General features: G+C 33.4%; 60 protein-coding genes, 1 pseudogene and 1 other annotated feature (1 of these 62 running past the window's edge). Of the genes and pseudogenes, 9 read left to right on the forward strand and 52 right to left on the reverse strand.

What is annotated here, in order from left to right:
* Positions 1 to 54 precede the first annotated feature (54 nt).
* From deoC to prmA, 6 genes are all read right to left on the reverse strand, one after another.
* Complete coding sequence (gene deoC / locus ERL59_RS11030; RefSeq protein WP_160646278.1) at positions 55 to 741, reverse strand: deoxyribose-phosphate aldolase; 687 nt, start codon at positions 739 to 741, stop codon at positions 55 to 57.
* Entirely contained in the window at positions 734 to 1,177 is a 444-nt protein-coding gene (locus ERL59_RS11035) for an NUDIX hydrolase (protein ID WP_160646279.1), read from the reverse strand. The genes deoC and ERL59_RS11035 overlap by 8 nt, the downstream gene beginning before the upstream one ends.
* Positions 1,178 to 1,294: 117 nt before the next feature.
* Positions 1,295 to 2,641: a tRNA (N(6)-L-threonylcarbamoyladenosine(37)-C(2))-methylthiotransferase MtaB gene (mtaB, locus tag ERL59_RS11040; protein WP_160646280.1), complete on the reverse strand. Its 1,347-nt coding sequence runs from the start codon at positions 2,639 to 2,641 to the stop codon at positions 1,295 to 1,297.
* Between the two features lies 1 nt (position 2,642).
* Complete coding sequence (locus tag ERL59_RS11045; protein WP_160646281.1) at positions 2,643 to 3,401, reverse strand: 16S rRNA (uracil(1498)-N(3))-methyltransferase; 759 nt, start codon at positions 3,399 to 3,401, stop codon at positions 2,643 to 2,645.
* A 93-nt stretch (positions 3,402 to 3,494) separates the two neighbouring features.
* A complete protein-coding gene (locus tag ERL59_RS11050; RefSeq protein WP_160646282.1) occupies positions 3,495 to 4,169 on the reverse strand; it encodes a site-2 protease family protein in 675 nt (224 codons plus the stop codon).
* Positions 4,170 to 4,178: 9 nt separating this feature from the next.
* Positions 4,179 to 5,138 carry a 50S ribosomal protein L11 methyltransferase gene (gene prmA / locus ERL59_RS11055; protein ID WP_160646283.1) on the reverse strand — a complete coding sequence of 320 codons (960 nt, stop codon included), beginning with the start codon at positions 5,136 to 5,138 and terminating at the stop codon, positions 4,179 to 4,181.
* Between the two features lie 186 nt (positions 5,139 to 5,324).
* On the opposite strand from prmA, the gene ERL59_RS11060 reads away from it, so the two are divergent.
* Positions 5,325 to 6,230, forward strand: a complete 906-nt coding sequence (locus tag ERL59_RS11060) for a hypothetical protein (RefSeq protein ID WP_160646284.1) — start codon at positions 5,325 to 5,327, stop codon at positions 6,228 to 6,230.
* Between the two features lie 194 nt (positions 6,231 to 6,424).
* On the opposite strand, the gene ERL59_RS11065 is transcribed toward ERL59_RS11060, so the two are convergent.
* The 17 genes from ERL59_RS11065 to gpr form a co-directional block, all read right to left on the reverse strand.
* Entirely contained in the window at positions 6,425 to 6,796 is a 372-nt protein-coding gene (locus ERL59_RS11065) for a hypothetical protein (protein WP_160646285.1), read from the reverse strand.
* Positions 6,793 to 7,125, reverse strand: coding sequence for a hypothetical protein (locus tag ERL59_RS11070; protein ID WP_160646286.1), 333 nt, complete (start codon positions 7,123 to 7,125; stop codon positions 6,793 to 6,795). The genes ERL59_RS11065 and ERL59_RS11070 overlap by 4 nt, the downstream gene beginning before the upstream one ends.
* A gap of 12 nt (positions 7,126 to 7,137) precedes the next feature.
* Positions 7,138 to 7,278 carry a YfhD family protein gene (locus ERL59_RS11075; protein WP_328699937.1) on the reverse strand — a complete coding sequence of 47 codons (141 nt, stop codon included), beginning with the start codon at positions 7,276 to 7,278 and terminating at the stop codon, positions 7,138 to 7,140.
* Between the two features lie 95 nt (positions 7,279 to 7,373).
* Entirely contained in the window at positions 7,374 to 7,730 is a 357-nt protein-coding gene (locus ERL59_RS11080; RefSeq protein ID WP_160646288.1) for an MmcQ/YjbR family DNA-binding protein, read from the reverse strand.
* Positions 7,731 to 7,746: 16 nt separating this feature from the next.
* Positions 7,747 to 8,154 carry a GNAT family N-acetyltransferase gene (locus tag ERL59_RS11085; protein WP_160646289.1) on the reverse strand — a complete coding sequence of 136 codons (408 nt, stop codon included), beginning with the start codon at positions 8,152 to 8,154 and terminating at the stop codon, positions 7,747 to 7,749.
* Between the two features lie 82 nt (positions 8,155 to 8,236).
* The gene (dnaJ, locus tag ERL59_RS11090) at positions 8,237 to 9,355 is read right to left on the reverse strand and encodes a molecular chaperone DnaJ (protein ID WP_160646290.1); all 1,119 of its coding nucleotides are present in this window, start codon (positions 9,353 to 9,355) and stop codon (positions 8,237 to 8,239) included.
* A 146-nt stretch (positions 9,356 to 9,501) separates the two neighbouring features.
* Positions 9,502 to 11,367 (reverse strand): molecular chaperone DnaK, encoded by a 1,866-nt coding sequence (dnaK, locus tag ERL59_RS11095; RefSeq protein WP_160646291.1) that lies wholly within the window; start codon positions 11,365 to 11,367, stop codon positions 9,502 to 9,504.
* A gap of 63 nt (positions 11,368 to 11,430) precedes the next feature.
* Complete coding sequence (gene grpE / locus ERL59_RS11100) at positions 11,431 to 12,021, reverse strand: nucleotide exchange factor GrpE (protein ID WP_160646292.1); 591 nt, start codon at positions 12,019 to 12,021, stop codon at positions 11,431 to 11,433.
* Positions 12,022 to 12,088: 67 nt separating this feature from the next.
* Positions 12,089 to 13,105 carry a heat-inducible transcriptional repressor HrcA gene (gene hrcA, locus ERL59_RS11105; protein WP_160646293.1) on the reverse strand — a complete coding sequence of 339 codons (1,017 nt, stop codon included), beginning with the start codon at positions 13,103 to 13,105 and terminating at the stop codon, positions 12,089 to 12,091.
* A gap of 100 nt (positions 13,106 to 13,205) precedes the next feature.
* Entirely contained in the window at positions 13,206 to 13,697 is a 492-nt protein-coding gene (locus ERL59_RS11110; protein ID WP_160646294.1) for an N-acetyltransferase, read from the reverse strand.
* Between the two features lie 29 nt (positions 13,698 to 13,726).
* A complete protein-coding gene (hemW, locus tag ERL59_RS11115) occupies positions 13,727 to 14,890 on the reverse strand; it encodes a radical SAM family heme chaperone HemW (RefSeq protein ID WP_160646295.1) in 1,164 nt (387 codons plus the stop codon).
* A gap of 99 nt (positions 14,891 to 14,989) precedes the next feature.
* The gene (locus ERL59_RS11120) at positions 14,990 to 15,802 is read right to left on the reverse strand and encodes an undecaprenyl-diphosphate phosphatase (protein WP_160646296.1); all 813 of its coding nucleotides are present in this window, start codon (positions 15,800 to 15,802) and stop codon (positions 14,990 to 14,992) included.
* Between the two features lie 105 nt (positions 15,803 to 15,907).
* The gene (gene lepA, locus ERL59_RS11125) at positions 15,908 to 17,722 is read right to left on the reverse strand and encodes a translation elongation factor 4 (RefSeq protein ID WP_160646297.1); all 1,815 of its coding nucleotides are present in this window, start codon (positions 17,720 to 17,722) and stop codon (positions 15,908 to 15,910) included.
* A gap of 88 nt (positions 17,723 to 17,810) precedes the next feature.
* Positions 17,811 to 18,143, reverse strand: a complete 333-nt coding sequence (locus ERL59_RS11130) for a hypothetical protein (RefSeq protein WP_160646298.1) — start codon at positions 18,141 to 18,143, stop codon at positions 17,811 to 17,813.
* Between the two features lie 7 nt (positions 18,144 to 18,150).
* Positions 18,151 to 19,377, reverse strand: a complete 1,227-nt coding sequence (gene spoIIP / locus ERL59_RS11135) for a stage II sporulation protein P (protein WP_160646299.1) — start codon at positions 19,375 to 19,377, stop codon at positions 18,151 to 18,153.
* Between the two features lie 197 nt (positions 19,378 to 19,574).
* The gene (locus tag ERL59_RS11140) at positions 19,575 to 20,711 is read right to left on the reverse strand and encodes a hypothetical protein (protein ID WP_160646300.1); all 1,137 of its coding nucleotides are present in this window, start codon (positions 20,709 to 20,711) and stop codon (positions 19,575 to 19,577) included.
* 18 nt (positions 20,712 to 20,729) lie between these two features.
* Positions 20,730 to 21,719 carry a GPR endopeptidase gene (gene gpr, locus ERL59_RS11145; protein WP_160646301.1) on the reverse strand — a complete coding sequence of 330 codons (990 nt, stop codon included), beginning with the start codon at positions 21,717 to 21,719 and terminating at the stop codon, positions 20,730 to 20,732.
* A 197-nt stretch (positions 21,720 to 21,916) separates the two neighbouring features.
* Between gpr and rpsT the strand changes: the two genes are divergently transcribed.
* Positions 21,917 to 22,177, forward strand: a complete 261-nt coding sequence (rpsT, locus tag ERL59_RS11150) for a 30S ribosomal protein S20 (protein ID WP_160646302.1) — start codon at positions 21,917 to 21,919, stop codon at positions 22,175 to 22,177.
* Positions 22,178 to 22,290: 113 nt separating this feature from the next.
* Here rpsT and holA read toward each other — a convergent pair whose 3' ends face one another.
* The 8 genes from holA to ERL59_RS11190 form a co-directional block, all read right to left on the reverse strand.
* Positions 22,291 to 23,310: a DNA polymerase III subunit delta gene (holA, locus tag ERL59_RS11155; RefSeq protein WP_160646303.1), complete on the reverse strand. Its 1,020-nt coding sequence runs from the start codon at positions 23,308 to 23,310 to the stop codon at positions 22,291 to 22,293.
* 290 nt (positions 23,311 to 23,600) lie between these two features.
* Positions 23,601 to 24,578: an anti-sigma factor family protein gene (locus ERL59_RS11160; RefSeq protein WP_160646304.1), complete on the reverse strand. Its 978-nt coding sequence runs from the start codon at positions 24,576 to 24,578 to the stop codon at positions 23,601 to 23,603.
* Positions 24,575 to 25,123 (reverse strand): RNA polymerase sigma factor, encoded by a 549-nt coding sequence (locus ERL59_RS11165; RefSeq protein ID WP_160646305.1) that lies wholly within the window; start codon positions 25,121 to 25,123, stop codon positions 24,575 to 24,577. Before ERL59_RS11165 ends, ERL59_RS11160 begins: the two co-directional genes overlap by 4 nt.
* A gap of 191 nt (positions 25,124 to 25,314) precedes the next feature.
* Complete coding sequence (locus ERL59_RS11170) at positions 25,315 to 26,490, reverse strand: ComEC/Rec2 family competence protein (protein ID WP_160646306.1); 1,176 nt, start codon at positions 26,488 to 26,490, stop codon at positions 25,315 to 25,317.
* Complete coding sequence (locus ERL59_RS11175) at positions 26,480 to 27,769, reverse strand: ComEC/Rec2 family competence protein (protein ID WP_328699938.1); 1,290 nt, start codon at positions 27,767 to 27,769, stop codon at positions 26,480 to 26,482. The genes ERL59_RS11170 and ERL59_RS11175 overlap by 11 nt, the downstream gene beginning before the upstream one ends.
* Positions 27,770 to 27,890: 121 nt before the next feature.
* Positions 27,891 to 28,409 carry a deoxycytidylate deaminase gene (locus ERL59_RS11180; RefSeq protein WP_160646308.1) on the reverse strand — a complete coding sequence of 173 codons (519 nt, stop codon included), beginning with the start codon at positions 28,407 to 28,409 and terminating at the stop codon, positions 27,891 to 27,893.
* 147 nt (positions 28,410 to 28,556) lie between these two features.
* Positions 28,557 to 29,849, reverse strand: coding sequence for a homocysteine synthase (locus ERL59_RS11185; RefSeq protein ID WP_160646309.1), 1,293 nt, complete (start codon positions 29,847 to 29,849; stop codon positions 28,557 to 28,559).
* 127 nt (positions 29,850 to 29,976) lie between these two features.
* Entirely contained in the window at positions 29,977 to 30,387 is a 411-nt protein-coding gene (locus ERL59_RS11190; protein ID WP_160646310.1) for a ComEA family DNA-binding protein, read from the reverse strand.
* Positions 30,388 to 30,738: 351 nt separating this feature from the next.
* Between ERL59_RS11190 and comER the strand changes: the two genes are divergently transcribed.
* Positions 30,739 to 31,572, forward strand: a complete 834-nt coding sequence (comER, locus tag ERL59_RS11195) for a late competence protein ComER (protein ID WP_160646311.1) — start codon at positions 30,739 to 30,741, stop codon at positions 31,570 to 31,572.
* A gap of 7 nt (positions 31,573 to 31,579) precedes the next feature.
* On the opposite strand, the gene leuS is transcribed toward comER, so the two are convergent.
* From leuS to ERL59_RS11260, 13 genes are all read right to left on the reverse strand, one after another.
* Complete coding sequence (leuS, locus tag ERL59_RS11200; RefSeq protein ID WP_160646312.1) at positions 31,580 to 34,018, reverse strand: leucine--tRNA ligase; 2,439 nt, start codon at positions 34,016 to 34,018, stop codon at positions 31,580 to 31,582.
* 204 nt (positions 34,019 to 34,222) lie between these two features.
* Positions 34,223 to 34,418: a binding site (T-box leader), on the reverse strand.
* Between the two features lie 65 nt (positions 34,419 to 34,483).
* Complete coding sequence (locus ERL59_RS11205) at positions 34,484 to 35,245, reverse strand: class I SAM-dependent DNA methyltransferase (protein ID WP_160646313.1); 762 nt, start codon at positions 35,243 to 35,245, stop codon at positions 34,484 to 34,486.
* A 10-nt stretch (positions 35,246 to 35,255) separates the two neighbouring features.
* Positions 35,256 to 36,149 (reverse strand): CvfB family protein, encoded by an 894-nt coding sequence (locus ERL59_RS11210; RefSeq protein ID WP_160646314.1) that lies wholly within the window; start codon positions 36,147 to 36,149, stop codon positions 35,256 to 35,258.
* Entirely contained in the window at positions 36,146 to 36,493 is a 348-nt protein-coding gene (rsfS, locus tag ERL59_RS11215; RefSeq protein ID WP_160646315.1) for a ribosome silencing factor, read from the reverse strand. Before rsfS ends, ERL59_RS11210 begins: the two co-directional genes overlap by 4 nt.
* Positions 36,490 to 37,074: a bis(5'-nucleosyl)-tetraphosphatase (symmetrical) YqeK gene (gene yqeK / locus ERL59_RS11220; RefSeq protein WP_160646316.1), complete on the reverse strand. Its 585-nt coding sequence runs from the start codon at positions 37,072 to 37,074 to the stop codon at positions 36,490 to 36,492. Before yqeK ends, rsfS begins: the two co-directional genes overlap by 4 nt.
* Positions 37,061 to 37,651, reverse strand: a complete 591-nt coding sequence (locus tag ERL59_RS11225) for a nicotinate-nucleotide adenylyltransferase (protein ID WP_160646317.1) — start codon at positions 37,649 to 37,651, stop codon at positions 37,061 to 37,063. Before ERL59_RS11225 ends, yqeK begins: the two co-directional genes overlap by 14 nt.
* An 81-nt stretch (positions 37,652 to 37,732) precedes the next feature.
* The gene (yhbY, locus tag ERL59_RS11230; RefSeq protein WP_160646318.1) at positions 37,733 to 38,023 is read right to left on the reverse strand and encodes a ribosome assembly RNA-binding protein YhbY; all 291 of its coding nucleotides are present in this window, start codon (positions 38,021 to 38,023) and stop codon (positions 37,733 to 37,735) included.
* A gap of 58 nt (positions 38,024 to 38,081) precedes the next feature.
* Positions 38,082 to 38,945, reverse strand: a complete 864-nt coding sequence (aroE, locus tag ERL59_RS11235) for a shikimate dehydrogenase (protein ID WP_160646319.1) — start codon at positions 38,943 to 38,945, stop codon at positions 38,082 to 38,084.
* 117 nt (positions 38,946 to 39,062) lie between these two features.
* Positions 39,063 to 40,172, reverse strand: coding sequence for a ribosome biogenesis GTPase YqeH (gene yqeH, locus ERL59_RS11240; RefSeq protein ID WP_160646357.1), 1,110 nt, complete (start codon positions 40,170 to 40,172; stop codon positions 39,063 to 39,065).
* 12 nt (positions 40,173 to 40,184) lie between these two features.
* Positions 40,185 to 40,703, reverse strand: coding sequence for a YqeG family HAD IIIA-type phosphatase (locus ERL59_RS11245; RefSeq protein WP_201763541.1), 519 nt, complete (start codon positions 40,701 to 40,703; stop codon positions 40,185 to 40,187).
* Between the two features lie 100 nt (positions 40,704 to 40,803).
* On the reverse strand, positions 40,804 to 43,008 hold the full coding sequence (locus ERL59_RS11250; RefSeq protein WP_160646320.1) for a transglutaminase domain-containing protein: 2,205 nt from the start codon (positions 43,006 to 43,008) through the stop codon (positions 40,804 to 40,806).
* Between the two features lies 1 nt (position 43,009).
* On the reverse strand, positions 43,010 to 44,257 hold the full coding sequence (locus ERL59_RS11255) for a DUF58 domain-containing protein (protein WP_160646321.1): 1,248 nt from the start codon (positions 44,255 to 44,257) through the stop codon (positions 43,010 to 43,012).
* Between the two features lie 5 nt (positions 44,258 to 44,262).
* Complete coding sequence (locus ERL59_RS11260; protein WP_160646322.1) at positions 44,263 to 45,225, reverse strand: AAA family ATPase; 963 nt, start codon at positions 45,223 to 45,225, stop codon at positions 44,263 to 44,265.
* A 293-nt stretch (positions 45,226 to 45,518) separates the two neighbouring features.
* Here ERL59_RS11260 and ERL59_RS11265 point away from each other — a divergent pair.
* Positions 45,519 to 46,200, forward strand: a pseudogene (locus ERL59_RS11265) (Crp/Fnr family transcriptional regulator).
* A gap of 147 nt (positions 46,201 to 46,347) precedes the next feature.
* Here the strand turns inward: ERL59_RS11265 and spoVAE are convergent.
* Genes spoVAE through ERL59_RS11285 form a run of 4 tightly spaced genes read right to left on the reverse strand, consistent with a single transcriptional unit; the run spans position 46,348 to position 49,070 of the window.
* Positions 46,348 to 46,698, reverse strand: a complete 351-nt coding sequence (gene spoVAE / locus ERL59_RS11270; RefSeq protein WP_160646359.1) for a stage V sporulation protein AE — start codon at positions 46,696 to 46,698, stop codon at positions 46,348 to 46,350.
* Between the two features lie 12 nt (positions 46,699 to 46,710).
* A complete protein-coding gene (spoVAD, locus tag ERL59_RS11275) occupies positions 46,711 to 47,718 on the reverse strand; it encodes a stage V sporulation protein AD (protein WP_160646323.1) in 1,008 nt (335 codons plus the stop codon).
* A gap of 2 nt (positions 47,719 to 47,720) precedes the next feature.
* A complete protein-coding gene (gene spoVAC / locus ERL59_RS11280; RefSeq protein ID WP_160646324.1) occupies positions 47,721 to 48,197 on the reverse strand; it encodes a stage V sporulation protein AC in 477 nt (158 codons plus the stop codon).
* A 12-nt stretch (positions 48,198 to 48,209) separates the two neighbouring features.
* Positions 48,210 to 49,070 carry a DUF421 domain-containing protein gene (locus ERL59_RS11285; protein ID WP_328699940.1) on the reverse strand — a complete coding sequence of 287 codons (861 nt, stop codon included), beginning with the start codon at positions 49,068 to 49,070 and terminating at the stop codon, positions 48,210 to 48,212.
* A 143-nt stretch (positions 49,071 to 49,213) separates the two neighbouring features.
* Between ERL59_RS11285 and ERL59_RS11290 the strand changes: the two genes are divergently transcribed.
* Both ERL59_RS11290 and ERL59_RS11295 read left to right on the forward strand, forming a co-directional pair.
* Positions 49,214 to 49,420: a DUF1657 domain-containing protein gene (locus ERL59_RS11290; RefSeq protein WP_160646325.1), complete on the forward strand. Its 207-nt coding sequence runs from the start codon at positions 49,214 to 49,216 to the stop codon at positions 49,418 to 49,420.
* Positions 49,421 to 49,555: 135 nt separating this feature from the next.
* Positions 49,556 to 49,750 carry a hypothetical protein gene (locus tag ERL59_RS11295; RefSeq protein WP_160646326.1) on the forward strand — a complete coding sequence of 65 codons (195 nt, stop codon included), beginning with the start codon at positions 49,556 to 49,558 and terminating at the stop codon, positions 49,748 to 49,750.
* 262 nt (positions 49,751 to 50,012) lie between these two features.
* Here ERL59_RS11295 and ERL59_RS11300 read toward each other — a convergent pair whose 3' ends face one another.
* On the reverse strand, positions 50,013 to 50,948 hold the full coding sequence (locus ERL59_RS11300; RefSeq protein WP_160646327.1) for an L-lactate dehydrogenase: 936 nt from the start codon (positions 50,946 to 50,948) through the stop codon (positions 50,013 to 50,015).
* A gap of 193 nt (positions 50,949 to 51,141) precedes the next feature.
* On the opposite strand from ERL59_RS11300, the gene ERL59_RS11305 reads away from it, so the two are divergent.
* Positions 51,142 to 52,320 carry an aminotransferase-like domain-containing protein gene (locus ERL59_RS11305; RefSeq protein WP_160646328.1) on the forward strand — a complete coding sequence of 393 codons (1,179 nt, stop codon included), beginning with the start codon at positions 51,142 to 51,144 and terminating at the stop codon, positions 52,318 to 52,320.
* A gap of 21 nt (positions 52,321 to 52,341) precedes the next feature.
* Here ERL59_RS11305 and ERL59_RS11310 read toward each other — a convergent pair whose 3' ends face one another.
* Complete coding sequence (locus ERL59_RS11310; protein WP_235929863.1) at positions 52,342 to 53,949, reverse strand: alkaline phosphatase family protein; 1,608 nt, start codon at positions 53,947 to 53,949, stop codon at positions 52,342 to 52,344.
* Positions 53,950 to 54,118: 169 nt separating this feature from the next.
* Here ERL59_RS11310 and ric point away from each other — a divergent pair, with 169 nt between their 5' ends.
* Positions 54,119 to 54,826, forward strand: a complete 708-nt coding sequence (gene ric, locus ERL59_RS11315; RefSeq protein ID WP_160646329.1) for an iron-sulfur cluster repair di-iron protein — start codon at positions 54,119 to 54,121, stop codon at positions 54,824 to 54,826.
* 406 nt (positions 54,827 to 55,232) lie between these two features.
* On the opposite strand, the gene ERL59_RS11320 is transcribed toward ric, so the two are convergent.
* Positions 55,233 to 56,228 carry a DUF4003 family protein gene (locus tag ERL59_RS11320; protein WP_160646330.1) on the reverse strand — a complete coding sequence of 332 codons (996 nt, stop codon included), beginning with the start codon at positions 56,226 to 56,228 and terminating at the stop codon, positions 55,233 to 55,235.
* Positions 56,229 to 56,475: 247 nt separating this feature from the next.
* Here ERL59_RS11320 and ERL59_RS11325 point away from each other — a divergent pair, with 247 nt between their 5' ends.
* Positions 56,476 to 56,763 carry a DUF3817 domain-containing protein gene (locus tag ERL59_RS11325; RefSeq protein WP_160646331.1) on the forward strand — a complete coding sequence of 96 codons (288 nt, stop codon included), beginning with the start codon at positions 56,476 to 56,478 and terminating at the stop codon, positions 56,761 to 56,763.
* Between the two features lie 169 nt (positions 56,764 to 56,932).
* Here the strand turns inward: ERL59_RS11325 and ERL59_RS11330 are convergent, their stop codons facing one another.
* A protein-coding gene (locus tag ERL59_RS11330) for a U32 family peptidase (RefSeq protein WP_160646332.1) crosses the window boundary here: on the reverse strand, positions 56,933 to 57,671 show its end. 1,760 nt of this gene lie beyond the right edge of the window; 739 of the gene's 2,499 nt are visible here — the last part of the coding sequence; the start codon falls outside the window, past its right edge; it ends in the stop codon at positions 56,933 to 56,935.

Here is a 57,671-nt window from a genome sequence, read left to right on the forward strand (position 1 = left end):
TACTTGACAGGGGGCAGTTCAGAGACGCATTCTTCACTCTAAATATTTCAGAATTTAATAAGTACTCGTTCCAGAAGTTCCTTTCATAATTGCAACACCTGAGCTTGCTCCCAAACGAGTGGCACCTGCTTCGATCATTTGTAAAGCCGTTGTTAAATCTCGAATTCCACCAGAAGCTTTCACTTCCATATGATCTGAAACTGCAGCTTTCATTAGACGTATATGTTCCACAGTTGCCCCACCAGGTCCAAAACCAGTTGAAGTTTTTACAAAATGGGCTCCTGCTAGCTCAGATAATTGACAAGCTTCCTTAATCTGATCATCATTTAGAAAACCAGTTTCTAATATCACTTTCACAATCGCTTCATTTTCAACTGCCTTTGTTACTGCTTGAATATCTTTAAATACCGTATCAGTATCACCTTCTAACAAAGAACCTACTGCAAGAACCATATCAATTTCTTTAGCCCCATTTTCTACACAATTAGCAGCTTCAAAAGCTTTAGTCTCACTTGAATTAGCTCCTAAAGGAAAACCAGCAACTGCTGCAATTTTCACATTTGTACCGTTTAAAAGTTCCCTACAAGTCCCTACCCAGTAACTATTCACACAAACACTGAAAAACTGGTGTGTTTTGGCTTCCTCACATAACTTTGTAATCTGAGCTTTCGTTGCATCTGCTTTTAATAATGTGTGATCAATAAACTTTGGCAACTGTGATACATCAAAAGGTTTACTCATTCTCTTGCACCTCATATCCTAGTTTTAATAATGCTCTTTGTAAAACATCGTTATTGTTATCATACCCATTATGTATTTGTTTGTGCCAAGCTTCTTCTGGAGTCAACCATTCTACTCCAGATATTTCTTCTACCTGAGCTTGTAACACTCCCTCTTTGGCTTCAATTAGAAAATAGTGAACTTCCTTATCTACTATGCCTAATTGAGGTGAATCGTATTGATAATTTACAACCATTAAAGGATCAGCTTCCTTAATTATACCCTTCATCCCTGTTTCTTCTTCAATTTCTCTAAGGGCAGTTTGTTCGATGATTTCCCCATGCTCCATCTTGCCTTTTGCTAAAGTCATTATTCCAAATCGATCCTGTATCATTTGTATGAGTAATTTACCATTCTCATATTTATATACCACACCACCAGCTGATACTTCTCTCATTCATCTTTCACCCCATCTCCATCAACAAATTGAATAAACCCCACAACAGCTAGGAATCACTATATTGCGTAACTCTATTACTTTTGTGGGGTTCAACAACTTTTGATCATTATTTTATTATACAGCATTAGCATTTGAAGACTCTAAAACCCTTACGATCTTCCCTTTACATTCATTCACTCCAGCTTCCACAATCTTCACTTTACACACTTTTCCTAGTAAATCTTCAGTGCCCTCCATAATCACTTGCAAATAGTTATCTGAGTGACCAATAATGGAAAGACTGCCTTCACTTTCTTTGACTGTTTCTGGAATAACTTCAATCACTTGATCCACAAATTTATTTGCATATTCTAATTGCATTTTTTCTGAAAGATCAATCAATTCATGAACACGTCGATTTTTCTCCTCCATGTCCACCTGATGATCCATCTTTGCAGCTGGAGTACCTGTACGTTTAGAATAAGGAAATACATGCAACTCAGAGAATTTACATTTTTCTATAAACTTATAACTGTTATTAAACTTTTCTGCATCTTCCCCTGGAAACCCTACAATGATGTCTGTCGTAATTGCAACGTCTGGCATGATTTCATGAATTTTATTAATCTTTTCTCCAAACTCTTCAATCGTATATTTTCTGCGCATCGCTTTTAGAACATCATTATCGCCTGTTTGTAATGGGATGTGTAAATGACGACACATTTTATCTGACGTTTTTAATACTTCAATCACTTCATCTGTAATCTGACTGGCTTCTATTGAACTAATTCTAATTCGTTTTAATCCTACTACTTTATCCAAGTCCCATAATAAATCAGCTAATTTAAAATTGTCTAGGTCATCACCATAACCACCTGTATGAATCCCTGTTAAAACAATCTCTTGATAACCAGAGTCTACTAACTTCCTTGCTTGTTTGATTACATCCTCAGGGTTTCGACTGCGGCTCAACCCACGTGTCCATGGGATAATACAAAAAGTACAAAAATTGTTGCAGCCTTCTTGTATTTTTAAAAATGCTCTAGTACGATCAGAAAAATCTGGTACATCTAACTCTTCAAAGTTACGAGTCTTCATAATATTTCTGACAGCATTAATGGGTTGTCTTTCTTTTTGGATTTCTTTAACATAATCCATTATTTTCTCTCTATCCTGTGTACCTATGACAAGATCAACACCATCAATCTCTAAGATTTCTTTTGATGCCGTTTGAGCATAACAACCTGTGACGGCTATGATTGCCTCTGGATTTCTACGAATAGCTCTTCGAATCATTTGTCTGCTTTTCTTATCACCTGTATTTGTAACAGAACATGTATTAATGACATAAACATCTGCTGTTTCATTTGTATCATCAAAGTCTACTTGTCCGTATCCTTCATTTTTAAAAAGCTGCCAAATCGCTTCAGTATCATAAAAATTCACTTTGCAACCTAATGTGTGAAACGCAACTTTTTTCATATTATGATCCTCCAATCTCACCGTATTCATATAACACACAAGTCAGCCCTACCATAGCAGCTGTTTCAGTTCTTAAAATTCTTTTTCCTAGACTAACAGATTGACAGCCTGCTTCCTCTAGCTCTAATATTTCTTTAGCTGTAAATCCACCCTCAGGTCCGATTACCATTAAAATAGTATGAGTAGTTTCATTATCTACTTTTTTACCGTTTATTTTATCTTTTAAATAGATCTGATCTTCATTTTCATAAAAAACAAAACTAACATCAACTTTAGGAATGACATTTAAAAGTTCCCGCCAAGTACTAATTACTTTAATCTCAGGAACTCGGTTTCTATGAGCCTGCTCAGCTGCTTCTTTTGCAATCTTATACCAACGTTCCATTCTTTTATTCGTTTTCTTCTGATCATACTGTACGATCGTACGCTCAGAAATAAAGGGGATAAACTGTATTGCACCAATTTCGGTATTTTTTTGGATGATAGCATCCATTTTATCACCTTTAGGTAAACTTTGAGCAATCCAAACGTTTATAGTGGGTTCGTTGGACCGATCTAGCTCTTTGATGATTGAAGCAATAACTTTATTTTTTGTTATCTGTTCTATCTCAACTAAAACGTCGCGTGTTTCTCCATCACTAACGATAAATTGGTCTTCTATTTTTGCTCGCATAACTTTAATGAGATGAAACGCATCATCATCTAAAATGTGAACTTTATTTTCAACAAATTGATTTTTTGAAATAAAATATCGTTGCATGTTAACAACAACCTCTTCTATATAAAATACCCAAAATATATCTTACTACAAACAAAGCTGTTTACGCCACATTTGTTTAGTTTTACCATAAGTTTAAAAAATCACTGAAAAAAACCGATTTATTATATTGTATATAACAAATTGCAAGTTCAATATCGGTTGGATAGTCACCATTCTAAGAGGCGGAATTAACGCTAGCAATAAAAAGATGTAAATAGAGTATAGTTCAAATTTTGCCATTTTTGCTCGGACATTATTTGGTGCTAAATCCTCTATTATTCTATAACCATCCAACGGTGGCAGAGGAATCAAATGAACTACAAATAGCAAGATATTAATGCGTATAAACCATTCTAAAAAGGTATTAATAGCATTAAAAACATCAGGTGAAAACCATACATGAATTGATCCCATAAATAATAAATACCAAAATAAAAAACCAATCAAAACAAAACACAAATTACTGAATGGTCCAGCTAGAGATATGAATACTCCTATGAGTTTTGGTTTTTTAAAATGATGTCGATTAACTGGAACAGGTTTACCCCAACCAAAACCAGCAAAAAGGAATAGTAACATCCCTATAAAATCAAGGTGAGTTTGCGGATTTAGTGTAAGTCTTCCCTGCTTTTTAGCAGTTGGGTCATTAAATTTATTCGATGTGAAAGCCTGTGTAAATCCATGTATTGTAACTCCAAGTAAAAATGCTAATAAAACAAATGGCAGTTCATATAAATCAAAAAAAATCAAACGATCTAAAAACTCCATAACTCTCTCCTATCTTTTTTTTGCAGTAATGGCTACCCAATCTTCCTGCTCAAGTTTCTGAACAATTTCAAATTGTGATTTTGATAATGCCTCTAATACATCATCTTCTTTTTGTTTAATAATTCCTGAGGCAATGAATAAACCATCATGCTCCAAAACATTGTATACATCATCTATAAAAGTCAATATGATTTCTGCTAAAATATTTGCTACAACAATTTGAGTCTTTACTTGGTTAGTATGATCTTGAGTGATTCGAAGCACTTGCAACAAGTCACTTTGTTGAACTTTAATTTTTTCTTCTAATTGATTAATACGTACATTTTCCTTAGCACTTGAAACTGCAACGGGGTCTAAATCCAAAGCTAACACTTTATTCGCTCCTAATTTCATCACTGCGATGGATAATATACCTGAGCCTGTCCCCACATCGATTACATTTTTGCCTTCAACTTGTGCTTTTTCTAATGCTTTTAAACATAAGGATGTAGTGGCATGTGTCCCTGTACCAAAAGCCATTCCTGGATCAAGCTCTACCACACACTCATTTTCACCTGCATCATAATCCTCCCAGGTAGGTTTAATCGTAATCTTCTCCGTAATACGAACAGGTTTAAAATATTGTTTCCAAGCGTTTGCCCAATCTTCTTCGTTTACTATTTGTAGCTTCATGTCTGCTTTTCCTACATTGATATCTAATTCTATTAAATTTTTAACGAAACGTTCTAAACCTTTTAGAAGTTCATCCATATCTACCTCTTCTGGAAAATAAGCTTTAATTTCTGCATCTCCTTCTGGGAAATCATTTAATGGTTTTTCATACCATTGACCTAAAGAAGTATCTCTTTCTTTATTCAAAGAACCAGATTCTTCTATTGAAACTCCACCAGCTCCATTTTCATGAAAAAAATTAGATATTTGCTCACTAGCTTCTTCAGTTGTGTAAATACATATTTCGTACCAGTTCATCATTAACCCTCCGTACTTAAATTATCTGACCTATTATTTTATCATAGTTTTATCTTAAGACAAAATCTATTTCCATTCATATTTTTGTGTATAAAATGGAATAATGAATTGTATTGAAAATAGTTTGCAATCGTGGTAAAATCCTACATCAGGAAGAAAGATATAGAAACATCAGGAGGAGACACCATGTTAAAGAGTAACAGAAACTTGCTTTTTGCTTTATTTGTTATTTTTGTAATGACGATTACAGGTTGTACTCATGAAGATCAATCTGGCGAAGAGAATCAGGCTGATGAACAGTCCTTTAAAATAACAATCGAATTTCAAGAACTTATTGAAGATAATGCAAAACCAGCTCAACTATATGGGTTCATAGATGAACAATTAGAAGAAATTCCTAGGGAAGTTTTTACAAACTTATTATTAACTGTAGAAGATCAATTATCAGCACAAATGGAAGACTTTAGTCAAGTACTTGAAGATGATGAGGTTCAATTAAAACTAGAGGAAATATCCAATGAAAACACTTTTGAAATAGAAGAAATACAAGATGAAGCTTTAAGAAAAGAATTAACTAAAATCATACAGAATGGATATAAAATCGAATTATTAAAAGGAATTTATTCAGTTAAAATAGATTATTCGCAAATGGAAAAATATAAACCAAATGTGACTGAAGAAATGTCTGAATATATGAATATACAAGCCAAAGAATCTTCACAACTATATGAGAAAGATTTAACGTTAACCATTCCGTGGGAGGAACTCTCATCTCGTTTAGCTCAAACGGAGAAATTCTTAACCTCTTATCCGGAATCTGTGAGAGCAAGTATCGTTGAAAGAATGTATTTAAATTATTTAATTCCGTATTTACAAGGACTACCTAACTCACCAGCATATGATATAGAAACAAAACAATTTAACCAAGAACTTATAGATAGTTATACACAATGGATTGAAACATATCCTGATTCACGTACCACTCTAATTATAAAAGAATATTTACACAATCTAGAGGAAACTAATTATAAATATTCAAATGAAGTAGCAACATCTTTAGATAAGTTATTAGAACAAAATTTAACAGAGTAAAGAAAACTTGCTGATTGACAAGCCATTTGGCGAAGGCAGAAGCTTAGTTGTCAGCTCAGGATGTGCTGATGCTTATGTTGCCAAATGGAAGTTGTATAACTTCCGACCATCAAGGTTAAAAAGCCCTGCTTAGTGTTAGTAGGGCTTTTGACAGTTAGAAATGTAAATAGTAATCACATTACTTAGATTAGTCTCTATACCATTCCTCCACAAGCTTCAATAACTTGAAGCGCATGTTGATATTGAGTCTCATCTATGTTCACTGTTAATAAAATATCCATACCTGTTGGGGTTCCTTGCCCTCCATCACTCATTCCGCTTGCACTTACATCAGCCGCGGCTAAAATACCAACATCTGGCTCACTAAAATCAGCATGTAAGGACAACTTTCCTATACTGGTAATATCCCCATTCACTGGATTTGATATTTTAGTTATTCCTTCCCCTTGATATTTACTAAAGCGGTTTATATTAAGGTTATTTGCCCTTAATGATTGTAATTTCACTGCAGCCCCTTCTGCTTGCTCTGGGGAATTAAAATACGCTAATATGCTTTTTTCTGTCATTTTATTTGACCCCGTCCCTGATGAATAAAATCAATTGCATCATTGATTGATTCTTGTGATGCAACAAAACTAAGCATAATATTTTTTGAGTTTAGGTCTTCGCTTCCTATGTCTGTGAATCCCCATGCAGCAGGATAAACAAAACCTAATGTTCCTTGAAAATAATTCCCAAGACTCTGAGGCATAGCTGGAAAATTATCTATTACTTGCTTATCTGTGGGTATTCTTTCTACAGAGATATCTTTTGTTTTTAATTTTTGCAATTTGATTGCCACGTCTTCGGCCTGATCTTCAGTGTCAAAATAAGCAATTATATGTTTATTATTCATAACAAAAACTCCCTATTTATTAATTTGTCTTTGATCAGCTTCCTTTGCTCTTTTTTGAGCTTCCAAATCATCTTCATCTGCTAATGATTCTGAAAATTCCACATCTTCATTTTTGGCAATAGGTAACCTTTTCTCGGGCTTTTTTTGATCCATCTTAATCCTCCTTTCCATATCTCCTCAAACTCCATATATGTTTTACTACAATAAGAAATTTTATTCAGCAAAAAAACTCACCGATTGGTGAGTTTTTAAGAATTTAAGATTTTTTGTTTATCTGCCTTTTTTAAACTATTAAATACTAACTGGTATGATTGATCCACCATTTCTAATATCTCTTCATCTGGAATACTGTCATCCAATAAAATGGTATTCCAATGCCTCTTATTTAAATGATAACCTCCTGTAACTGCTTTATACTTTTCACGTAAAATTTCAGCTAAAAATGGATCACACTTAAGACTAACGGAAGAATACTCCTGCCCTTCTGAAATTAATGCAAACATTTTATTGCTTACCTTAATCACCAAAGTTTCTGGTCCAAAAGGATAATCTTCAACAGCTCCTTGTTTCTTTAAACTATATGTCTTCAGTTCTTCATATTCCATTCTTTTCTCCTTTTTTCTAATTTAATCCTCTTTCCATAATAATATAGTTTATTCCACTCTTTTGAAACATTTGTTTGGAATTCTTCAGTTCAAATTTCTCATAAAAATTTGTTTTATTTTCTCTTGCATTGCACCATATTTTTGTTATACCCATCTTCTTTGCTTGGGCAATGACATGATGTAACAATATACTACCATACCCTTTACCTTGCTCACTCTGTAGTGTAGCAAATTTTCTAAATTGTGCAGTATTATTTTCAATAAATAGAGATACTACGCTAATGAGATGACCTTTTTTAAATAGTCCAAAATGAATTCCTAAGTCATCTTTATCTAATTTTATATAATCAAAATCTTTGTTGGGCCACATAACTATATGTCGCAAATGCCAAGTTTGCTCTTTGCTAATTTGTCTAATTTCCATAGTCTCACCCTTTAATAACAGAAAAACCGCAAGATTACACTCACGGTCTTTGACTCTCTTAATAACAATTGATAAATGTATATCAGTCACCTAAAATAGCTTTTTTCATTCTTTCAAAAATAGATTGGTGTTTTTCATGAGTATGCTCTCCATTTAACTCTGAAAAATCACGTAGTAGTTTCTTTTGATCCTCGGATAATTTCGAAGGGGTAACAACAACAACTTTAACATGTTGATCACCTTGCCCATAACCTCTAACACGCTGAACACCTTTTCCTTTTAAACGAAAATAAGTGCCTGTCTGTGTTCCTGAAGGGATTTTCAATTTCACTTTTTCAGTTAGTGTAGGAATTTCAATTTCATCGCCTAGAGCTGCTTGTGCAAATGTAAGGGGTACTTCACAATATATATCATCCCCTTCTCTTTCAAAAAACTCATGAGATTTAACACGTAAAACGATGTATAAATCACCTGAAGGTCCACCTTTTTTTCCTGCTTCACCTTCACCTGAAATTCTAATTTGTGATCCTTCATCTACTCCGGCAGGAATTTTCACATTGATTTTTCTTTGATTTTTCACTTGTCCTGAACCATGGCATTTACCACATTTATCTTTAATGATTGTACCCTGACCGTTACATGTAGTACATACTCTACGATTCACGATACGTCCAAATGCAGTGTTCTGAACAACTTCCTGTTGACCTGAACCTTTACATGTAGAACAAGTTTCCTTTTTAGTACCTGGTTTAGCCCCAGAACCTGAACAACGATCACATGTCTCTGTACGAGGAATTTTAATTTCCGTTTCCTTTCCGAAAACCGCTTCTTTAAATTCAATCGTCATCGTATATTGTAAATCAGCGCCTCTTTGTGGTGCATTTGGGTTACGTCTCTGGCCGCCTCCACCACCAAAAAACATGTCGAAGATATCACCGAATCCACCGAAGTCTGCACCGCCTGCTCCGCCCATTCCTTGGCTGGGATCAACATGACCAAACTGATCATAGGTCGCTCTTTTTTGATCATCACTTAAAACATCATATGCCTCTTTTACTTCTTTAAATTTCTCTTCAGCATCAGAAGATTTATTAACATCCGGATGATATTGACGAGCTAACTTGCGATAAGCTTTTTTAATTTCATCGCTTGAAACATCTTTGCCTAGACCGAGAACATCATAATAATCTCGTTTACTCATCACTTCACTCCATTCTATTTCAATTAAAAACATTTCGATCTTTAAATAAAAGTTCAAAAAATTCAGTTGTATATACAAGTTTATAGTCAAAGCCAAGACATAGCTTGACTTTGACTATTCTTTAAATCATTTTATTTTATTTATGATTATTTGTTGTTGTTTTCCTTTTCATCTACAACTTCGTAATCTGCATCTACTACATTATCTCTATCAGAGGCTGGGTCTGGTCCTTCTGGCCCTTGTGCCCCTTCTGCTCCTTGTGCTGCTTGTGCTTCTTGAGCTGCTTGTTCATATAATTTTACTGACAATTGTTGTACAATTTCAGTAAGTTCTTCAGAGGCTTTTTTAATCTCATCCGTATCATCACCTTCTAAAGCCTTCTTCACTTTATCCTTAGCTTCATTCGCTTTATCAATTTCTGCTTGATCTACTTTATCTCCAAGATCTTTTAATGTTTTTTCAGCAGTATAAACTAACTGATCTGCCTCATTTCTTGCTTCTACAGCTGCTTTACGCTTCTCATCTTCTTCTTTAAACTTCTCAGCATCCTGAGTCATTTGTTCAATTTCATCATCAGATAAACCGCTGGATGATGTGATAGTGATTTTTTGACTCTTACCAGTACCTTTATCTAAAGCTGATACATTCACGATACCATTTGCATCGATATCAAATGTAACTTCAATTTGAGGAACTCCACGTGGTGCTGGAGGAATATCTCCTAACATAAAACGTCCTAATGTTTTATTATCTGCTGCCATTGCACGTTCCCCTTGAAGAACATGAATTTCAACACTTGTCTGGTTATCTGCATAAGTTGAATATACTTGTGATTTACTTGTTGGGATTGTAGTATTGCGGTCAATCATCTTTGTAAATACACCACCTGCAGTTTCAATACCCAATGTAAGAGGTGTAACATCTAATAATACAACGTCCTGAACATCACCTGTAAGTACACCAGCTTGAACTGCAGCTCCAAGTGCTACTACTTCATCTGGATTTACACCTTTATGAGGCTCTTTACCCGTTAGTTTTTTAACAGCTTCTTGTACTGCTGGAATTCTAGTAGAACCACCAACTAGTACAATTTTATCTATTTCACTAGCACTTAAACCAGAATCACTGATTGCTTGTCTAGTAGGTGCTAACGTTTTTTCAATTAAATCTGTTGATAATTCTTCAAATTTCGCTCTAGTTAAGTTCACTTCTAAATGCTGAGGAACTCCATCTACTACAGTAATAAACGGTAATGAAATGGTAGTAGTCACTATTCCAGAAAGTTCTTTTTTCGCTTTTTCAGCAGCATCTTTTAAACGTTGAACAGCCGCTTTATCTTTACTTAAATCAATTCCTTGTTCTTTTTTGAACTCGGATACTAGGTGATCTATAATCACTTGGTCGAAATCATCTCCACCTAAACGGTTATTCCCACTCGTAGCTTTTACTTCAAAAAATCCATCACCTAATTCAAGAATAGATACATCAAACGTACCTCCACCTAAATCATATACTAAAATCGTTTGGTCTTCGTCTTTTTCCAAACCATATGCTAAAGCTGCCGCTGTAGGTTCATTTACAATTCTAAGTACCTCAAGTCCAGCAATTTTACCAGCATCTTTAGTTGCTTGACGCTGACTATCATTAAAATAAGCTGGTACAGTAATAACTGCTTGTGTAACAGATGATCCTAAATATGCTTCAGCATCTGACTTTAATTTCTGTAATATAATTGCAGATAATTCTTGTGGGCTATACTCTTTACCTTCGATTGTAGTTTTATAATCAGTTCCCATATGACGTTTGATTGAAATAACCGTTCCATCTGGGTTTGTGATCGCTTGACGCTTAGCAGTTTCACCAACGATTCTTTCGCCATCTTTTTTAAATCCAATAACGGACGGTGTAGTTCTATTACCCTCTGGATTAGGAATAACGACCGCTTCTCCACCTTCCATAACCGCAACACATGAATTTGTAGTTCCTAAATCAATACCTATTACTTTACTCATCTATGAGTAACCCTCCTTATAATAATCCTACTTTTATTTTAATTAAACATGTTGATTTGTAGATTAACTACTTACTTTAACCATCGCAGGCCTGAGTACCTTGTCTTTTAGAATGTAACCTTTTTGAACTTCTTCCACTACGATACCTTCCTCATATTCTTCAGATTCAACCTGCATGATGGCTTGATGGTATTCTGGATTAAATGGTTGACCTATTGATTCAATAGGTTTTAACTCTTCACTATCAAATGTTTGTTTCATTTGATCAAAAACCATTTCAATTCCTTTCATTAAAGAATCGAAATCTTTCGTTTCAGCACTTGATGAAATGGCTCTTTCAAAATTATCTATAACAGGAAGCAGCTGCTCTATGAGTCCCTTTGAAGCATATTTTAGAGCTTCTTCCTTTTCCATTCTAGTTCTGCGACGGAAGTTATCAAAATCTGCCTGAGTTCTAAGTAATTTCTGTTGACTTTCATCAGCATTTTTTTTCAGCTCATCAATATCTTTTATATCCATAAGTATTTTTTCTTCTACGTTTTGCTCTTCTTCGTCACTTAGATTTTCATCAGCCATATTTTCTAATTCTTCATTCTCTTGATCGTTAAGTGTTTGTTCATCTTCATTCGTTTTTGCTTGATCTGTTTGACTCATACATTCACCTCCTTAGTGAAATAAAAATATTTTCCAATATATTATTTATTTTCTATCTACTTCAATCTTATCTATAATAAAATTTAACTAAGTCATCTGTTAAATGATTTAATAAGTTTATAACTCTTTCGTATTCCATACGTGTTGGTCCTAGGATACCTATTGTTCCAATTGAATCACCTTCAATTTTATAAGTAGCTGTAATCAAACTACAATTTTGAATTTGTTTCACATCATTTTCTGGGCCTATCGTTACCTGAATCCCTTTGGGTACATTAGAAAATAGTTCGACCCATGTTTCCGTTTCATTGATTAAGTCTAAGATATTTTTTACGGTTGACACATCATTAAATTCAGGTTGGGTTAACATATTGGTAGTACCACTCATGTAAATGCGCTCTTGTTTGTTTGTTTCAAATACTTCATCTAACATGTGCATCAACTCATGGTGTTGGTTTACATATTTTTTTAATTCATTACCAAGCTCATTGAAAAGTTTTGATTTTAATGAAATGAGAGGTTCCCCACGTAATTTACTGTTTAAAACATTAATGCACTTTTCAATTTCGTCAATGGAAATTCCTTTTGGAATTTCAACTTTCTTATTTTCAACTTCACCTGTATCTGTAACAATAATGACTACACCTGTATTATCATTAATGGAAACGAATTGAAGATGTTTTAAAGTTGTATTAAATAGTTCAGGTCCAAGCGCAATGGAAGTATATTGAGTCATGTCTGATAAAATCGCAGCTACCTCTTGCAAAATTGCTTCCGTTTTATTCAGTCTTTTATTAAAATAATTTTTTATAGATACTATCTCTTCATTTTTTGACTTCGATAAACTAATAAGATGATCAACAAAATACCTGTAACCTTTATGAGAGGGAATACGACCAGCCGAGGTATGAGGTTGTTCTAAAAAACCCATTTCCTCTAAGTCAGACATTTCATTTCTTATCGTAGCAGGACTGAACCCAACATCACTGCGTTTGGATATACTTCTTGAGCCAATCGGCTCCGCAGAATGGATATAATCATTCACAATCGCGCTTAAGATCATTTTCTGACGTTCTGTTAGCATAACTTTCCCTCCTTATTGTTACTGAAAAAAAACTGTTCCCATATCGTTAGCACTCATTCAAGTCGAGTGCTAATCACTAATAACAAAATACCAAATCAAATCATGTGTTGTCAAGTAAATCCAATCTTTTTAACACAGCAATTTCATCACAACAGTTTTGTTTTTTACAATAAATACAGTCTTTCCATACCTTCTCTGGAAAAATTTCCTTTGCTACCTCTTCAAATCCATTTTTAATAAAAAAATCAACTTCATATGTTAAAGCCATCAACTTGGGAATTTTTCTAGATTTAGCTTCATGTATGATAAATTCAAGCAATTGTTTACCTATTCCTTTTCCTTTATGAATCGGTAAAACCCCAAATGAACGAACTTCCACAAGGTCATCCCCTAGTTTACAAAGAGATCCACACGCAATCACTTTTCCATCTAGTTCAACTACAGAAAAATCACCTATTTGATGTGACAATATATTCTTTGATCTAGGTAGCATAATTCCATCATTGGCATAGTAATCAATAATCTCAAACATATCATTTATATCTGTTTGTTTAGCTAATCTAATGTTTGTTTCCAACTTCTTCCCCACCATTATAAATTATGAACATAAAAAAGGTAAAACTATAGTGAAGAAATAAACTCAGCAAACACTTCATTCCCGAGCAATATTCCTTTTTTAGTTAATTTAAATCCACTTTCAGTTGACTCTAACAACTGATGATTGATCAATTTATTTAATTGTTTGTTAAATATTTGATCCATAGACTGTGAAAATTGTTGAGAGAAATCTTCTTTGTTTACACCTTCCATCAAACGTAATCCAACCATCATAAAATCTTCCATAGCTTCTTTTTGACTAACTCGATGTTCTTCACTAATAGGGAGACCTTGATTAACGGCATGCAAATAATCTTGTACTCCTTTTACGTTGATATACCTTGTACCTTGTAAATAACTATGTGCTCCTGCTCCTATACCGTAATAGCTTTGATTGTTCCAATACATCTTATTATGTTTGCTTTCCAAACCAGCTCTTGCAAAATTACTAATTTCATACTGTTGATATCCAGCTTCATCTAACCGGTTCATAATAAGTAAAAACATATTTAATTCCTCCTCTTCAGCAGGAAGAGGTAATTTATCTTTCTGATATAAGGAATGGAAAACTGTGTTTTCTTCCACTTTTAAACTGTAAATAGAGTAATGCTGTAAATCTAATGACAAGGCTTGTTTTAAGCTCTCCTCCATGTTTTCCAACGTTTGATTTGGAAGACCAAACATTAAATCAATGGATAAATTATCAAAACCTATTTTTTTAGCATTTCTTATACTTTCATATACTTCAGAATTATCATGGATTCTGCCTATATCCTTTAATATATCATTTTGAAATGACTGAACTCCAAAACTTATGCGATTTACTCCACCAGCTTTCATTACCATCAATTTATCTACATCCGTAGTACCTGGATTTGCTTCCATTGTAAATTCAAGCTGTTCATGTTGATTTGGAAAATAACGATTCACTAATTGTAAGAAAGCTTTCATTTGTTGAGGTTCTAATATGGTTGGTGTCCCACCCCCTACAAAAATCGTTTCAATTTGTTCTGGTGGAAACTTCTCAACAGTTGCTTGTAGTTCTTTTTCCAATGCTTCCAAATATTCATCAATAGGTGGTACTGGAAGAGCATACGTATTAAAATCGCAGTAATAACATTTATGTTTACAAAAGGGGATATGAATATATACAGCTTTTGCAGCAGATGAATTAAAAGTAGTAGTCATGATCAACATCCTTTTGGTTTTTCCAACTAATATTAGTATTTTACTCTTCTGAGTGACTTTCACACACATTTTAAGTGGAGCGAATAAAAGTATACACGGCTAAAACAATAACACAACGGTTCCAACGATTAAACAATACACTGTAAATATAATTAAATTTCCTCTCTGCATAATACCCATAAACCATTTCAAGGAAAAATAAGAAGCAATTAATGCACCTAAAAAAGCAAGAGTATAGGGAATGATTCTTGTCTCGATATTAGGTTCGTTGATCATATCAGTTATTCCAAAAACCATAACTCCAACACTGATAGGGATATATAAAAAGAATGAAAAACGCATCGCTGTGTCTTGCTTCCATCCCCTTGCAAGTGCTGCAACAATAGTTGCCCCAGATCGACTAATCCCTGGTATTAATGCTATAGCCTGTGCCAAACCAACAATGACCGCATCTAATAATGTTATATTTTGATCATTTTTTTTACCCCTTAAATTTCTGATAAACCACAAAGCGATGCCCGTTATGATTAAAGCCACACCAATCATTCTCACATCATTTTCATTGAATAATTCTGAAATGTAGTCTTCCAAAGTGATTCCTAATATGGCCGCGGGAATGGTAGCAATCAATAAATAAACAACAAACATAAAATCTTTTTTATATTTGATGTCCTTTGTTTGTATAAATTTTAAGCTATAATTTGCAATATGAATCAAATCAGATCTATAAATAAGAAGTACTGCAAGTAAAGAAGCGAAATTCACTAATATTTCAAAACTTAATCCTTCAACTTCTATTCCAAACCAATGACGTGCCAATAAAACATGTCCACTGGAAGAAACAGGGATAGGTTCAGTAAATCCTTGTAAAATACCTAAAAACATATATTTAACTAATTCCCAAATGTCCATATAGACCTCTCCCATATTATCAATGCCTAAAAATAATTCATTCCAACTAAAAGACCGAGAGCATTTTCTCGGCCTTTCGTTTATTGCTTTCTCCGTCCACGTTAACTATTCATCCAACTTTAGAACTGACATAAATGCTTCCTGCGGCACTTCAACATTTCCCACTTGTTTCATTCGTTTTTTACCTTCTTTTTGTTTTTCAAGCAGTTTTCTCTTTCTTGAAATGTCACCGCCATAACATTTTGCTAATACGTTTTTACGCATCGCTTTTACCGTTTCACGTGCTATAATTTTTTGCCCTATGGCCGCTTGAATAGGCACCTCAAACATTTGACGAGGAATCAAATCCTTTAATTTACCACAAATTGCACGTCCTCTATAAAAAGCTTTATCTCTATGGACAATAAAAGACAGGGCATCTACCTGTTCACTATTTAACAAGATATCCATTTTTACTAATTTGGATTTTTTATATTCAGAAACCTCATAATCAAATGATGCATAACCTTTCGTACTGGATTTCAAAATATCAAAAAAGTCATAAACCACCTCAGACAGTGGTATATCATATATCACTTGTACTCGATTTGTATCCAGATACTCCATGTTGATAAAATCACCGCGTTTATTTTGACATAAGTCCATAACAGCACCCACAAAATCATTAGGTACAATGATTGATGCTTTTACATAAGGTTCTTCAATGTAATCCACTTTTTGCGGATCTGGCATGTTTGAAGGGTTGTCAATCTCAATCATTTCTCCACTTGTTAGAGTTACTCTAAAAATAACACTTGGTGCCGTTGTGATTAATGGAATGTTAAACTCACGTTCTATACGTTCTTGAATAATCTCCATATGCAGCAAACCTAAAAATCCACAACGGAATCCAAACCCTAAAGCACTTGAGGTCTCAGGTTCATACTTTAAAGATGCATCATTCAATTCCAGCTTTTCTAAAGCTTCCCTAAGATCATTATAATCAGCTGTATCAATCGGGTACAATCCACAATATACCATAGGATTAATTTTTCTATATCCCGGCAATGCTTCAGGTGCAGGATTCATTGCATCTGTAACCGTATCCCCAACCCTTGTATCCTTTACGTTTTTAATACCTGCTACAATAAAACCTACATCACCTACTTGTAGCTCATCTACAATAGACATGTTGGGTTTAAATGCTCCTACTTCAATAACCTCAAACGTTTTATCTGTAGCCATCATTTTAATTTTAGTCCCTGACTTAATCGATCCATCAATGACACGAACATACACAATAACACCTTTGTATGCATCATAATGTGAATCAAATATTAGTGCTTTCAATGGATTGTTAGCATTCCCTGATGGTGCTGGAACTTTTATTACTACCTGTTCAAGAATATCCTCAATACCAATGCCTGCCTTTGCTGAAGCTAAAACAGCATCACTCGCATCTAAACCAATTACATCTTCTACCTCCTGCTTAACCCTTTCTGGTTCAGCACTTGGCAAATCAATTTTATTGATAACTGGTAAAATTTCTAAATTATTATCCAAAGCCAAATACACGTTGGCTAAAGTTTGAGCTTCCGTGCCCTGTGCTGCATCCACTACTAGCAAAGCCCCTTCACAAGCCGCTAAACTACGAGAAACCTCATATGTAAAATCGACATGTCCTGGAGTATCAATTAAATTAAGTATATATTCTTGACCATCCTTTGCAGTATAGTTTAATCGCACAGCTTGCAATTTTATTGTAATGCCACGTTCCCTCTCCAAGTCCATCTTGTCCAGTACTTGATCTTGCATTTCTCTTGAGGTTAACGCGCCTGTAAATTCTAAGATTCGATCTGCCAAAGTAGATTTTCCATGATCGATGTGTGCTATAATTGAAAAATTTCGAATTCGACTTTGTCTTTCATGTACGTCTGTCATGCTAAACCCCCATAAATTACTTGCAAATATACATACCCTTTATTATACCACAAGTGTATGTAAAGTGAACATTGATTACAATAGGAGGTTAGGAAAACAACGCATGGAAAACTGAAACTATGATTTCAACACCTTTATGAGCAGTGGATTGAAGAGCGTTTCCAATCTTAGCACTTAACCCAATTGAGTCTTCAGTAGTAGTGGCAAAACTTAATTTTGGAGATTCTTCTTTTATAGTAGAAATCCCATCATCTGATTTTTGATTTTCTGGTTCAATTTCACTAGTGGAAACCTCTTTTGCAACATTCTCCATTGGACCATGAATTTCTTCAATACCTTGCTTTGCAAGTTCAACACCAAAAAAAACACAAAAACTTACAACAAAAAATAATATCAATAATTGAATACTAAATCGAGCCATAAAATCACTACCTCCCCACTCCAGTATCTACCTTCTCAGCTTCCCAAACGATATCTGATAAGACTTTTGCTAGAAGATCGATTGTACGATTAGATTCTTCAATTGTATTTTCAACGCCTCCTACTTCAATAACAATACTATTTGGAGAAAATGACTGATTGTATTCACCGTTCCCATAAATACTTGACTTTGACCAGATACCGCGGGATATGCCAGGGTGTGTTTTTTCCATAGCCTCATCGATCTTAATAGCAAATGCTTCATTTTCTCTCCAATTTGGGTTGTTTGCTCCTATAATGAAAAAGAATTGTGCATAACTCTTACCATCAATCGTTATCGTTGTATTTTCTCTTGAGGCACTATCACGATGAATGTCAATGAAATAACTTAGCGTTGGATTTACAGAAAAAGCTTCCTCTACTGTTTTTAAAGAATACTTGTATGAGAAATTATAATTATAATCTTCCACAGTTGTCTGAAAATCTCTATCTGAACTAATAGCAGTAACTCCTAAATTTTTTAATGATTTTTCTAACCTTTTACCTAAGGATGTAATATTAGTTTTCCCATCATATACTTGACCTGATTCTGGTATCCAAGATTCCCTATTGTGGGAATGATATATAAAAACAAGTGGATCACCATCGGCTGCAACATTAATTGCTCCATCTTGATTAGATCCAGATCCATCCTCATTTTCTATGTTTAACTTGTCTTCACCTGAACCTGATTGAGTCTGTTCATTAGAATCAACTCCTGGATGAGTTTCTATAATTGGATCTAATTGTTGCTGGTTGTCGTTATTATCTGCTTCCAAATCAAATTGAGTAGGGGGTAAATCAAGAGGTTCATTTATATCATCAATATTAGATCCTCCTCGAAGTAAAACTACCTTTTCAAAAGTAAGACCTGGAACCTCACTTGCAAGTAAACTTTTTGGATCGTTTGGATTAATGCTAGTTACATATCTAAACAAAAAATTGAGAACATTTTTTTGAGAAAATGTAGAGCTATTTAATCCACTTTTCATTTGTGGTATTTCAACTGCCATCATATCCACAAAAAATTGACTTGATACTGAAGTACCTAACCCCTGCATTGAAACAATTGGAGATGTTACCATTTTTGATTGAGTATAACTCCCAATAGATAGCATCAAAAACATAGTAAGTGTTCCTAAAGATAATGTAATAAAAACTCTTAACATCATTCCAAAAATAGTAGATTGGTTCATAATCTCTCCTCCAAAGCAGCATGTCTTATTTGAATCTATCTATTTATAATCTATGAATCTAAAAAAAAGATAGAACCTATTTTTAAATTGATTTCGGAGGATTCTGAAGCATTATTAACTTTATAAAAAATATGAACAGGCCTTCCTGTCAGCAAAAATAAAAGATCACCTGTTTGGTGATCTTTAGAATATAAGATTTAATAGTTTTTAGTTACATCGTATATTTTCCATGTATTTGTTATAGCATTTTTTTGTAAATAAAAATGATAAACTACAATTTGATTTTTATTATGCTTCGTTGTCAAAACTGCTTGTATTGGAATTACTAACCATAAATCATCATATTCTTCTTCAGCATACGAAGATAATCTACGAATTTTTGAATTGGTTTCCATCTCTTCTTTAAAGGTTTCAATTTGATCATGGTTTTTATGGGGAAATAATGTCTTTAATAAAAATAAATCCTTTTGATTCAATGCAATAAAAAAACTGTCAATAACATCATTAGGAGTGGCACTTTGAATGTACTTTGTCCACATGCCAGCAGCTTTATATAACATGGACTGGTGAGACAGATCCACATTTTTTAAACGATGAGTTGTACTCCCTAGAAAATGAATACAAAAATGACCTGAGAAATCATTATGTGGTATGCCGTCCCCACCATGAGGCATACCATTCATTGAACCTGCTATTGAATAATCTCCACTTTGTATAAGTACTGCTCTTCGATTCCAACTCCATTGACCATTATAAATCTGTTTCATGATTTTGGAATCTTTAGCCGTTAATGGCTGTACATCAGCATGTTTACTACCAGCTCGTCTCTGTACTTTAAAACTTAACCCTGTTTCTAAATCAATGACAGTAAAGATCGAATACTTCGGTAATTTTTCTTTTGCCTGTTCCCAAGTTAACAAATATCCATAATGTTTTTTTCTAACGATATTTACATATTTATTTATTTTTATTTTTAAATCACTTGGTAAGTGGAATAAAACACCTTGTTTTTCATCTATAAGATTAAGCATTTCATTTATCACATAAGTTTTTGTTTGATTCTTGTTTTGTAGTATTAGAGTAGCATCAGATATGTGATGATATTTTATTTTGGTTTTCAATGTATTTTTATCTTTAAGCATTTTTTCTACTTGTCTAAATAATTCTTTAGATCTTATCGATAAACTTGAAGTATTATTGGACGATTCTGTGCTTTGAATCTGTATGATGATCTGCTTTAAACTCTGATTTGGACTTATTTCAAATCCTAAGGAATTATTGGGCAACATTAAAAATAAAAAAATAAAAAAGTAACATAGTAGCTTTTTTCTCATGGATGTCTCCTATAATCATTAATGTGTGTATGCTGCTACATTATCTGTATCGACTGCTTCATGAAGTGATGCATTTAGGCCATTGGCAATAATATTTGCAATGTCCTCAATAAATTCATCTATTTCTTTCGGTGTTACTAACAAATCATGTCCCATGGGATTTAAAACTTCTCTCACTAAATTTAATCTCTCTTGATCCGTCATTTTATCTAAAGCACCAAATATAAATTCTGTGTTTTCAGTTTGGTTTTTAAAATGATTAATTGCCATCTGAATACTGTTATTTACAATAGTAGAAGCATATACAACAGTTGGCACTCCTATTGCAATACATGGAACACCTAACGTTTCTTTATTTAGACCTTTTCTCTTGTTTCCAATTCCAGAACCAGGATGAATACCGGTGTCAGCAATTTGTATTGTTGTATTTACACGATCTAAGGCCATAGAAGCTAATGCATCGATAGCTATCACAACGTCAGGCTTAGATTTTTCTACAATCCCTTGGACAATTTCACTAGTTTCAATTCCTGTTATTCCTAATACACCTGGTGCTACTGCACTTACTTCTCGATATCCTTCCTGAACCTGATTCGGCATTAATTCAAAAAAATGTCTTGTCACCATCATATTCTCAACAACAATCGGGCCTAGAGCATCTGGAGTTACATTCCAATTCCCAAGACCTACAACTAAAATTTTTGCAGTTGGCTCTATTCTAATGTCTACTAAAAGTTGTTCAAACTCTTTAGCAAGTTTTGTTGCCACTTTGTTTTGCAATTCAGAATCCTTTTTTCTTAACCCAGGAACTTCAATGGTAATATAATGTCCTTTCATTTTTCCAATTGCTCTAGATCCTTCCTCATCTAAAACTTTAATTTTGGTTATGGTAACCCCTTCATCTGATCTAGTTTCAGTATGTATACCTGGAATTTGTCCACCCATACGCTTGGATGCTAATTCGGTTGCTTCTAGTGCTAAGTCAATACGCTCTGAATATGTGTCCATAACTTATTACTCCTTTTCTAAACCTATTTTGAAGTGAAAAAATCGTCCATTATATTTTGTCATTGATTTTGTTTCGTTATACATCATGACAAGTATTGCATTTTTATAACCTGCATGATAGAATATTTAAAGTTGTCATTAGGAATACCTTTGAACGGTTTCTTATGTAACACCAAGGTCTTTAGGAGGTGAACTACATGCCTAATATCAAATCTGCTATTAAGAGAGTAAAAACTAGTGAAAAACGTCGTTTAATTAATGCTTCTAGAAAATCTGCACTACGTACTGCGATCAAAACTGTTGATACAGCAATTGATGATCAAAATGCAGAAAGCGCAAAAGCAGCCTTAAATGATGCAATTAAAAAGCTTGATAAAGCGGCTTCCAAAGGATTAATCCATAAAAATGCTGCTTCAAGAAAAAAATCTCGCTTAACTAAAAAAGTGAATGCTCTTTAATACTCATAGAGTGAAAGGTCAAATATTTGATTTTGATTCAAGTACCTCTTGTGGTTAAATTATGAAAAACAAAACCCGCCATCACATGACGGGTTTTTTGGTATGAAGATGAGTTACATATTCACTTTAAATAAAAATTTCTCAATACCCAATGATTTTTCAACTTGTCCACTTTTCATCTGAAAATCTAGTTCAGCTAATTTGTCTAAAATGTCAATTAGATTTTGCTCGTCATATAACTTTCCTTGTCTATCAGCAATTTTGACAGCATAAGGATGGATACTTAATTGTGATGCAATTTGATATTGGGAATAACCTTTACTGGATAATTCCTTCACTTGTAATATGATACGAAACTGTCTGGCTATAAGTGAAACAATTTTTATTGGCTCTTCTTTTTGTTTTAGCAGAGAATAAAAAATAGTTAAAGCCTTATTAAGCTTTTTCTTTACAATTTCATCCACTAATATAAAAATGTTTTGTTCAGTACTACGTACGACTAAATGTTGAATCATCTCTATGGTTAATTCTTGACCCGCTCCAGCGAATAAACAACATTTTTCAATCTCTGCAGCTAAAGATTGTAAATTTGTCCCTGCATTTAAAATAAAAGCTTCAGCAGCCTGTTCTGAAATAGAACTGCCATTTTTTTTTACTCTATTTTGTACCCAATTTAATAATTCATTTGGCTTTAATGGAGAAAATGAAACTATATTATTTTGTTTTTTTAATAATTTCACTAATTTTTTTCTTTCATCTAATTTCTCTGCAATAACATAAAGAACTAGTACAGAATAATCAACTGGTGAGTGAATGTATTTTTCTAACTTCTCAATTTGATGTTCAATTTTAGATTTATCTCTTGTTCCGGTCAAAAAATTTGCATTTTTAGCAATGACTAATTTATTAGGTACCATAAATGGAAGAGTTTCAACATCCTCAACAACTTGATCAATACTTGTTTCATTTAAATCAAAATGACTTAATGCAAAATCTTTATGTACAGGATCAATAAATTCATACGTTAAAAATTGAATAAATTCGTTCATTAAAAATTTTTCTGTGCCATAACATAAATATATAGGTAAAAATTTTTTTTGTTTTATTTGTTTTACTGCTAGTCTATATTCCATATTATCCCTCATTTACTTTCAGTTCCTGGTAAGATATTTCAACTATTCTGCCAAGAATAGTATAACAAAGAGATCACTTCAAAACCATTGGATTTTAAAGTGATCTCTTCCACAAAAAATCTATATAAACACTCGGTAATAAGCCCTAGAAACCTATTACCGGAGTGGTCAGCAACGCGGTTACTTCGCGTTGTTGACTAATGAATAATATACTATATACATTTTACGCAAAAAGTGTGAATACATTCTTAAATTTTTTGGATAAGTGTTCAAAAAAAGTTATGTTTGCACTACTGAGAAGGTTTCATTGGATTAAAAATATCGATTTGTTCATTATATTGCTTTTCACCGTCCGAAGTCTGTAATAGGATAAACTGACTATCCTCTAACCATTTTATCTTTGTAATGGTTAAGTGATCCTCAATAGCTAAAGTAAATAATATCTCTTGATCATTTACTTTCTGTACAATAAGCTCATTTCCCCCTTCCTCTACAACACGGATGTTTACAACGTACTGACCATCTGGTGATAACATTCCCTCCATATGATTGAAACTTTCTGAAAATGTAATTGAAGTCATTTCTTCTTCTTGAAATGGGGTTTTTATACTTTCTTCAGATCCTGATTCAAATGCTTCTCCAGATTCTGATTCATATCCTTTCTCAGATCCAGACTCTCCTCCATCTCCTGATCGTGATCCAGCACTTTGATTAGCATCTTCACTTTCAATACGTAATGCTGTTTGATCATCAAATTCCTCAACATCGTTATCAAAAATTTCCTCAGTATTTTCTTTCATAAATACACTATCTTCCATAATGTTTTCTGAAGCAGATTCTTCAGCTACTTCATTGAACAGTGTATCTTCCGAATTCAAAGTTAAAACTACAATCAGTATCACTGCAGCAGCAGAAGTGCCTAGAAAAGCAATCGTGGGTCTTGCCTTTTTGAACAAAGTTGTAAATGACGTTCTTTTAGTATTTGTAGTTGAGGTTTCTTCTGTTTCACCCGTATCATATGCTTGTGTTTCCATTATATTAACCTGATCAATTTCCTCTAATTGAGGTAATATCTGATCTACTAAACTTACTGGTGGTGTTACTTTTGGCAACTGTTCTAGTTCACTTGAAATATGTTTTAATCGTTCAAACATCTCTGTACAAGAATGACAACCATTTATATGGTCCATCAGTTGATGTTGTTCTTCTTTGTTTAAATCACCATCAAGATCTCTTTGCATAAGTTGTATCACCTCTTGACATTTCATCCTTGTACACCACCTTTCTGATAATCATGGAGTAATTTCTGTAGTTGTTGCCTAGCTCTAAATAAATACGATTTCACAGTGTTTAAAGGTAAATCTAAAGAAGTAGAGATTTCATTATAAGAAAAATCCTGCAAATACCTTAATACAACAACTGTACGGTGATGTTCAGGTAATTTAGCAATCGCTTCTTCAATATCTTTTGCTACATATGCAGATATAATTTCTTTCTCAACATTATCATCACCTTTAATCACCATTTCGTGCTCATCAATAGAGACATTCACCTTTTTCTTGCGAAACTTATCTATACAAACATTTGTAACAATTCTTTGAATCCAAGTTTTAAATAATGCTTTTTCTTCGTATAAATGAATCTTAGAATAAATTTTAATAAGTGATTCTTGCGCTGCATCCATCGCATCATGTTCATTGCCCAATATATAAAAGGCAGTGCGATATATGTGGGTTTCAATTTCTCTTAATACTTGTATTAAAGCTTCCCGATCCCCATTTTGAGCATTTTTAATTATTTCTGGCTCTACCACAAATGGGCCCCCTCTCTAACAACTATATTGACGTAGAAAAGATCAAAAATGTTGCAGTAATTTATTTTATACAAGTTATTACCAATGGTAAGTACAATGTAGCATTTTTTTTTATCTATAGTACTACTACAAATATATCAGAAATCAGGTTAAATATAGCATTTTTTATGAACATTTTTATTAAACTATCATTATTTCAACTTTGTAGTTACATCCCACCGATTAGCATTAATTTCCAGCTGTATTTCTCCCTGTTTATCTGTTCGATAAATTTCCAGATTGTGATTTTCTAAGTTCATTAATACATCATGATGTGGGTGCCCATATAAATTATGATTACCAACTGAAATCACCGCAGCTTTTGGCTGCCAATAATTTAGCCATTCTGTTGATGAAGAGGATTTACTTCCGTGATGTGCTACTTTTAAAATATCTATTTGGGTTTGACTGGAATTCATACGGCTTAAAATTTCTCTTTCTGTAAACTGATCTATATCTCCAGTAAATAAAAGTTTAGTTTGATACATTTCCAATAGAAAAACGATAGACTGTTCGTTTTGCTCCAATTCAAGATAAACTTCATCTAATTCAGCAGGGTGTAAAAAACGAAGGGTCGTATATTGATCCAACTTCAAAACCTCTCCGAATTCAACCTGATATAAAGGTATTTTCTTTTCTTTTGCTAAACGGAAAATCTGTTGAACAGTTTCATTATCTTTTATTGTTCCGTTAAAAATGATATGATTTACAGGTATTTTTTCAATCGTAGCGATTAACCCACCAATATGATCAAAATCTAAATGGGACATGATTAAATAATCAATTTGATGTACCCCTTGTTTTTTTAAAATTGGAACTACAACATCCTTGCCAACTTCATATGGATCTTTTCTGTTTCTCCATTCTTCATCTGATTTTGAAAATGAAAACGACCCTCCACCATCAACCAAAATCACCTTATTTTTTGGAGTTTGTATAATAATACTGTCACCTTGACCTACATCTATAAAACGTACTAAACCTGTTTTATCAAAAAAATTAGGAAAATAAAAGAATATTACAAGAAAAAAGAACATGAAATTAAAATAAAGAGCAAGTTTATATTTTTTAATAAAAATTGTCCTTCGATCTCGAACTATTTCAGGAAGGAACTCATCTTTTCTATTTGTTTTATACAATGCCCAAACACTTAGCCACAACATCATGTAATATAAAAAGATAAATTCAATTGTTGGGGAAGCCCAAGTGAGATTGAATTTTGAATATGTATTTAAGTTATGCACAGACCAAAATAAAATCTCTATACATTTTTCAATCAAATAAGTAAGGATAAAGCTTACATGAGTAGAAACTAAACTAAGAATCAAAGCCGCTAATCCAAGTGGTAAAATAATAATGCTGGACTAGAGGAACTAAAAGGAGATTTGCTAACCAAGATAAAAGAGAAAATTGATTAAAATAAAAAATCGTTAACGGAAATGAGGCAAGCTGTGCTGTAATAGTCACTGACAACGTTCCATTTAGTAGAGTTGAAGAAATGGGGAGTAGTTTGCTAATCATAGGGACAAGTAAAATTAGTAATAACGTAACGGTCACTGAAAGTTGAAAGCTCACATTGACTAAATAATAGGGATTCCAAAGCAACATGAGGAGTATTGCAAGTCCAACAAAATTTAAGACATCTTTACTTCGTCCTTTTTTGAGTGCATACAAACCAAACATAGCCATGAGACCAGCTCTAACTACCGAAGGTGCTGCTCCAGTAATAAGAATATAAAAAGGAACAATGCACATACAACAATAGATCTGTTTTTCTTTTGTAAACCCTAATAGTTTTAACACGTACATACAGCAAGTCAAAAAGATGGCTACATGCAGACCAGAAATTGCTAATATATGCGTTAATCCAATCTGAGAAAATTGTTCAAATTCAAAGGGGTCAAATTCATCACGTAATCCTAATAACAAACTTAACATAAACCCATGATGCTGTTCTGAAAAAATTAATTCTAATTGATTGGCTAAATAATCTCTAATTTTATCGATCCAGCTCAAAAAGTAACTGAAAGTGAATTGATATGAACCTGTTGTTACCTGAATATTTTCCAAACCTTTAACTGACAAAATCCAATGAATGTGTTGATAATATAAGTAGTTTCTATAATCAAAAGCACCAAAATTCCTTGCTGTAGAAGGTTGTTTTAGTACACCAGTTAAAGCGATAAAATCTCCTCTTCCCCACATTCCCACTACATATTTCTCATCCATTGTGTTGAGTTGGATATAAACCTTCAATTTTTCACTTGGTTGATTCGTTCTTACATCAAAACTGACTTGATCACCATCTATTTTTATTGTTGATTGGATTGTACCTTGAACTCTAACTCCAGACTCTGCCCATCTTGAATCTATCTTGGATACATTTTTTGAATCATACCAATTGTGATAAATAATTGAGCAAATAAGTAGTAATGTGGAAATGAATATAATTTTCATTTTTTTCCCTGCTTTCCACATTAAAAAAATGAAAACTAGGCAAAGAGAGAGTATGCAAAAAACGATTGCTTTTGATTGGTTCAAAAATATAATTGTTGCTCCAATCGTCCATGAAATCACAAAAAATAATATGGAGTTTTTCATTGACATAACCTGCCTTATTTAATGAACAAAAATATTTTTTCAAACAAAAAACCCCTCTGATATTTTCAGAGAGGTACTTCCTCTTTATTAACAAGTATATTAATATAAATTATTGATGAATTTATTTTTATTCTTTTATTTCATCAATAACACCTTTAGGCGGCTGATAATGCTCAAGTGTTCTAAACACTATCCCTCTAACTTCCATAAGGTTTATCACTTTATCTGAATCTTTTGTGTATGGACGGTGATAAACAATTTCAGAAACACCTGAATTCGCAAGCATATTAGCACAAGTCCAACATGGCTGATCTGTTACATAAACCGTTGAACCCTCACGATCCTTACGATCTGTAAATAATAATAAATTTTGCTCTGCATGAATTGTACGAATGCACCTTTGCTTTTTTACCATCTCGTCTTTTCCATCTACATTTTGCAACTCATATTCTTCAGCTATCATACAACCCGCTTCTGAACAGTCTGGAACTCCCATTGGTGCACCATTATATGCTGAACCTAGCAGTTTTTTTCCTTGTACGAGAACAGCACCTACTCTTCTTCGAGGGCATTGTGATCTTGTAGCTGCCATATAAGCGATATCTAAAAAGTAGGTATCCCAATCTTTGCGTTTGTTTTTACTCATGTAGATGCTCCTTTATTATATGAATCATTTTACTATTATTTTTATAACTGTAATTAAATTGGAATGATATAACATATTATAACAAACACAATAACAAATGATATAGTTATTTTTCCTATCGTAACCAATCGCAATATGAATTCTAATTTATTGTTGACTTGTTCTTAGCGCTTGATCCAAATCATAAATCAAATCATCTATAGTTTCTGTTCCTATTGACAAACGAATCATTCCAGATGTTACGCCTGCTGATAATAAATCATCTCCTTGCAATTGAGCGTGTGTTGTACTAGCAGGATGAATGATGAGTGATTTGCTATCTCCAATATTAGCTAGGTGTGAAAATATTTTAACAGAATTAATCACTTTTTTCCCTGCATCTAAGCCACCTTTTACTTCAAAAGTCATCACAGCCCCTTGTCCTTTAGGTAAGTACTTTCTAGCTAATTGATGTGAAGGATGGCTTTCCAACCCTGCATAACTTACACTATCTACAAACTCATGACCTTCTAGAAACTCAGCAATTTTAAGGGCATTTTCACTGTGTCTTTCCATTCTTAAATGAAGCGTTTCTAAACCTTGCATGAGAAGAAAGGAATTAAATGGTGAAATTGCAGCTCCCATATCCCTCAACAATTGCACACGAGCTTTAATGATATATGCAATTGGTCCTACAGCCTCTGTATATACCACTCCATTATAACTTGGATCTGGTTCAGTTAATCCAGGGAATTTTCCACTTCCTCCCCAATCAAATGTACCTCCGTCTACGATAACTCCTCCAATTGAAGTGCCATGACCTCCAATAAATTTCGTTGCTGAATGTACAACAATATCTGCACCATGCTCGATTGGACGTAACAAATAAGGACTAGGTATTGTATTGTCAACAATAAGAGGAATGCTGTTTTCGTGTGCGATTTTAGCTACGGCTTCTATATCTAATACATCCCCTCTAGGGTTTCCAATAGATTCTGCATATAAAGCTTTAGTTTTACTAGTAATTGCTTTACGAAAATTCTCAGGATCATTTGGGTCTACAAATTTCACATCAATACCAATTCTAGGTAAACTAACTGAAAATAAATTAAAAGTACCACCGTATAAACTAGATGCGGACACAATCTCATCACCTGCACCAGCAATATTTAGGATGGAATACGTTATTGCTGATGATCCAGAAGCTGTTGCCAAAGCCGCAGGTGCACTTTCTAAAGCTGCTACTCTTTTCTCAAACGAATCTGAAGTAGGATTCATTAATCTTGTGTATATATTACCGAATTCTTTTAGAGCAAACAGATTTGCAGCATGGTCTGTGTCTTTAAATCCATACGAAGTCGTTTGATAAATTGGAAGGGCTCGTGACATCGTTGTTGGATCAACCTCCTGACCAGCATGTACAGATAACGTTTCTAAACCTAACCTACGTTCTTCAAACATAATATTACTCCTCCTCATTTTTAAAAATTATACATTCACTATGTGTTAATCTAATATATATTTATCAAAGATGTTTACACAGAGTAACTTTCTTAAAGTAAAATTAAATAGTTTAGAATCACAATAACTAGAATGTGATTAACCCTTTCAGTTTTTCTACCGTTTTCTCTCCGATTCCTGTCACATTCATCAGTTCATTTCTGGTGAGAAATCTTCCATGCTCTTCCCTAAAATCAACAATGGCTTGAGCTTTTACTTCTCCAATATTTGGCAGAGTCATTAGCTGTTGAACACTTGCTTTGTTAACATTGATTTTTCCAGGTAGGATTGTTTCTTTATCTTCTAATTCATCTGTTGTTTGACTAGTTCCAACATCATTTAGTAAAAGTACATCTTCCACTTGGTCATTAACCTTCTCTAATTCATTAATATCATCAACCTGTAATATAAACATCTCAAGTAAAAGAAAGAAGACAATACATAATATAAGTATGATCCATAATATAGAACGAATTTCTTTTAATTTGCTTAAACTCATCACTCATCACCTACTAATCCAATTCAAATTACTAGAATTCTTGTTTCCATTTTGAAAAATATACCATATCACTAGTGTGCAGTCTATATATTTGTGTAACTTTATTCAAAATTTTGCAAGATAATGTAGATGCATGCCTAAGTCAAAGACTGATTATTAAACCTAGGATTAACGTGCATATGAAGCATTTTTTCAAATCTTTATAATTAATGTACTTAAGTACAATTTCTCTTTTACTTTAAAGCAAAAAAATCCCTCATGTTTATTAAAACACAAACATATATATAGTGGTAGCATATTCATTTGACCATATGTATAAATGAATTGAATCATAATTAGGAGGGTTTCGTGATGAACTTAGGATTCATTGGAACTGGCAGTATGGGAAGTTTATTAATAGAGGCTTTCATCCAATCCGAAGCCTTAAAAGCAGAGCAACTTTCAGCAAGTAATCGAACGAAGGACAAAACGAAGAAACTGAAAGAAAAATACCCTGAGCTTCGTATTTATCCATCAAATATTGAGGTAGCTTTAGAAAGTGATATTGTATTTATTTGTGTAAAACCTTTGGAATTTAAAAATGTAATAGATGAAATCAAAAATGTACTACTACCTTCTCAAGTCATTGTCTCTATTACTAGTCCAATTTTAATAAAACATCTAGAAGATCAGCTTCCTTGTAAAATTGCAAAAATTATTCCAAGCATTACAAATCATGAACGCAGTGGAGCCTCTCTATGCATGTATGGGAACAAAATAACAGAAGAAGATAAACAAACGTTAGAAAGTTTACTAGAATCCATTAGTGAACCATTACGAATTTCTGAACAATTTACAAGAGTCACGTCTGATATTTCTAGCTGTGGCCCAGCCTTTTTAGCCTTTTTTATTCAAAACTTTGTTGACGCAGCTGTAGAGGAAACTGGAATTCCAAAAGAAGAAGCAACTCGCTTAGCTAGTGAGATGGTTTTGGGGACTGGAAAGCTATTAACCACTGGGGGATTCACTCCAGAAACATTAAAAGAACGTGTTAGTGTTCCTGGAGGAATAACCGCAGAGGGTTTAAAGATGATGTCAAACGAATTACATGGAGTATTCAATCAACTCATCAAAACCACTCATGCAAAATATGAGGAGGACCTCAACAAAATAGAATCCATGTTTTACGATTCAAGCAAAAATTAACTTTGATCTAAACGACAATATTTACTAATTTCCCTGGAACAGCAATGACCTTTCTTATCGTTTTATCGGTTGTTGCTGTTTTTACTTTATCAAGTTCTAAAACCATTTTTTCTAAAGCGTTTTTATCTAAATCTTTAGGTACATGGATTCGATCAATAATTTTTCCTTTAATTTGCACTACAATTTCTATTTCATCATCAACAATCCATTTTTCATCATAAGATGGCCAAGACACAAATGTAATCGTACCTTCATATCCTAAACGTTGCCACAACTCTTCAGAAATATGAGGGGCAATAGGGGCTAACATTTGAACAAAATTAGCCATCGCTTCTTTTGGTAATTCATCCGTTTTATATGCTTCATTCACAAAAATCATCATTTGACTAATCGCTGTATTAAAACGAAGTCCCTCATAATCCTCTGTTACTTTTTTTACGGTTCTGTGCCAAATCTTTTTAAACGAGTCAGGTCCTCCATCTTCTACGATTTTATCATTCAACGCCCCATTATCAGCGATAAATAACCGCCATACTCGATTTAAAAATTTATAAATTCCGTCTACACCATTTGTATTCCAAGGTTTTGTAGCTTCTAGTGGTCCCATGAACATTTCGTACATTCTTAATGTATCTGCTCCATATTCATCAACAATTTCATCCGGGTTAATAACGTTTCCTCTAGATTTACTCATTTTTTCATTGTTAGGTCCTAAAATCATACCTTGATTCACTAATTTATGGAATGGTTCTTTTGTAGATACTACTCCAATATCATATAATACTTTATGCCAGAATCTGGCATATAATAAATGAAGGACAGCATGTTCTGCTCCACCAATATATAGATCTACAGGAAGCCATTTTTCCTGTAGTTCCTTTGAACATAACTCATTTTCATTGTTTGGATCTATATACCGTAAATAATACCAACAGCTTCCAGCCCATTGTGGCATAGTGTTCGTTTCTCTTCGGGCTTTTTGACCTGTTTCAGGATCAATCGTATTCACCCATTCATCTACAGTAGCCAATGGTGACTCCCCAGTTCCTGAAGGTTGAATCTGATCTACATCAGGCAATAACAATGGTAATTGATCCACGGGAATGGCTTTCATTGTTCCATCTTCTAAATGAAGAATCGGAATCGGCTCTCCCCAATATCGTTGACGACTAAATAACCAATCTCTTAAACGATACGTGGTTTTACTTTGTCCTTTACCATTTTCAGATAACCAATCTATCATACTTGAAATGGCTTCAGTATTTTTTAAACCATTTAAGAAATCGGAATTTACATGTTGTCCATCACCTGTATAAGCCTCTTTTGCCAAATCTCCACCTTGAATTACTTCAACGATCTCAATATCAAATTGTTTAGCAAATTCCCAGTCACGTTGATCATGTCCAGGTACTGCCATAATGGCTCCTGTTCCATAACTTATAAGTACATAATCAGAAATCCAAATCGGAACTTTTGCTCCATTTACAGGATTCAATGCGTATGCACCTGTAAATACACCGGTTTTAACTTTTGCTAAGTCCGTTCTTTCTAAATCACTTTTACGTGCAGCCATTTCCTGATATTGTTTTACGCTTTCCTTTTGATCAGAAGTAGTAATTTGATCTACAAAAGGATGCTCTGGAGCAAGCACACAATAAGTTGCTCCATACAATGTATCAGGTCTTGTAGTAAAAACAGTTAATTTTTCCTTTTCAAAACCTTGGATATCAAAATAAACTTCAGCACCTACAGATTTTCCAATCCAATTACGCTGCATATCTTTTATACTTTCTGACCAATCTAATTCTTCTAAGTCTTCTAATAGTCTTTCTGCATATTCGGTGATCTTCAACACCCATTGACGCATCGGTTTACGAATAACCGGATGATTTCCACGCTCACTTAGTCCATCAATTACTTCTTCGTTAGCTAGTACGGTACCTAAAGCTGGACACCAGTTTACTGAAATTTCATCAACATATGCCAGACCCTTTTTATATAACTGAAGGAAGATCCACTGTGTCCATTTGTAATAGTCCTCATCTGTTGTACTAATCTCGCGTTCCCAATCATATGAAAATCCTAAAGATTTAATTTGTCTGCGGAAATTATTAATGTTTTTAACGGTAAATTCTTTTGGATGCTCACCTGTATTTATTGCATGCTGTTCTGCAGGGAGGCCGAAAGCATCCCAGCCCATCGGATGAAGCACATCAAACCCTTTCATTCTTTTATAACGAGATATGATATCCGTCGCTGTCATTCCTTCTGGATGTCCTACATGTAAACCAGCTCCAGAGGGATAGGGGAACATATCTAAAGCAAAAAATTTCTCTTTTGCATCATTATTTTCTACTCTAAATGTCTTATTCTCTTCCCAATACTTTTGCCATTTTGGTTCAAAAGATTGTGGGTTATAGCCTTGTTCATTTGTTGATTGTGACATTTTTTAAATCCTCCTTTACGATAAACAACCCACAAAAGTGAAGATCAACAATCAGTCCCAGTTCCTGGATGAACTGGTGTCGACGTTCACCACATGGTTGTGGTGTGATTTTAGTCTACCTATTCCTTTTGCAGGGCCCTTAACCAATATAAATGGAAAGTTAAACGATTCTTCCATTTAAAAAAACCTCCATCCTTAGCTAATGCTAGGGACGAGAGGTTTATTCCCGTGGTACCACCCTAATTAGCAGTCCACTTCCGTTTTCTGCTCACTTCAGCCCTTAACGCGGGAAACGATCTAGCTCATAGGTAAGTTCGCTTTTACCATCTATCGGCTCACACCAGATACCGACTCTCTGGGAAATGGGACAAAAACTACTGCTCCTAATCTATGCCAATAATTTTCGCAAATTTTCTTCGATTATATAAATTTATCCTATCCATGTCAAGTTCTTTAACTTTACTCTTAGGACTTCTGTGCAAGGAAAAAAACACGCTTCGTTGCATCATTAGGTGATTCAAATCGGAAATCCCCTAAAACGTTAATATTTATAAAACCTATATGACTTAGTTGATTTTTAATCCATTCTATGGGATAAGCACGTTGTGTATGGATTTCATTGATTTTCATATAGTTTGAATCACTATGTTTTGCAAAAATGGTTAGATCATGCTCTATTTCTCGATGCTTAGCATCATAATCGCAAGTCCAAATATACGATAGATCTTCTTCATTATATGTGAAAGGTTGTTCTTCAGCATAAAATTGAAATTGAGATTCTGTTAGCATATCAAAAATAAACAAACCTTTATGTTCAAGATATTCATATACTTTTTGAAAAGACTGAATAAGATGAACCTCATCAGTAATATAATTGTAACAGTCGCAAAAAGATATGATGCAATCCACAAATGAAGGTAATTCAAGGTCTTTCATATCCTGTTCAAGCCATATTATAGAACCACTGTTTTGATTTATAATAGGCAAGTTATTTAATTCTTTTTGATTTGCAACCGTAAGCATTTCTGAAGAAAGATCAATTCCATATACTTGAAACCCTTTTTTTGCTAAAGGGATCGATATATTGCCCGTTCCACAACCTAAATCCACTATTGTTTTTGGTTTCCCGTATTTTATCCAACATCTTTCCGCAAAATCAATCCATTGAGAGTAAGGCATGTCCTCCATTAATGCATCATAATAATTAGCAAATCCTTCATAAGACATAGTTACTCTCCTAGTTATCTTTCATTTGTTGTTCTTTTAAGTAGGTCCAATTCTCTTCTTGTCTGATCAAATCCTCTTTCATTAGTTTCCCCAATGCTCGTTTAAAAGCTGCCTTACTCATGTTAAATTTATGTAAAATAATATCCGGAGGAGTTTTATCTGAATATGGCATTGCCCCATTAGGTCGTTCCTTTAAAAATTGAAGTAGGATCGTTGCATCCTCATCCCTGCCCTTTTCCTTACTTAACCTTAATGAAAGATTTACTCGTCCATCTTCACGAACAAAAATAACTCTTACCTTAGCTACCTCACCAATTCTTAGTTTTTTAGTTCTCTCTGAAGAGTGTATCATTCCAATGGCCCCAAATCCCAATACTCCACCATCGACAATTACGAAAGTGCCCATTTTTAATGTTTTATACACTCTAGCATCAAACCACTGATTTTTCCACGTAGTGGGAGCGGCAAAAACATATGGTTCAAACTCTCTTTCACCGGCAAGTTTAGCAAGCATTCTTCCTTGTTTATCCTGCTCCAAGACAACAAAAACATGATCCCCAACAACAGGTCTTAATTCCTCCTCCTCAGGGAGTTCTCTTATTGGCAGCAGTAATTGCCTACCTAACCCCATCTCCAAAAAACATCCCATACGTGGGTGAACATCTGCAACTTCTAATAATGCTAATTCACCCAAACTGATTAAAGGACGTTTCATCGTTGAAGCTAATCGGTCATGAGTATCATGAAATAAAAACACCTCTATACAATCTCCGATTTGAATTTCACCTTCAATTTCACTGTAATGCAAAAGTACATTTTCAGAGCCATTTGTTAAATAATATCCATTTGGTTCAATCTCTTTTTCGACTTCTAATTGCACATAAGTACCTGCTTCTAATTTCATACACTCTCTACCACTTTAGCATCTGACCATAAACGTTCGATGTTATAATACTCACGATCTTCACGATGGAATACATGAACAATCACATCTCCAATATCTATAAGCACCCACCTAGCAGTATCATACCCTTCCATTCGTTTAATATTTCCATTGCCTTTTTCAACGCTTTTTTTCACTTCCTCAGCAATTGCTTTAACTTGTGGTTCGGAATTCCCATGACAAATAACAAAATAATCTGCGATCAATGAAATTTCCTTTATGTCTAAAGATGTAATGTTGTACCCCTTTTTTTCCTCGATTGCATTATTTACGATAGTTAGAATTTCCTCTGAACTTAAACTCATTCTATTCCTCCTTCATATTTTTTTATTTCATCAATTAGAAAATTACGAGATTCAATGGTTAAAGGAAATACCTTTTTTCCTTTGGAAATTAGAAAACAGATTGTAGAGTCAAATCCTGCAATAAGAGCTTTTTCTATACTTTCCTTAGATAATTCTCGAATTTTCTCTACTCCAGGAAAATCTCTTCCTGGCTCCATATAGTCGGCTAAGCATACTATTTTTTCAAGCATTGACATGTTTGTCCTACCGGAAGTGTGATAACGGATAGCATTGATCACATCTTCATCATGAATAGAAAATTCTTGTTGCACTAATTCAGCAGCAACAGGACCATGCCATAACTGTTTATCATAGAGTAATAATTCAACCGGTAGTTGTTCCTTAATAACCCATTCTTTTTGCCGTTCAATAGACCAATACTTACAATAATCATGTAACAAAGCGGCTAAATCTGCCTTAACAGGATCAGCCCCAAATTGGTTTGCTAAAGCAACAGAGGTTTCCATGACTCCTAACGTATGAAGCCACCGTTTTTCTGGCATTTGCTGTTGTACAGCTTGAACAAGTTTATCTCGTTTCATATAATTTATGCTCCTTAATATAATCATATACTTTATCATGAACGAGATATCGTATTGATTTGTTTTGAGCGTTAATTTTTCTTATTTCACTAGATGAAATGTCTATCAAAGGCATTGTTACCATAGTGATTTTTTGTTTCATTTGTTCATTTATTAGATCCCAATGTATTTCTGTACCGGGTCTCTGGAGACCTATGAAAGAAATAAGTTGGATCAACTCATCAATTTGATACCACTTCGGTAAATACTGTATCATATCCCCTCCTATTATGAAGTAGAATTCATGTAGAGGATATTGCTTTTTTAAATATCGTACCGTATCAATTGTATAAGAGACTCCTTCTCTTAATAACTCCAGATCTTTCACCAAAAAAAACTCATTTGTTTGCACTGCTTTACATACCATTTCCCATCTTTGTTTTGGGGTTGCAATAGGAGTATTATTTTTGTGAGGAGGGATAGACGAAGGCATAAACCAAATCTCTTGGAGTTGCATTTCGATTCTAGCCCTCTCAGCAACGATCATATGGCCTATATGAATGGGATCAAAAGTCCCCCCCATAATCCCTATTTTCATTCTTACCTCCATTAAATTTCTTCTTTTAAATAGTACGAATCTTCCTTTTAAGCTAGTTCGGACCCCGAAAACTGGGTAGAGTTATGGAAGTTCAATCGTTTTGTTGTCCTCTGATTCTTTGTACAACACAATTACATTCCCAATTACTTGTACCAATTCAGAATTAGAAGCTGTAGCAATTTCTGCTCCAATTTCTTTTCGATCATCTAAGTTATTGCTCAGTACACTTATTTTCATTAACTCTCTATTTTCTATTGCTTCATTAATATGTCGTATTAAGTGATCATTGACTCCACCTTTTCCTACTTGGAAGATAGGTGTTAGATGATGTGCTAATGATCGAAGATATCTTTTTTGTTTTCCTGTTAACATTGTTTAACCTCTATTCAAATGAAAATATTAAATTTTTGTTTTGTTTTTTTGATTTTTATTAAAGTGTTTTTGAGTAATAATCTACCGCTTGTTTCATGGCTTCAATCGGTGCAGGTTTACCTGTCCAATACTCAAAAGCATACGCTCCTTGATATATAAACATACCTAATCCACTATGAATTTGACAACCCTTTTCTTCTGCTAAAGAAAGAAGCTTTGTTTTTCTTGGGTTATAAATCAAGTCACTAAAAACCATGTTTTCATTTATAAATAAGGAAGGAATCGGGCTATATTCAATCTGTGGATGCATTCCTACAGAGGTCGTGTTGATAACTAGATCAACCTCTTGATTTATTTTTGCAATATCTGAAATAGCCATACCTGTTGACTTCACGAACAATTGCATTGATTCCGCAAGTTCTAATGCTCTTTCCACAGTACGATTGGCAATCCAAATATGATCTGGATTTTCTCCAGCTAACGCATAAGCAACTCCCCTAGCTGCACCACCTGCACCTAAAATGAGAATCCTTTTTCCCTTGAGATCGAGTTGTGTTTCTTCTTTCAAAGATCTTACATAACCAATTCCATCAGTATTATAACCTTTCAACTTTCCCTGATCATTCACGACTGTATTTACAGCACCAATTACTTTAGCACTTTCATCAATCTCATCAAGGTAAGACATCACTTCTACTTTATGTGGAATAGTGACGCTAAGCCCTCCTAGCTTAAAAGCTTTAAATCCTTCAATTGCTTCCTTTAACATGCCTACTTCTACATGGAATGCTCCATAAATAGCATTTATATTCATCTCTTGAAAAGCACGATTCAACATAGTAGGCGATTTAGAATGTTTAATTGGATCTCCTATGACACCATACACTTTTGTGTTCGTATTTATTTTTGAAAAAAATCGCATCGTTTACCTCCCCCATAAAAATAAACTTAAACATGGCTCTCCCCAATTAATAGTTAGCCAATTATTGATGCCTTTATATAGATATCGTATGCTTGAAATCGAATAAAAATCTAATACTTACAACATCGATTCTCGTAATATAACTTTTATACCCTTAGGTACATGAATCACTAATTCTGCACCATTATCACCATTACATTTGATCCATCCTAATCCAGAAATCAATACATCCAGTCTTTCATTCTTTGGAATACGTAAAGCATGTTTTGTAAATAAAGGAAGGGTTTCTAGATCTTTGATTGAAGGTGGTGATAACATCTCACCTTTTTGGTTTTCATATAATTCATCTGCATTATCAAGCTTCGTACGATGGACATACACAGAATTTGAAATAAAACATGTAAATGATTGACGTTCACCTTGCACAAAATCAAACCGTGCAAGTGCACCAAAAAACAATGTTTGTCTTTCATTTAATTGATAAACTCTTGGTTTTAAAGATTGTTCTGGTGTTATTTTTTGTAAATCATGTTTTGAAATAATTTCAGTCATTCGTGAAGTATAAACAATTCCCGGTGTATCTACAATATATTTACCATCTTCCAAAGGGATTTTAACTAAATTTAATGTAGTTCCTGGATATCTCGATGTCGTTAATTCTTCATCTAAATCACTAAAATCATTGATGAGTCGATTTATTAGAGTAGATTTCCCTACATTTGTTGCACCTACCACATAAATATCTCTGCCTTTTCTATATTTACTTAAAACTTCCAATACATCTTGAAAACCTATATTTTTTTTAGCGCTACACAAGACGACATCAACAACGTTTAATCCATATTCTTTCGCTTGTTTTTTTACCCAATTCATCACTTTATTCAAGTTCATATTTCTAGGTAGTAAATCTACTTTATTCACTACCATAACAATAGGATTTGAACCAACAAAACGTTTCAAACCAGAAATTAAACTTCCTTCAAAATCAAATATATCTACAATATTTAAAACTAAACTTTTTGTTTGTCCTACATGGCTTAGAATTTTTAAAAAATCATCTTCCTCTAAAGTAATAGAGGAGATCTCATTATAATGTTTGATTTTATAACAACGTTGACATATCGTTGCATTTTCTTTTGGAACATATCCGAGTTTTTTTGAATCATTCCGTTGCAATTTAACACCGCAACCTGAACAAAATTCAAATTGATTTGGTTCTATATTCATTTTATCCACAATTTAATCCTCCCAAGGCATTAGACCTTTCTTTTTTAACTTGGAAAGAATGATTCGTTCTATTCTTCGGTTAATTCTTGTAAAAAAAGAATCTTCACCAATTGAAACTGGCTTTACTAAAATAGTATTTAAACCAAATCGATTCCCCCCATACACATCAGTCAATAATTGGTCACCGATAACCACCGTTTCAGATGCCTTTAAACTCATTAATTGAAGTGCTTTTTTGAATGCTAAATTAGTTGGTTTTCTGGCATTTGGTAAAAAAGGGATATTTAATGGTAAGGCAAATTTAGATACCCTTGCATGATTATTATTGGAAACTATCACGACTTTAAAACCGATTTCTTTTAACTGCTTTAACCATTCAATTAATTCAGGTGTAGCTAATGGAACTTTTGCACCCACAAGCGTATTGTCTAAATCAGTAATAATTCCTTTAATACCAGCTTTTTTTAAAGCATTTATATCAATTTCATAAATTGAATTCACATGTAAATAGGGTACAAATTTTTTAATCAAATTCTGTCACCTCAATTAATTTCATACGGAAACTATACCATATATGTCCTTTTTGTTGCAAAAAAAGCTGAAAGGCGCTTATATAAGCGCCTTTCCACTATTATTTAAAAAATCCCTTCCTTAATCGACGTATAATTTTTGAAGCCCTGTTCGCTTCATCTGCATCAATGATGAAGGAACTATATTTTGCCCGCTCAAAAATAAGTAAAAGTTCATTAAAATCTTTTTCTAACCAATAATAATTTGATTTCCATCTGTTTATCAATTCCCTAATGGTTTCATGTTCTTGTTTACCAAAACCTTTTTTATATGCAAACTTCAAAAACCTCTCAAATTCAATAATCACTTTATCATTTGTTTTTCTTCTAAATATCCGATTAATCACTTTTTTAAAGTAAAGCTTAATTGCTTTGAATTTGACCACTATTAGAAAAAGCAGAATGATAAGTGTCACAATCATCCCGATAGTATACAACGCAAATTCAATAACCTTAAATCCTCCGTCTGAAACTTGATTATTTTCAGGTACATTATTTGTATTAAAATCTGTGATTGAGTTTCCATCGGATAAATAAACTTCTGGGATTACAAAGCCTGCTGTTGGTTCGAATGGTATCCATCCGTAGCCATCAAAGTAAACTTCGACCCAGGAATGTGCATTAGAATTTAGAACAGTATAAGCTAATTTAAATTCATCTAAATTATTTCGTTGTCTTAGCTGCTCCATGACAAAAGAATCAAATTCATCTGAATTCTCTTCACCTGATGTATATCCTTTCACCCAACGTGCAGGGATACCCAGTGATCGTGCCATGACAACCATTGCAGTTGAATAATAATCACAATAACCCTCTTGTATTTCAAAAAGAAAACGATCTACAAAATCTACACTTTTTCCTTTTGTTACATCTGGCTTGTTGTTGTATGGAAACGTTTCAGATAGATAAGTCTCAATTTGCTTTGCTTTATCATAATCATTTGTTTCACTTTTAGTAATTTGAAAGGCAAGCTCTCTTACCCTTTCGGGTAATGTTTCAGGTAACTGAAGGTACGCGTTCATAACGACTTCTGATTCAATCATTGTGGAGGCTTCTTTTAATTTATAAGGTTCAATCACAGGGACATCAGAAACAATCATATAGCTGTTTGGATATTCAAGCCTGTTCCAATATAAAGATTGTTGATTAGAATCCCACATAACAGCATCAGACATGTTTTCAATCTGTTCGTTGTTCACAGACAAAAGTTTATGGATAGATGCTGCTCCAAATAATACAGGATAATTTTCTTTGTTTAACATTTTAAACCTTTGTTCTATTTTTTTTGTTTTTAATTTTGATGTATTAAATTCATCAGAACCTAATAAATTATGATCTGTTGTAGATACAAGTTTTTTGATTTCATTTTCTAATAAATTGGGCTCCCATCCCAAACCGTTATAATATGATCTTGTCTCACCTCTCCAATAACTTCTTTGGGAACTTTCAACTTCCATGACAGGAGAGTAGTCAAATTCAAATCCAAATCCTAATCTTTCATTATAACGAGCATAACCTGAAGTTGAACCTGTGGCATTCTCTAAAATTATTCCCTCACCCTCACCCATGGCAACAGCTTGTTTAGCATTTTTCCATGCAGTATAAGGATCTGTTAGTATAGGACCAAAGTTAGGAGCTAAAGTACCCATAATAATAGTCACTGAAACAAACACTATAATTGGGGTCACAAATGATTCAGGATAATCCATAATTTCAGACCAACTTTTAGGGTGTTTTGATTTAAAGTGATGATAATGATTAATAATTAATAGTAATAAACCACTAAAAATGACGAAAGCAACTTGATCCCACAAAATATGAATTGTAAATGAATCTACTGAACAAAATATAAAGATCGTGATCATGATCAGCATACTAATTCTTTTTAGATTGTTTGCCCATAAAATTAAAGTAAAATATATGCATGCAACAATAAGACTAAACCATAAATATGGATGAAGGTGGATGATGTTCATAAACAAAAATTGAAACAATGATAATAGGATGCCATCTGTTTGTTCTAAGGTTTGAATACCAAGTACGAAAAAATGAATAGATAAGACCCCAATAATTTGTATCAATCGCTTATATAACAACTTGTTGATTAATACCTCTGTAACTACAACAATCAAAAAGGAGTAAGAAACGATAGTGTTCGTTTCCTCCCACCAATATACTGAAACCCACTCAAGATATTGAAAAAGAAAAACGGCCCATAATATTAAACTTAATTTTGTAAAAAGTTGAGGGTGTTTTAAAATTTTCATATTAAGTCTCACCCCCTAGTTTACTTGGAAGATCCTCTAAATGTTTTATTTCTAAACCGTAATATCCTTTAGATTGGATCGTTTTAAACCAAGGAAAGCTTGACTCAGAATAAAATGGATCAGTAACACAGATATGGCAACTGATCATATCGGAATGTTTTATCCAATTTAATGTTTGAATGATGTCATTATTTTTACGTGGACTAATCACTAAACACAAAGTCCCTTCAGAGAAGAAACGTTTATGTTTTTTCATCATTTCCAGTAAACTGTAGTGCCCTTCTGGCTCTACTTCTATTAAATAGTTTAGAATATTTTGATAATGGGCTTCTCCTTGTGCAGGTTCAAAGTAGGTAGAATTACTACCATAAGAAATATACCCTTGAGCTATTCGTTGATGTTTAACTCCATATTTCAAGATAGAAGCTGCTACGGATACAGCGGTTTCAAAATGTTTCGAATCTTCATAAACGCCTTGGTCACAGTCCAGAATAATCATAATCCGTGGAAGTGATTCACGCTCAAAGTCTTTCGATTTTAATGCACCTGTTCTAGCAGTGGCATTCCAATGTATTCTTGAAATGCGATCCCCATATACATAATCTCTTACTCCATTAATTTGGGAAGTACCTCTAGTTGATAACGTAATCATGGAGGAATTTTGAGTGCCTTTCATAACATCATCAATGAATTGCCAACGAGGCAAATCTATAATTTTGGGTAGTACTTTAAATGAATGGCTCATTTTAATTTGACCTTGATGTTCTATAATTCCAAAAATATCCTCGGTTGAACAAGTCGTGTTCGAAAAATGATAAAAACCTCTTTTTAAAGAAGGAATAACATATTGTAATTCTCCTTTTCTTTTCCAATCAGGAATAATTGTAGATTCAAAGACAGAGCTTTCTCCATTTTTTCTAACTAATTGATCTCTAATAATAACATAGGGAATAGGCCAAAAACCTGGAAAATCAAAATTTAATTGAACATGGATTGAACTGCCTCCAGGTATATTTACCCCTTTTTGATTCATTAATTGTCTATTCCCTTTCACATATTCAATTCCGCTCCATTTTCCAGAAAGAATATATGCTCCTAAAATGACAACAATAATAAAAATCATATAAGCTAATTTACCGCCTTGAAAAATCACAAATAACAAACTACTAAATATGATCGTATAAATGATCCAATACCTGAACTTTTGATTAGGAGATATCGCTGCATACTTAGAAGAATAATTTACCATAATGATTACTCCATTCGTAATTTAACGGGTACGGTAACTTGTTCCATAATAGTCTGTAATACTGATTCAATAGTATTTCCTTCCATACGAACTTCTGATTGCAGTATCATTCTATGGTTTAATACGTATGGCGTTAATTGTTTAATATCATCTGGTATTACATAATCTCTTTCTTTTAGAAAAGCTAACGCTTTTGCTGCTTGAATCAAAGCTAATGTAGCTCTAGGACTTGCCCCTAATAGGATTGATTTGTGTTGACGAGTATTTCTGACAATTGCAATGGCATATTGGGACACAGCCTGATCAATATGAATATGTTTTACCTTCTCTTGTATGTTTAAAATGGTTTCCATATCAGTAACTGGTTTTAAATCTAACAATGGATTATTCTCACTATATGCATTTACCATGTTTAACTCAGTTACTTCATCTGGATATCCTAGACTAAACTTCATCATAAAACGATCTAACTGCGCTTCAGGCAGTAGGTATGTACCTGCAAAATCTATCGGGTTTTGTGTAGCTAACATCATAAATGGCTTCGGTAATTCATGGCTGACGCCATCCACAGTAACACTTTTTTCTTCCATTGCTTCTAATAAAGCAGCTTGTGTTTTCGTAGTTGCTCTATTGATTTCATCAATAAGTAAAATATTTGTTAAAACAGGGCCAGGACGAAAAACAAATGAATCGTCTTTTGGGTGATAAATGGAAACACCTGTAATATCTGTGGGTAATAAATCTGGGTTACACTGAATTCGATGAAACTGACCATCAATTGACTTTGCTAATGATTTAATTAATACCGTTTTACCTGTTCCAGGAACATCCTCAAGCAACACATGTCCTTCAGCTAATAACACAGTGAGTAATAATTCAATTTCCTCTGATTTACCCAAAATACAGGTTTCCAAATTTTCCTTCAACGATTTTGCAATAGAAAACTCTTCATTCGTAAACGTTTCCATTCCAATTTCCTCCCCCACTTGTACGTATTCTTTTATTTTACATGAATATTCCTTATTTTTGTACAGTATATTTTCCAGAACTAATTTGTAAATATACAATAAAATTTCTAATAATTTCTTATTTTTCAAAATGTTATATTAAAATATTTGCATAATAGCACTTTTGAAGAATCAATAAAACTTTTAAACTTCCTTCCTATATAGTTAGAAATTTATTTTACATAAAAAAATCATTGCTTTATATTAAAAGAAGAATAGGATTTTATGAGTGAAAGGTAAGGAGCAATTATTAGATGAATATAGAGGTAATCAAATCCTTTTTGCATCAAATACAATTATTTAGGGAACTAAATGATGAGGAACTCGATGCCATTGTAAACATTACACAACTAAGAAAATATAAACAAAGAATGTTAGTTTTCATGCAAGGAAATCCACTGGATCGAGTATATTTTATTCAAAGTGGGATGTTAAAGATTTATAAAACAGATCAAAATGGAAAAGAACAAATCGTATCCATACTTCAAAAAGGAGAGATGTTCCCTCATGTAGGTTTTTTTAGGCAAGGTGCTTTTCCTGCACATGCAGAAGTAACGGAAGAGGCTAATTTATTCGTCATATCCATTAGAGATTTTGAAAAAATGCTACTTCAATACCCAGAGGTTAGCATAAAGCTGTTTAGAGTTTTAGATCATTGATTTACAAAATCAGTTGGAAGAAAAAACTTTACATAATACTTATGAGCAAATCATTATGTTGCTTTTACGTCTAGGAAAAAAACATGGTGAAATGACTGATGGTGGTTTCATACAGCTTACGACTCAATTTACAAATCGTGAGTTGGCTAACATGATAGGTTCTACTAGAGAAACCATCAATAGAACTTTAAATAAATTTAAAAAGAACAACCTGATACAGGAGAACGAGCAAGGATTCTTGATTCATGTTGAAAAGCTTAAAGAGGAGTTATTTTAAAATAGGCAACAAATGAATTGACACTTACACCCTAAGTGCTCGCTACAATAGTATTACGAGAGGGGTCAGCTGATGTTATAAAAAATACAAACATGAGATTTACCCTGCTTCCTTAAAAATCAGGAAGCAGGTTCTGTTTTTATGCAGTTATCCTTTAGGCTTAAACACCAATGCAGCAATAAAAGAGAATATAATTGCTGCTGAGACACCAGCACTTGTTACCTCAAAAATTCCAGTTATCACACCTATATAACCATCTCTTTCCAGCTCTGCTAAAGCTCCATGTACCAGTGCATTACCAAAACTTGTAATCGGTACAGTAGCACCTGCTCCTGCAAAATCCTCAAAAGGTTCATACCATCCAATTCCATCAAGTACTGCACCTGCTACAACAAGTGTACTCATCGTATGAGCAGGGGTCATTCTTCCTACATCCAACAAAAATTGTCCAATCACACAGACTCCGCCTCCAACTACAAATGCCCAAAAATATTGTATCAATTCATCACCTCATTCACTTTCTATACTTACTGCATGTGCTATACAAGGAATACTCTCCCCTTGCTGATAAGATATAGGGGAATGTAAAGCCCCTGTTGCAACAACGAGTATTCGATTTAGTTCCCCATTTCGTAATTTTTTCATTAAATGACCATATGTCACTACTGCAGAACATCCACATCCACTACCACCTGCAATAATTAAATAATTATCAAGTTCGTAAATCATTAGTCCACAATCTTTAAATTCCGTTTGATCTATCGGAATTTTATGTTTGTGAAACAAATCTGTAGCAATTTGATGGCCTACTTTTGCTAAATCACCTGTCACAATTAAATCATAATAATCAGGTGAGATTTGAAAATCTCTTAAGTGAGCCTCAATCGTATCCACTGCCGCTGGTGCCATGGCTACTCCCATATTAAACGGGTCTGTAATTCCCATATCCACTACTTTTCCAATCGTAGCCCCAGTCACTCTAGGTCCCTTTCCTTCTTTGGCAATGATAGAAGCTCCTGCACCAGTAACTGTATATTGTGCTGTTGGAGGTTTTTGTGAGCCATATTCTGTCGGATATCTAAACTGTTTTTCCACAGAACTATTATGGCTGCAAGCACCACATGCAATATGATTTGCAGCTCCAGAATTAACCAATAAGGAAGATAGCGATAAACTTACCATTGAGGTTGAACATGCACCGAATACTCCCAAATAAGGTACGGCTAATGTTCGAGCTGTAAAGCTGTTACTGATGATCTGATTCATAAGGTCACCTCCTAAATAGAAGTCGATCCCATCTGTAGTAAGATTTGCTTTTTTAATTGCCAATTTTACAGTCTCTTCCATAAATTTTTGCTCTGCTTGTTCCCAACTGTCTTGACCTATCCAATTATCTTCATGAATAATATCAAAATCATTCACAAGAGGTCCCTTTCCTTCTTCAGGTCCTACTATAGTGGCTGTTGAGAGAATAACGGGTTTATTTTCAAACTTCCAACTTTGATGACCTTGCAACATAATTAAGATCCTCCGGTTCCTAAAAAGATGTGAATAATTCCAATAATAAAGGCTGCAACTACACCAAATACAATTACAGAACCAGCAAGTTTAAACATATTACCCCCTACGCCAAGCACGTATCCTTCACTACGATGTTCCAAAGCTGCAGAACACATTGAATTTGCAAAACCTGTGACAGGTACTGCTGATCCTGCCCCTGCCCATTGTGCAAATTTATCATACACACCAAGGCTGGTTAAAATAATGGAAATGAGTATTAATATCGCAACCGTCGGGTCTCCTGCTTTGTCTTCTTCATAATGAAACCAATGGACCATTGCGTCTTGAATACCTTGTCCTATCAAACAAATAGTACCTCCAGCAAAAAATGCACGTATTGAATTTTTTATAACGGGTCTTTGTGGTTCTCTTTCCTTTGCAAATGATTGATATTGCTGTTGTACAGGAGTTAACGTTTTTTTCTTTTTATTCGCCATAAAAACATCTCCTTATTTTAGTAGTGGTGTTAGTCTAGAAATCATTTTGTTTAACTTCATTAAATTAGTTTCGTACATTTTTTTTGCATCTTGATTTTCAGTAGATAAACAGAACAGTTCTATATCTGCTGCACATTTTTTCAATGTTGACAATAAAATAGCCTTTTGTTGAGGTTCTGGAACTTGAAGCTGATCATTATATAAATCTACATAGAGTTCACCATAATTATCTACTTGAGCTAAAAATACATTTTCAATAGTAACTCCTAGTTTTTCTAATTCCGTATGTAACCATTCACGATTTAATCCGATGTTTGCTAATGGCTCATTAAGCACATTTCCATCCATGATCACCGTCTGTGATTCTTGCTCATTTGGTAAATTCAACCCAAAATGTTTAGGTGTAATGGGTTGATATTCTTTCTTTAATAAAACAGATAGATCTCCCGAAGTTTCTAAAACTGCAAACTCAACATCTGCTACGTTAAAAGCGTTTTTCTTTCTTAGTTGTGATAATAAATCATCCGTATTATATTTGACCCTCTTCATATTATCTTCTAATATTTTGCCATCTTTAATTAATGTCGTTCCTTTTCCTTCCATCCAATCCCGAATTTTTTTACTTTTTAATAACAACTTCTCAATAAAAAATGCAACTACAACCCAAACAGTTAATGCTATTAATCCAGTACCCCAATTCAAGAAATCTATGGAACTAAATCCAGCCAAGCTCCCAATGGTAATACCGACAATATATTGAAAATAATTTAATTCTGAAATTTGTCTATTGCCAAGTAAAAAGCGAGTTAGCAAAAACATAAGGACAATCGCAGCTAAAGACTTCCAAACAATTTGAATCCATTCAGGCAGCAAAATGTTCCACTCCTTTATCTTGATTAATATTTACATTATCTGCAATGTTGGCTTATGTTATGAATCGTATTTTTTTTCCAATTAGAAAAATCATAAATAGGGTAAAATACAATGAGGTTGAAATGGAAACGAGGTGTATAAATATGACTGTAGCATCAGATGTAAAAACTTGTTTAGCTTCATTAAAGAGTGCTCAAGCAAGTCTGGAACAATTTGCATTAAGTACTCAAAATCAAGCAGCAAAAACTTTATTTGAAAATTGCGCACAAACCACACAACAAGTCGTGGATCAAATCGGGACAAGAGTTCAACAGTTAGAAAATGAAGAACCACAGTATAAAGGACTATAACTTTTGCTTAAAAATTAAATATTCCCTTTGTATCCTCACTACTTCTTGAAATTTGAGTATTGCACATATGTTTCAATCTGTTATAAAATGGTATTAAATAGAAAAAGTTCAGATCAAATGATTGGAGTGATTCAAATGTTACTTTGGATATTTATCTTCACAATACTTTTTTCTTTCTTCATAACAGCAGTTGTTATTTCTTTAAAAGAAGACAGAAAAAAAGCCGATCAACCTCATATAAATACAGGCAAACAAGATAATACTGAAGAACATTTCCGAAATTCGGCATACATCAACGGAACTGACTATGGTTCTGGTAATACGAATTAAAACCAAGATTTTTTTTACCATAAGTGAACAAAAAAACACCCTAAGGGTGTTTTTTTATAATTACTATCATTCAAACTATTGTCTGTTTCTTATCAGAAGGGGAATCTGCAACTGCCAAATGATAAGTATATACATGTAAATTTACTCGGTTTACAAAAAGATCAAACTAACTTCATTTTAAAATTATTCCTTAAATTTAAATTGTTTCTTTAATCGTTTATTTTTTATTTTTACTCTAACTCTGCATTTATTTTCTCAATTTTTACTCTAACTCTGCATTTATTTTCTCAATTTGTTCTTTCATTTTTCGAGCTGAACCTTGAAAGTTTTGTTTCTCTTCATCCGTTAGAGTTATATCAACAACTTCTCTTATACCTGATTGATCTACAATACAAGGAACACCGATATAAACATCTGAAACGCCTTGATAATTTTCTATATATGTAGAGACGTTCAGAACTGCGCTTTCGTCTCGTAAAATTGCTGTACATATTCGATCCAAAGCTAATGCAATTGCATAGTACGTAGAACCTTTAGCTTGAATGATTTGATAGGCTGCATCCCTGGTATTTTCAAAAATTTGCTTTTTATCTTCATCAGAAAGTGTTAATGGTATACCAGCAAAATTAGCTAAACTCCACACTGGTACCTCTGAATCTCCATGCTCACCAATAATTTTTGCATGAATACTTCGAGGATCAACATTCATTTTTTCACCAATTAGATATTTAAATCTTGAACTATCCAAAAGCGTTCCTGATCCTATAATTCTGTTTTTAGGAAATCCAGACTTTTTCCATGAGAAATAAGACATAATGTCTACGGGATTTGAAGCAATTAATAAAATACCATGTTGATTATACTTTGTTACATTTTCAATAATACTATCAAATATCATTACATTCTTTTTTAATAAATCCAGCCTTGTTTCACCTTGCTTTTGTGCAGCACCTGCAGCGATAATTACAATATCGGCTTCCGCACAATCCTCATAATCTCCAGCCCATACCTTTGTTTTACCAGTAAAAGGCAAGCCATGATTCATATCCAGCGCATCACCCACAGCTTTTTGTTTATTGTAATCAATCAACACAAGTTCTGTCATACGTTCACGTAATAACAATGTATATGCTGTTGTAGAACCAACTGCACCAACTCCAATGACAACAACACGCGTTTTTTTATCTTTATGATTCATTTTGTTTATTACATCCTTCCTAAATGGTAGTTATTTCATTTTTTAATTTTTAATATTATAACTCAATACTTGAATGAAATAAAATCGATTTCAATGAAAGAAATGATTTAGCTCATATATAAAATGTTCTTGCCATATTCTGTTATTGTGTGTAAAAATCAATATAACATTATATAAAGGGGGCAAATTGTGAATGAAACTCCATTTTTCAGAGTCAATACAACAATTAAAAACGTTAGCTACCCGTGAGATTTTAAAATTAACTCAGGGCAATGATATCATTTCATTCGCAGGGGGATTGCCAGCAGAGGACTTTTTCCCTGATAAATCAATTCAATCAGCTTTTGTTAAAGTATTTGAACAAGGAAAGAATTCACTTCAGTATGGGATTACAGAAGGTCATAGTTTACTGAGAGAAGAAATCTGTAAAAGGATGTTATTAAAAGGCATTCAAGCGAACTTGGATCAGATTCAAATTACAACGGGTTCTCAACAAGCCATTGATCTCATCACAAAGGTTTTTATAAATCGTGGTGATACGATACTGATTGAAAATCCAACTTATTTAGCTGCATTACAAGTTTTTCAGGGTTATGGAGCAAATGTTATCGAAGTTAGTAGTGATGATGACGGGATGAATCTAAATGATTTAACGGAAAAAATAAAACGTTATCAACCTAAATTCATTTATGTTACCCCTACCTTTGCAAACCCAACTGGACGTGTTTGGAGTAAAGAAAGAAAACAAGGAATACTACAAATATGTAAACAGTTTGAAACCATATTAATTGAAGATGATCCATATGGAGAAATTCAGTTTAACAAAACAACAGACTGTTCTTCTATCTATTCTTTACATACAACAAATGATTTTAACCCAGTTCTTTATACAAGTACTTTTTCAAAAATTGTAGCACCTGCACTAAGAACAGGCTGGGTTATTGGTAATGAGAATATTATTCAGCAAATTACAAAAGCAAAACAAACGGCGGATATTCATTCGAGTATGATTGATCAACAAGCATTATATTTTTTATTAAAAGACTTTGATCTTGATCAGCATATCCTTACTATTTGTAGTGAATACAAAAAGCGAAAAGATCAAATGACACATCTATTAAAAGAATATGAAATTCCTGCCAAATGGGTTGAGCCTCAAGGTGGAATGTTCCTCTGGTTGACTATGGAAGATTCTACAATAAACTCTGCAGAATTATTAAAAAAAGCAGTACAAAAAGGAGTTGCCTTTGTACCAGGTACTGTATTTTACACTGGTCAAGCTGAAATAAATACGATGAGATTAAATTTCACATATTCAGCTTTTGAACAAATGGAAAAAGGTATCAAACGCCTACAACATGTATTAAGTTGAAAATGCAGCTCAACTTCTTTTTTATTTATTGGACTTATTAATATCCATCAATTGTAAAATCCAATCCTTAATATCTATAATCCGTGTATATTTAGGAGATGAGTTTGGACCTGTTATAATCATTGGTACCAATGAATCATCTATATGTAATGAGCCATGACCTGCTCCTCCTATATGTATTGGTGAGTATTCATCTGTAAATTCATATTTAATTTTAGCATCTGCTACTAAAAACCTACCTTGATGTGAATGCAAAGCTCCATACAACCTGGCAAGCGCATCAGGGTAAGTGTTATACTGTAACTCATTATCTTTAAAATCAAGATCTAGTATTTCCAAATTCCCTTCTACTGACCAAAATTGCTCATACATATCCTGAATTACATGATTAGGTTCAAAACTTAAACTGCCATTATGATCTGGGGAAAGCACATGTATTGATTTTTCTTCTTTCCAAGCTACAAAATCAACTCGATTATCTTGCTTTATTTGCTCAGCTATTTTTTGTAAAGAAATATTGTCATCTAAGACATAAATATAAGCCATCCGTTCATTTACAGATAATAAAATCTGGTCATGCTCCTTAACTTCTGAACCTAACTCATATATTTGGTATTCTTTCAACAGTGACTTTAGTCTTATCAAATTCTTATCTTTATCTTTACCTATCCTCGATTGGCCACTATCCCCTAATATGATCCAATTTACTTTTTTTATAGCCTCGTCCCAGGTTGGATAGAAATTTAAAATCTTTTGTAACTGATCATCTACTTTTTTAAGACCCTCAATTTCATCCACTCCTTTTTTATGTACAACTTGATCATTGTTTGGAAAATAAACCATTGAAAAAGGAGGCAGTATTTGATTTTTCATTAAAAATAAAAGTTCATTTGTAGAAAATTGATCATTTAAACCAAACTTTTGCCAAACATGATGGTTTTGATTTTCTGGATTCATTTGTGACAAGCTGCCAAATGAAAAAAAAGTAGGAGCTTTTACATTAATTTTGTCTGGCAATTCACTAAATTGAGAAAAAGTATTCGGCAGAAAGAGTGTTTGAGTATTATTCCCTCTATAAATTAAACCATTGATTGAAGCTGAATCCATTTCTTTCATTGAAAGAATCTCATAAATTGTTTCTACGTTGGGACTTAAATGTTTTTCGTTTAAATTCTTTAGACCATCCAATATCATATCGTATATACCATGTTTCCAAATTTCCATCATTCCACTACCATAAGTAATGACACGTTTTTCTTCCTCGTTATACCACACTAATCCTGGAACTTGATGTTGATCTGGATATTTTCCTGTTAATATCGAGCTATCTATTGTAACAGACATCGTTGGATAACTACTGACTACGTTCGGAAAGTACTTTCCTTTGTCTATCAAAAATTTTATAGCAGGGATTTCACTACTTTGAATGGCATTTTGTAATGATTCATCCATTATTGAGTCTACAATAATCAATACTACAGGTTTTGAAGACGAGAGATTATAGTTTAAAGTGTTCAGATTTAATTCAGCTTTATTTAATTCAGAAGGATTTTGATCCAAACCCGCAATAAGAATCAACATGATAAATACAATTGAAGTTATGGTTATTAAAATCGATTTATATATCATATATTCAACCCTTTTATAATAAATATTTTGAACTAAAATCATTTTATTGTGTGCAAATATCAGCTAAATCATTCCATATCGTGGGTGTGATTCGAATCACAACACAAGGTCTTGTTATACGTTATCTTTTATATGAAAGTACTAATCTTTTATTTAGGAGGGTAAGACAATGGAGGCACCTTTTCATGAGCAAACTATTGTTAGAGACATTGTTACGAAATTTCCCAAATCTGCTGACTTTTTTAAACAATATAAAATTGATTTCTGTTGTGGAGGAGAAAAACCTATAAAAAACGCTGTTGAAGGTAAAGAAGTATTACTACAAGATCTTTTAAAAACCTTGAACGAATTGTATCAGGATATGATAAAATCTAAAGAAAACATCAAAGATTGGACAGCCATTTCTTCTACAGATTTAATCCATCATATTATCAACACCCATCATCGATTTTTAAATGAAGAGTTACCACAATTAAGTCCGTATGTTACAAAAGTTTTCAGAGTTCATGGAACTGAACAAAAACATTTAGCAAAAGTCCATTCTTTGTTTCATCAACTAAAAACTGAATTAGAACAACATACAATAAAAGAAGAAAATGAAGTTTTTCCATTAATCATTTCATATGAAGACACCCATTCTGACGAAGATTTACAAATATTAAAAAAAGCCATTATTGATTTAGAGGATGAGCATGACGTTGCAGGTGATTGTATAAAAGAATTGAGAGAAATTACGAATGATTTTACTCCTCCAAATGGAGCTTGTGGGACCTATAGACTTGTTTATCAACGTTTAGAAGCATTAGAATCAGATATTTTTCAACACGTTCATTTAGAAAACAATATTTTGTTTCCACGTGTTTTAACTCAAAAGTAAAAGAAAAATAAATAGGATCATTTTCCATAAGCTTGGTCAATGATCCTAAAATTTTATATAGAATTTCCTTATTTATTGTGTTCTTCTAATAGTGCGTGTTCAAAAAGTTCAGTTTTTCAACACCTAGAATCTGGCTTGAACCTGCATAATCCAGTGTTCCTCGGGGTCCCCGAAAAGTATTAGGATTACTCTTCAAAAGCCACCCTTCACTTTTTAGAGGATAGCAAGTGTAGGGTATTCTACATGAGCATCGGACTTTCAGTTCATGGATGAACTGATGTCGATGTTCAACACAAGGATGTGTTGTAATCTTAGTCGACCTACATTTTCAAGATTCGATGTTGAGTAAACCTCCTACAGATACTTCGTGATCAAAAGGGGATTTTTTGAACAACCACTAATATCATTACTGTGAATTTATAGTTGATGCTGCTACTGATGTTGCGACAATCGCAGATACTGCAGCAGCAGTCTGTGCAGCGATTAATGCTTCAATTGATACACTTAATGTTGTGTCAATCAACTTGTTTTGTTCAGTTTTATTTTCAATATATTGCTTACTCACGATAACAGAAGCTAAAAGTACATTCATTCCTCTTCCTAACCATTTATATTTTTTGAGCCTTTTTAAGTAGTTAGCAACTTCAATTAAATTTGTAACAACTTCATGTTGATCATCATCTAATAAGGTGATTAATCCAAGTGCTGCATAATACTGTGAATCAATCTTCAATTTGTTTTTCTTCAATTGATCAAATATACTTTTACATCTTTCAGATTTTATTTGTATATTCTCATAGCTAAATGACAAGATGTGAGAAAGCAGCTGCAGACCATTCCCTTTTCTAAATCCGTGCTCATTTAAAGCTCTATAAATTTCAATGATATTTTGAATACTTTTTTCAGTAGGTGATTCAGAATTAGCTAACATCACACATAGTGGGTAATCATCACCACTTGTAATCCACGGATGATACTTTTTGATTTCTTTAAATATCTCTAATGATTTCCTTATCCGTTCTTCCATCATGCTTTCTTCACAAGATAACAATAATGCATAACAAGTAATAGGCATATACTCACTATTTTTAAAACCTGCTTCTTTAAACCATTTTTCATAAGTTAACAATTTTAAAAATTGTGATTCTGGATCGTCAAATTCACTGCACAACAACATGGAAATCATAAACATATTACTTCTAAAGCTTGAAAACAGTCTAGTTTGATTTTTAATGTAGTCATTAGTATTTTTTATTCTGTTTTTTTCATATTTAATGTGCTTTTGAGTATAGGTTAGTGCAGCAAAGTGAAGAGATAGATTGTTTTCCCACCTAAAGTCTTTTTCAATTGTAAAATAAAGCTCTAACATTTCATCCACTTTTGTTTTTAATGATTGCTCCATGCATGTCCCTCCTATAATCAAACTCCAATTTTTTATACTTTAATAATTTATTAAAATAATTATTTTTAAATTAGAGCACAAGTGCACAAATTGGCAAGTTTCTTTATAGATATACGGAAATATAATGAGGAAAGTTTCAATTTACTAATATCTCGCTCATTTGTCATGAAAAATATTCATTTTTCTCCTCTTAACTCTACCATTTTTGATATAATGATTTTAATTTAGAAAAAGGAGCAGATTTTAATTGAGTAAATCAATTCAGTTTTTTCGTTATATCGGGTTTGCAGAAGGATTATCTTTCCTTATCCTACTTTTTATCGCAATGCCCCTTAAGTACATTTTTGAAGTTCCATTAGCAGTTTCCATTGTTGGAGCTATTCACGGAGGTTTATTTATTATTTATGTTCTTACTATTTTATATGTTTTAACTGAACATAAATGGCCATTGAAAATAGCTTTTCTTGCAGGAATTGCTTCGATTGTTCCATTTGGTCCGTTTTTATTTGATGCACGTATTTTACGAAAAAGTTAGTTTTATTAAATAGATAAAAAAGGACGGATTTTCATACGTCCTTTTTTTATTTGAAATTTGTGCACAACTGACCGATAGTTATCTTAGTGTACATATTTATATGGTTTAATTTGAAAAGAAACCCTAGTCATTATCAAAACTAAAACAGTCTATTTCCCGAGAAATATGTTTATTTTGTAAGCTGACCTCTAGTCACTCCTAACTGATTGGTAGCTTTTAATGTTCTCCACACTTCAGTACCACTGATCTCACCTTTTATTGCTTTGTCATACAAGGTAATTACTTCTTTAACTTTATCTGCAGATTCTTCTAAAAATTCAATTCTGAAATTAGATACACCAGATTTCATAAAATGTTTTAAATATTCCGCTCCAGACTGTTCAATTGCATTATAAACAGTATTCCGACAGCCCTCATCTACACGAACAGGATGTGACATTCCAATTCGATCTCTTAAGGAAACTCTATGCTCTTCACAAGGTCTTCCACAATTCGTATAATCTGTTCCCTCACTTAAAAAAGTACAATAAACACAATGCTCTGTATGGTACATTGGCAAATGTTGATGTATTACCACTTCCAATTTAGACGTATCCGTTTTGTTTAATAAATCCATCATTTGCTGAATATTTAAATCATATGAAGGTGTACAGCGATCCAATCCTGAATTTAGGAAAAGGGCAATGGTTTTATGGTTTGCCATGTTTAAGGAAAAATCACCGAACATTTGTGGGAATACTTCAGTCGGATTTTGCTCTTTTCTTTTTATAAAATCATACACAGCTCCTGTATTTCTTAGAAGTACTGCATCGGGACTCAACCTTAAAATATGATTGAAGTATCCTGTTTCACCTGGCATATGAATACGAGGTGTAGTTAGAGCAATCTTTTTCCCTGCTTTTCGGACA

It is taken from the genome of Chengkuizengella marina, from assembly GCF_009910845.1.
GTDB classification, from domain to species: Bacteria; Bacillota; Bacilli; order Paenibacillales; family KCTC-33759; genus Chengkuizengella; species Chengkuizengella marina.

Coding starts and splice junctions, on each gene's coding strand:
- ERL59_RS11305 (WP_160646328.1), top strand. CDS start 51,142: ATGAAACTCCATTTTTCAGAGTCAATACAACAATTAAAAACGTTAGCT.
- ERL59_RS11290 (WP_160646325.1), top strand. CDS start 49,214: ATGACTGTAGCATCAGATGTAAAAACTTGTTTAGCTTCATTAAAGAGT.
- leuS (WP_160646312.1), bottom strand. CDS start 34,018: ATGTCACAATCAACAAATGAACAAGGCTATAACCCACAATCTTTTGAA.
- ERL59_RS11045 (WP_160646281.1), bottom strand. CDS start 3,401: ATGCAACGATATTTTATTTCAAAAAATCAATTTGTTGAAAATAAAGTT.
- prmA (WP_160646283.1), bottom strand. CDS start 5,138: ATGAACTGGTACGAAATATGTATTTACACAACTGAAGAAGCTAGTGAG.
- rsfS (WP_160646315.1), bottom strand. CDS start 36,493: ATGAGTTTAAGTTCAGAGGAAATTCTAACTATCGTAAATAATGCAATC.
- holA (WP_160646303.1), bottom strand. CDS start 23,310: ATGGAATATAGACTAGCAGTAAAACAAATAAAACAAAAAAAATTTTTA.
- dnaJ (WP_160646290.1), bottom strand. CDS start 9,355: ATGAGTAAACGAGATTATTATGATGTTCTCGGTCTAGGCAAAGATGTT.
- ERL59_RS11255 (WP_160646321.1), bottom strand. CDS start 44,257: ATGGTAAATTATTCTTCTAAGTATGCAGCGATATCTCCTAATCAAAAG.
- ERL59_RS11110 (WP_160646294.1), bottom strand. CDS start 13,697: ATGGTGGGGAAGAAGTTGGAAACAAACATTAGATTAGCTAAACAAACA.
- ERL59_RS11060 (WP_160646284.1), top strand. CDS start 5,325: ATGTTAAAGAGTAACAGAAACTTGCTTTTTGCTTTATTTGTTATTTTT.
- grpE (WP_160646292.1), bottom strand. CDS start 12,021: ATGAGTCAAACAGATCAAGCAAAAACGAATGAAGATGAACAAACACTT.
- ERL59_RS11185 (WP_160646309.1), bottom strand. CDS start 29,849: ATGTTTGAAGAACGTAGGTTAGGTTTAGAAACGTTATCTGTACATGCT.
- ERL59_RS11190 (WP_160646310.1), bottom strand. CDS start 30,387: ATGAGTTTAAGCAAATTAAAAGAAATTCGTTCTATATTATGGATCATA.
- ERL59_RS11085 (WP_160646289.1), bottom strand. CDS start 8,154: ATGGAAATTAGACAAATTAGCAAAGAGCAAACTTGGCATTTGCGACAT.
- rpsT (WP_160646302.1), top strand. CDS start 21,917: ATGCCTAATATCAAATCTGCTATTAAGAGAGTAAAAACTAGTGAAAAA.
- yqeK (WP_160646316.1), bottom strand. CDS start 37,074: ATGAAACGAGATAAACTTGTTCAAGCTGTACAACAGCAAATGCCAGAA.
- ERL59_RS11295 (WP_160646326.1), top strand. CDS start 49,556: ATGTTACTTTGGATATTTATCTTCACAATACTTTTTTCTTTCTTCATA.
- comER (WP_160646311.1), top strand. CDS start 30,739: ATGAACTTAGGATTCATTGGAACTGGCAGTATGGGAAGTTTATTAATA.
- hrcA (WP_160646293.1), bottom strand. CDS start 13,105: ATGCTAACAGAACGTCAGAAAATGATCTTAAGCGCGATTGTGAATGAT.
- aroE (WP_160646319.1), bottom strand. CDS start 38,945: ATGCGATTTTTTTCAAAAATAAATACGAACACAAAAGTGTATGGTGTC.
- spoVAC (WP_160646324.1), bottom strand. CDS start 48,197: ATGGCGAATAAAAAGAAAAAAACGTTAACTCCTGTACAACAGCAATAT.
- ERL59_RS11210 (WP_160646314.1), bottom strand. CDS start 36,149: ATGAAATTAGAAGCAGGTACTTATGTGCAATTAGAAGTCGAAAAAGAG.
- ERL59_RS11300 (WP_160646327.1), bottom strand. CDS start 50,948: ATGAATCATAAAGATAAAAAAACGCGTGTTGTTGTCATTGGAGTTGGT.
- mtaB (WP_160646280.1), bottom strand. CDS start 2,641: ATGAAAAAAGTTGCGTTTCACACATTAGGTTGCAAAGTGAATTTTTAT.
- ERL59_RS11310 (WP_235929863.1), bottom strand. CDS start 53,949: ATGATATATAAATCGATTTTAATAACCATAACTTCAATTGTATTTATC.
- ERL59_RS11050 (WP_160646282.1), bottom strand. CDS start 4,169: ATGGAGTTTTTAGATCGTTTGATTTTTTTTGATTTATATGAACTGCCA.
- ERL59_RS11075 (WP_328699937.1), bottom strand. CDS start 7,278: ATGGATCAAAAAAAGCCCGAGAAAAGGTTACCTATTGCCAAAAATGAA.
- ERL59_RS11175 (WP_328699938.1), bottom strand. CDS start 27,769: ATGTCAATGAAAAACTCCATATTATTTTTTGTGATTTCATGGACGATT.
- gpr (WP_160646301.1), bottom strand. CDS start 21,719: ATGGACACATATTCAGAGCGTATTGACTTAGCACTAGAAGCAACCGAA.
- ERL59_RS11205 (WP_160646313.1), bottom strand. CDS start 35,245: ATGTCTTATGAAGGATTTGCTAATTATTATGATGCATTAATGGAGGAC.
- ERL59_RS11035 (WP_160646279.1), bottom strand. CDS start 1,177: ATGAGAGAAGTATCAGCTGGTGGTGTGGTATATAAATATGAGAATGGT.
- ERL59_RS11260 (WP_160646322.1), bottom strand. CDS start 45,225: ATGGAAACGTTTACGAATGAAGAGTTTTCTATTGCAAAATCGTTGAAG.
- ERL59_RS11160 (WP_160646304.1), bottom strand. CDS start 24,578: ATGAAATGTCAAGAGGTGATACAACTTATGCAAAGAGATCTTGATGGT.
- dnaK (WP_160646291.1), bottom strand. CDS start 11,367: ATGAGTAAAGTAATAGGTATTGATTTAGGAACTACAAATTCATGTGTT.
- ERL59_RS11070 (WP_160646286.1), bottom strand. CDS start 7,125: ATGAATAATAAACATATAATTGCTTATTTTGACACTGAAGATCAGGCC.
- yhbY (WP_160646318.1), bottom strand. CDS start 38,023: ATGTTAACAGGAAAACAAAAAAGATATCTTCGATCATTAGCACATCAT.
- spoIIP (WP_160646299.1), bottom strand. CDS start 19,377: ATGAACCAATCTACTATTTTTGGAATGATGTTAAGAGTTTTTATTACA.
- lepA (WP_160646297.1), bottom strand. CDS start 17,722: ATGACAGACGTACATGAAAGACAAAGTCGAATTCGAAATTTTTCAATT.
- deoC (WP_160646278.1), bottom strand. CDS start 741: ATGAGTAAACCTTTTGATGTATCACAGTTGCCAAAGTTTATTGATCAC.
- ERL59_RS11180 (WP_160646308.1), bottom strand. CDS start 28,409: ATGAGTAAAAACAAACGCAAAGATTGGGATACCTACTTTTTAGATATC.
- yqeH (WP_160646357.1), bottom strand. CDS start 40,172: ATGAATATAGAACCAAATCAATTTGAATTTTGTTCAGGTTGCGGTGTT.
- ERL59_RS11140 (WP_160646300.1), bottom strand. CDS start 20,711: ATGAGAAAAAAGCTACTATGTTACTTTTTTATTTTTTTATTTTTAATG.
- ERL59_RS11225 (WP_160646317.1), bottom strand. CDS start 37,651: ATGAAAATAGGGATTATGGGGGGGACTTTTGATCCCATTCATATAGGC.
- hemW (WP_160646295.1), bottom strand. CDS start 14,890: ATGACTACTACTTTTAATTCATCTGCTGCAAAAGCTGTATATATTCAT.
- ric (WP_160646329.1), top strand. CDS start 54,119: ATGGAGGCACCTTTTCATGAGCAAACTATTGTTAGAGACATTGTTACG.
- ERL59_RS11065 (WP_160646285.1), bottom strand. CDS start 6,796: ATGACAGAAAAAAGCATATTAGCGTATTTTAATTCCCCAGAGCAAGCA.
- ERL59_RS11130 (WP_160646298.1), bottom strand. CDS start 18,143: ATGGCTCGATTTAGTATTCAATTATTGATATTATTTTTTGTTGTAAGT.
- ERL59_RS11080 (WP_160646288.1), bottom strand. CDS start 7,730: ATGGAATATGAAGAACTGAAGACATATAGTTTAAAGAAACAAGGAGCT.
- ERL59_RS11120 (WP_160646296.1), bottom strand. CDS start 15,802: ATGGACATTTGGGAATTAGTTAAATATATGTTTTTAGGTATTTTACAA.
- ERL59_RS11320 (WP_160646330.1), bottom strand. CDS start 56,228: ATGGAGCAATCATTAAAAACAAAAGTGGATGAAATGTTAGAGCTTTAT.
- ERL59_RS11250 (WP_160646320.1), bottom strand. CDS start 43,008: ATGAAAATTTTAAAACACCCTCAACTTTTTACAAAATTAAGTTTAATA.
- spoVAD (WP_160646323.1), bottom strand. CDS start 47,718: ATGTTGCAAGGTCATCAAAGTTGGAAGTTTGAAAATAAACCCGTTATT.